General features: G+C 67.4%; 54 protein-coding genes and 3 pseudogenes (1 of these 57 only partly in view). 24 read left to right on the forward strand and 33 right to left on the reverse strand.

Annotation, left to right across the window (positions count from 1 at the left end; translation table 11 throughout):
* A pseudogene (locus tag PSK12I2_RS0103085) lies at nt 1-208 on the forward strand (IS110 family transposase); the annotation flags it as partial.
* A 180-nt stretch (nt 209-388) separates the two neighbouring features.
* Here the strand turns inward: PSK12I2_RS0103085 and PSK12I2_RS0103090 are convergent.
* From PSK12I2_RS0103090 to PSK12I2_RS0103125, 8 genes are all read right to left on the reverse strand, one after another.
* Nucleotides 389-1,501 (reverse strand): response regulator, encoded by a 1,113-nt coding sequence (locus tag PSK12I2_RS0103090; RefSeq protein ID WP_027597256.1) that lies wholly within the window; start codon nt 1,499-1,501, stop codon nt 389-391.
* Complete coding sequence (locus PSK12I2_RS0103095; protein ID WP_027597257.1) at nt 1,494-3,251, reverse strand: ATP-binding protein; 1,758 nt, start codon at nt 3,249-3,251, stop codon at nt 1,494-1,496. Before PSK12I2_RS0103095 ends, PSK12I2_RS0103090 begins: the two co-directional genes overlap by 8 nt.
* Nucleotides 3,244-4,224: a SpoIIE family protein phosphatase gene (locus tag PSK12I2_RS0103100; RefSeq protein WP_027597258.1), complete on the reverse strand. Its 981-nt coding sequence runs from the start codon at nt 4,222-4,224 to the stop codon at nt 3,244-3,246. The genes PSK12I2_RS0103095 and PSK12I2_RS0103100 overlap by 8 nt, the downstream gene beginning before the upstream one ends.
* Nucleotides 4,221-4,574: an ATP-binding protein gene (locus PSK12I2_RS0103105; protein ID WP_027597259.1), complete on the reverse strand. Its 354-nt coding sequence runs from the start codon at nt 4,572-4,574 to the stop codon at nt 4,221-4,223. The genes PSK12I2_RS0103100 and PSK12I2_RS0103105 overlap by 4 nt, the downstream gene beginning before the upstream one ends.
* A gap of 4 nt (nt 4,575-4,578) precedes the next feature.
* Nucleotides 4,579-5,004 (reverse strand): STAS domain-containing protein, encoded by a 426-nt coding sequence (locus tag PSK12I2_RS0103110; RefSeq protein ID WP_007160184.1) that lies wholly within the window; start codon nt 5,002-5,004, stop codon nt 4,579-4,581.
* A 10-nt stretch (nt 5,005-5,014) separates the two neighbouring features.
* On the reverse strand, nt 5,015-5,857 hold the full coding sequence (locus tag PSK12I2_RS0103115) for an STAS domain-containing protein (RefSeq protein ID WP_027597260.1): 843 nt from the start codon (nt 5,855-5,857) through the stop codon (nt 5,015-5,017).
* A gap of 115 nt (nt 5,858-5,972) precedes the next feature.
* Nucleotides 5,973-6,236 carry a PepSY domain-containing protein gene (locus PSK12I2_RS0103120; RefSeq protein ID WP_007160186.1) on the reverse strand — a complete coding sequence of 88 codons (264 nt, stop codon included), beginning with the start codon at nt 6,234-6,236 and terminating at the stop codon, nt 5,973-5,975.
* 75 nt (nt 6,237-6,311) lie between these two features.
* On the reverse strand, nt 6,312-7,277 hold the full coding sequence (locus PSK12I2_RS0103125) for a CHAD domain-containing protein (RefSeq protein WP_027597261.1): 966 nt from the start codon (nt 7,275-7,277) through the stop codon (nt 6,312-6,314).
* A 200-nt stretch (nt 7,278-7,477) separates the two neighbouring features.
* On the opposite strand from PSK12I2_RS0103125, the gene pap reads away from it, so the two are divergent.
* The gene (gene pap, locus PSK12I2_RS0103130) at nt 7,478-8,962 is read left to right on the forward strand and encodes a polyphosphate:AMP phosphotransferase (RefSeq protein ID WP_027597262.1); all 1,485 of its coding nucleotides are present in this window, start codon (nt 7,478-7,480) and stop codon (nt 8,960-8,962) included.
* A gap of 416 nt (nt 8,963-9,378) precedes the next feature.
* Here pap and PSK12I2_RS0103135 read toward each other — a convergent pair whose 3' ends face one another.
* Nucleotides 9,379-9,588: a cold-shock protein gene (locus PSK12I2_RS0103135; protein WP_007160189.1), complete on the reverse strand. Its 210-nt coding sequence runs from the start codon at nt 9,586-9,588 to the stop codon at nt 9,379-9,381.
* Between the two features lie 268 nt (nt 9,589-9,856).
* Between PSK12I2_RS0103135 and PSK12I2_RS0103140 the strand changes: the two genes are divergently transcribed.
* From PSK12I2_RS0103140 to PSK12I2_RS25390, 3 genes and pseudogenes are all read left to right on the forward strand, one after another.
* Complete coding sequence (locus tag PSK12I2_RS0103140) at nt 9,857-13,327, forward strand: acyl-[ACP]--phospholipid O-acyltransferase (RefSeq protein WP_027597263.1); 3,471 nt, start codon at nt 9,857-9,859, stop codon at nt 13,325-13,327.
* A 159-nt stretch (nt 13,328-13,486) separates the two neighbouring features.
* Nucleotides 13,487-14,146: pseudogene (locus PSK12I2_RS25385) on the forward strand (MCP four helix bundle domain-containing protein); the annotation flags it as partial.
* Between the two features lie 309 nt (nt 14,147-14,455).
* Nucleotides 14,456-15,052, forward strand: a pseudogene (locus PSK12I2_RS25390) (methyl-accepting chemotaxis protein); the annotation flags it as partial.
* Nucleotides 15,053-15,065: 13 nt separating this feature from the next.
* Here the strand turns inward: PSK12I2_RS25390 and PSK12I2_RS0103150 are convergent.
* The 7 genes from PSK12I2_RS0103150 to PSK12I2_RS0103180 all read right to left on the reverse strand — a co-directional run bounded on the left by PSK12I2_RS0103150 (nt 15,066) and on the right by PSK12I2_RS0103180 (nt 23,192).
* Nucleotides 15,066-16,484 (reverse strand): MFS transporter, encoded by a 1,419-nt coding sequence (locus PSK12I2_RS0103150; RefSeq protein ID WP_027597265.1) that lies wholly within the window; start codon nt 16,482-16,484, stop codon nt 15,066-15,068.
* 139 nt (nt 16,485-16,623) lie between these two features.
* Nucleotides 16,624-17,574 carry a sugar-binding transcriptional regulator gene (locus PSK12I2_RS0103155; protein ID WP_027597266.1) on the reverse strand — a complete coding sequence of 317 codons (951 nt, stop codon included), beginning with the start codon at nt 17,572-17,574 and terminating at the stop codon, nt 16,624-16,626.
* Nucleotides 17,575-17,749: 175 nt separating this feature from the next.
* Nucleotides 17,750-18,550 carry an SDR family oxidoreductase gene (locus PSK12I2_RS0103160; RefSeq protein WP_027597267.1) on the reverse strand — a complete coding sequence of 267 codons (801 nt, stop codon included), beginning with the start codon at nt 18,548-18,550 and terminating at the stop codon, nt 17,750-17,752.
* A 153-nt stretch (nt 18,551-18,703) separates the two neighbouring features.
* On the reverse strand, nt 18,704-19,468 hold the full coding sequence (locus tag PSK12I2_RS0103165) for an SDR family oxidoreductase (RefSeq protein WP_027597268.1): 765 nt from the start codon (nt 19,466-19,468) through the stop codon (nt 18,704-18,706).
* Between the two features lie 14 nt (nt 19,469-19,482).
* Nucleotides 19,483-20,988 (reverse strand): sugar ABC transporter ATP-binding protein, encoded by a 1,506-nt coding sequence (locus tag PSK12I2_RS0103170; RefSeq protein WP_027597269.1) that lies wholly within the window; start codon nt 20,986-20,988, stop codon nt 19,483-19,485.
* A gap of 219 nt (nt 20,989-21,207) precedes the next feature.
* On the reverse strand, nt 21,208-22,140 hold the full coding sequence (locus tag PSK12I2_RS0103175; RefSeq protein ID WP_027597270.1) for a sugar ABC transporter substrate-binding protein: 933 nt from the start codon (nt 22,138-22,140) through the stop codon (nt 21,208-21,210).
* 56 nt (nt 22,141-22,196) lie between these two features.
* Nucleotides 22,197-23,192: an ABC transporter permease gene (locus PSK12I2_RS0103180; RefSeq protein WP_027597271.1), complete on the reverse strand. Its 996-nt coding sequence runs from the start codon at nt 23,190-23,192 to the stop codon at nt 22,197-22,199.
* A gap of 335 nt (nt 23,193-23,527) precedes the next feature.
* Between PSK12I2_RS0103180 and PSK12I2_RS0103185 the strand changes: the two genes are divergently transcribed.
* Genes PSK12I2_RS0103185 through PSK12I2_RS0103195 form a run of 3 tightly spaced genes read left to right on the forward strand, consistent with a single transcriptional unit; the run spans nt 23,528 to nt 26,821 of the window.
* On the forward strand, nt 23,528-24,364 hold the full coding sequence (locus PSK12I2_RS0103185; RefSeq protein WP_027597272.1) for a transketolase: 837 nt from the start codon (nt 23,528-23,530) through the stop codon (nt 24,362-24,364).
* Entirely contained in the window at nt 24,354-25,310 is a 957-nt protein-coding gene (locus PSK12I2_RS0103190) for a transketolase family protein (RefSeq protein ID WP_027597273.1), read from the forward strand. The genes PSK12I2_RS0103185 and PSK12I2_RS0103190 overlap by 11 nt, the downstream gene beginning before the upstream one ends.
* A gap of 38 nt (nt 25,311-25,348) precedes the next feature.
* Nucleotides 25,349-26,821, forward strand: coding sequence for an FGGY family carbohydrate kinase (locus tag PSK12I2_RS0103195; protein ID WP_027597274.1), 1,473 nt, complete (start codon nt 25,349-25,351; stop codon nt 26,819-26,821).
* 273 nt (nt 26,822-27,094) lie between these two features.
* Here the strand turns inward: PSK12I2_RS0103195 and PSK12I2_RS0103205 are convergent, their stop codons facing one another.
* Both PSK12I2_RS0103205 and algB read right to left on the reverse strand, forming a co-directional pair.
* A complete protein-coding gene (locus tag PSK12I2_RS0103205) occupies nt 27,095-28,885 on the reverse strand; it encodes an ATP-binding protein (protein ID WP_027597275.1) in 1,791 nt (596 codons plus the stop codon).
* The gene (gene algB / locus PSK12I2_RS0103210) at nt 28,882-30,231 is read right to left on the reverse strand and encodes a sigma-54-dependent response regulator transcription factor AlgB (RefSeq protein WP_027597276.1); all 1,350 of its coding nucleotides are present in this window, start codon (nt 30,229-30,231) and stop codon (nt 28,882-28,884) included. Before algB ends, PSK12I2_RS0103205 begins: the two co-directional genes overlap by 4 nt.
* Nucleotides 30,232-30,674: 443 nt before the next feature.
* Between algB and PSK12I2_RS0103215 the strand changes: the two genes are divergently transcribed.
* From PSK12I2_RS0103215 to PSK12I2_RS24470, 3 genes are read left to right on the forward strand one after another with little or no spacing between them, the layout of a single operon-like run.
* Entirely contained in the window at nt 30,675-30,929 is a 255-nt protein-coding gene (locus PSK12I2_RS0103215; RefSeq protein WP_007160204.1) for a hypothetical protein, read from the forward strand.
* A gap of 10 nt (nt 30,930-30,939) precedes the next feature.
* On the forward strand, nt 30,940-31,161 hold the full coding sequence (locus tag PSK12I2_RS0103220; protein WP_169742414.1) for a hypothetical protein: 222 nt from the start codon (nt 30,940-30,942) through the stop codon (nt 31,159-31,161).
* Nucleotides 31,162-31,190: 29 nt separating this feature from the next.
* On the forward strand, nt 31,191-31,352 hold the full coding sequence (locus PSK12I2_RS24470; protein WP_007160206.1) for a DUF1328 domain-containing protein: 162 nt from the start codon (nt 31,191-31,193) through the stop codon (nt 31,350-31,352).
* Between the two features lie 316 nt (nt 31,353-31,668).
* Here the strand turns inward: PSK12I2_RS24470 and PSK12I2_RS0103230 are convergent, their stop codons facing one another.
* The 4 genes from PSK12I2_RS0103230 to PSK12I2_RS0103245 are packed head-to-tail and all read right to left on the reverse strand — an operon-like array spanning nt 31,669 to nt 36,424.
* Nucleotides 31,669-32,568: an HlyD family secretion protein gene (locus PSK12I2_RS0103230; protein ID WP_027597278.1), complete on the reverse strand. Its 900-nt coding sequence runs from the start codon at nt 32,566-32,568 to the stop codon at nt 31,669-31,671.
* A 10-nt stretch (nt 32,569-32,578) separates the two neighbouring features.
* Nucleotides 32,579-32,779 (reverse strand): DUF1656 domain-containing protein, encoded by a 201-nt coding sequence (locus PSK12I2_RS0103235; RefSeq protein WP_007160208.1) that lies wholly within the window; start codon nt 32,777-32,779, stop codon nt 32,579-32,581.
* Entirely contained in the window at nt 32,769-34,925 is a 2,157-nt protein-coding gene (locus PSK12I2_RS0103240) for an FUSC family protein (RefSeq protein ID WP_027597279.1), read from the reverse strand. The genes PSK12I2_RS0103235 and PSK12I2_RS0103240 overlap by 11 nt, the downstream gene beginning before the upstream one ends.
* Nucleotides 34,922-36,424, reverse strand: coding sequence for an efflux transporter outer membrane subunit (locus PSK12I2_RS0103245; protein WP_037007491.1), 1,503 nt, complete (start codon nt 36,422-36,424; stop codon nt 34,922-34,924). Before PSK12I2_RS0103245 ends, PSK12I2_RS0103240 begins: the two co-directional genes overlap by 4 nt.
* A 255-nt stretch (nt 36,425-36,679) precedes the next feature.
* On the opposite strand from PSK12I2_RS0103245, the gene PSK12I2_RS0103250 reads away from it, so the two are divergent.
* Both PSK12I2_RS0103250 and PSK12I2_RS0103255 read left to right on the forward strand, forming a co-directional pair.
* The gene (locus PSK12I2_RS0103250; protein ID WP_027597281.1) at nt 36,680-37,633 is read left to right on the forward strand and encodes a LysR family transcriptional regulator; all 954 of its coding nucleotides are present in this window, start codon (nt 36,680-36,682) and stop codon (nt 37,631-37,633) included.
* A gap of 243 nt (nt 37,634-37,876) precedes the next feature.
* Nucleotides 37,877-38,866 carry a DMT family transporter gene (locus tag PSK12I2_RS0103255; RefSeq protein WP_027597282.1) on the forward strand — a complete coding sequence of 330 codons (990 nt, stop codon included), beginning with the start codon at nt 37,877-37,879 and terminating at the stop codon, nt 38,864-38,866.
* On the opposite strand, the gene ubiA is transcribed toward PSK12I2_RS0103255, so the two are convergent.
* Genes ubiA through PSK12I2_RS0103270 form a run of 3 tightly spaced genes read right to left on the reverse strand, consistent with a single transcriptional unit; the run spans nt 38,851 to nt 40,984 of the window.
* Entirely contained in the window at nt 38,851-39,798 is a 948-nt protein-coding gene (gene ubiA / locus PSK12I2_RS0103260; RefSeq protein WP_037007492.1) for a 4-hydroxybenzoate octaprenyltransferase, read from the reverse strand. The two genes, PSK12I2_RS0103255 and ubiA, sit on opposite strands and share 16 nt — an antisense overlap.
* Nucleotides 39,799-39,828: 30 nt before the next feature.
* Nucleotides 39,829-40,431, reverse strand: a complete 603-nt coding sequence (locus PSK12I2_RS0103265) for a chorismate lyase (RefSeq protein ID WP_027597284.1) — start codon at nt 40,429-40,431, stop codon at nt 39,829-39,831.
* Nucleotides 40,415-40,984: a DUF2780 domain-containing protein gene (locus PSK12I2_RS0103270; RefSeq protein ID WP_027597285.1), complete on the reverse strand. Its 570-nt coding sequence runs from the start codon at nt 40,982-40,984 to the stop codon at nt 40,415-40,417. The genes PSK12I2_RS0103265 and PSK12I2_RS0103270 overlap by 17 nt, the downstream gene beginning before the upstream one ends.
* A 127-nt stretch (nt 40,985-41,111) precedes the next feature.
* Between PSK12I2_RS0103270 and PSK12I2_RS0103275 the strand changes: the two genes are divergently transcribed.
* The gene (locus PSK12I2_RS0103275) at nt 41,112-42,341 is read left to right on the forward strand and encodes a nucleoside recognition domain-containing protein (RefSeq protein ID WP_007160216.1); all 1,230 of its coding nucleotides are present in this window, start codon (nt 41,112-41,114) and stop codon (nt 42,339-42,341) included.
* Here PSK12I2_RS0103275 and PSK12I2_RS0103280 read toward each other — a convergent pair.
* Nucleotides 42,323-42,991, reverse strand: coding sequence for a hypothetical protein (locus tag PSK12I2_RS0103280; RefSeq protein ID WP_007160217.1), 669 nt, complete (start codon nt 42,989-42,991; stop codon nt 42,323-42,325). The two genes, PSK12I2_RS0103275 and PSK12I2_RS0103280, sit on opposite strands and share 19 nt — an antisense overlap.
* 147 nt (nt 42,992-43,138) lie before the next feature.
* Here PSK12I2_RS0103280 and PSK12I2_RS0103285 point away from each other — a divergent pair, with 147 nt between their 5' ends.
* Complete coding sequence (locus tag PSK12I2_RS0103285; protein WP_027597286.1) at nt 43,139-43,369, forward strand: DUF1161 domain-containing protein; 231 nt, start codon at nt 43,139-43,141, stop codon at nt 43,367-43,369.
* Nucleotides 43,370-43,473: 104 nt separating this feature from the next.
* A complete protein-coding gene (locus PSK12I2_RS25015; protein ID WP_177324633.1) occupies nt 43,474-43,650 on the forward strand; it encodes a hypothetical protein in 177 nt (58 codons plus the stop codon).
* A gap of 42 nt (nt 43,651-43,692) precedes the next feature.
* Here the strand turns inward: PSK12I2_RS25015 and PSK12I2_RS0103295 are convergent, their stop codons facing one another.
* Together PSK12I2_RS0103295 and PSK12I2_RS0103300 are read right to left on the reverse strand one after the other, a co-directional pair.
* Nucleotides 43,693-44,127 (reverse strand): hypothetical protein, encoded by a 435-nt coding sequence (locus tag PSK12I2_RS0103295; protein WP_027597287.1) that lies wholly within the window; start codon nt 44,125-44,127, stop codon nt 43,693-43,695.
* A gap of 34 nt (nt 44,128-44,161) precedes the next feature.
* Complete coding sequence (locus PSK12I2_RS0103300) at nt 44,162-44,584, reverse strand: hypothetical protein (RefSeq protein WP_007160221.1); 423 nt, start codon at nt 44,582-44,584, stop codon at nt 44,162-44,164.
* Between PSK12I2_RS0103300 and PSK12I2_RS0103305 the strand changes: the two genes are divergently transcribed.
* The gene (locus PSK12I2_RS0103305; protein ID WP_084222055.1) at nt 44,583-45,707 is read left to right on the forward strand and encodes an aminopeptidase; all 1,125 of its coding nucleotides are present in this window, start codon (nt 44,583-44,585) and stop codon (nt 45,705-45,707) included. The genes PSK12I2_RS0103300 and PSK12I2_RS0103305 overlap by 2 nt on opposite strands.
* Here the strand turns inward: PSK12I2_RS0103305 and PSK12I2_RS0103310 are convergent.
* On the reverse strand, nt 45,704-47,050 hold the full coding sequence (locus tag PSK12I2_RS0103310) for an MFS transporter (RefSeq protein ID WP_027597289.1): 1,347 nt from the start codon (nt 47,048-47,050) through the stop codon (nt 45,704-45,706). The genes PSK12I2_RS0103305 and PSK12I2_RS0103310 overlap by 4 nt on opposite strands.
* Nucleotides 47,047-47,841: a siderophore-interacting protein gene (locus tag PSK12I2_RS0103315; protein ID WP_084222062.1), complete on the reverse strand. Its 795-nt coding sequence runs from the start codon at nt 47,839-47,841 to the stop codon at nt 47,047-47,049. Before PSK12I2_RS0103315 ends, PSK12I2_RS0103310 begins: the two co-directional genes overlap by 4 nt.
* A 54-nt stretch (nt 47,842-47,895) precedes the next feature.
* On the opposite strand from PSK12I2_RS0103315, the gene PSK12I2_RS0103320 reads away from it, so the two are divergent.
* The 3 genes from PSK12I2_RS0103320 (at nt 47,896) to PSK12I2_RS0103330 (ending at nt 49,047) form a co-directional block, all read left to right on the forward strand.
* Nucleotides 47,896-48,312, forward strand: coding sequence for a MarR family winged helix-turn-helix transcriptional regulator (locus PSK12I2_RS0103320; protein ID WP_027597291.1), 417 nt, complete (start codon nt 47,896-47,898; stop codon nt 48,310-48,312).
* Nucleotides 48,313-48,377: 65 nt separating this feature from the next.
* Nucleotides 48,378-48,611 carry a hypothetical protein gene (locus PSK12I2_RS0103325; RefSeq protein WP_037007495.1) on the forward strand — a complete coding sequence of 78 codons (234 nt, stop codon included), beginning with the start codon at nt 48,378-48,380 and terminating at the stop codon, nt 48,609-48,611.
* A gap of 163 nt (nt 48,612-48,774) precedes the next feature.
* The gene (locus PSK12I2_RS0103330) at nt 48,775-49,047 is read left to right on the forward strand and encodes a hypothetical protein (RefSeq protein ID WP_027597293.1); all 273 of its coding nucleotides are present in this window, start codon (nt 48,775-48,777) and stop codon (nt 49,045-49,047) included.
* Here PSK12I2_RS0103330 and PSK12I2_RS25175 read toward each other — a convergent pair.
* Both PSK12I2_RS25175 and PSK12I2_RS0103340 read right to left on the reverse strand, forming a co-directional pair.
* The gene (locus PSK12I2_RS25175; RefSeq protein ID WP_007160228.1) at nt 49,044-49,172 is read right to left on the reverse strand and encodes a hypothetical protein; all 129 of its coding nucleotides are present in this window, start codon (nt 49,170-49,172) and stop codon (nt 49,044-49,046) included. The two genes, PSK12I2_RS0103330 and PSK12I2_RS25175, sit on opposite strands and share 4 nt — an antisense overlap.
* Nucleotides 49,173-49,286: 114 nt before the next feature.
* Nucleotides 49,287-49,715 carry an OsmC family protein gene (locus PSK12I2_RS0103340; protein WP_007160229.1) on the reverse strand — a complete coding sequence of 143 codons (429 nt, stop codon included), beginning with the start codon at nt 49,713-49,715 and terminating at the stop codon, nt 49,287-49,289.
* Nucleotides 49,716-49,833: 118 nt separating this feature from the next.
* On the opposite strand from PSK12I2_RS0103340, the gene PSK12I2_RS0103345 reads away from it, so the two are divergent.
* Entirely contained in the window at nt 49,834-50,814 is a 981-nt protein-coding gene (locus tag PSK12I2_RS0103345; RefSeq protein WP_007160230.1) for an aldo/keto reductase, read from the forward strand.
* Nucleotides 50,815-51,087: 273 nt separating this feature from the next.
* Here the strand turns inward: PSK12I2_RS0103345 and PSK12I2_RS0103350 are convergent, their stop codons facing one another.
* Nucleotides 51,088-51,690, reverse strand: a complete 603-nt coding sequence (locus PSK12I2_RS0103350) for an NAD(P)H-dependent oxidoreductase (protein WP_027597294.1) — start codon at nt 51,688-51,690, stop codon at nt 51,088-51,090.
* A 111-nt stretch (nt 51,691-51,801) separates the two neighbouring features.
* Here PSK12I2_RS0103350 and PSK12I2_RS0103355 point away from each other — a divergent pair, with 111 nt between their 5' ends.
* From PSK12I2_RS0103355 to PSK12I2_RS0103365, 3 genes are all read left to right on the forward strand, one after another.
* Nucleotides 51,802-52,710: a LysR substrate-binding domain-containing protein gene (locus PSK12I2_RS0103355; RefSeq protein WP_027597295.1), complete on the forward strand. Its 909-nt coding sequence runs from the start codon at nt 51,802-51,804 to the stop codon at nt 52,708-52,710.
* A gap of 133 nt (nt 52,711-52,843) precedes the next feature.
* Nucleotides 52,844-53,092 (forward strand): type II toxin-antitoxin system Phd/YefM family antitoxin, encoded by a 249-nt coding sequence (locus PSK12I2_RS0103360; RefSeq protein WP_027597296.1) that lies wholly within the window; start codon nt 52,844-52,846, stop codon nt 53,090-53,092.
* A protein-coding gene (locus PSK12I2_RS0103365; protein ID WP_027597297.1) for a type II toxin-antitoxin system RelE/ParE family toxin crosses the window boundary here: on the forward strand, nt 53,093-53,406 show its 5' portion. 22 nt of this gene lie beyond the right edge of the window; the window shows 314 of its 336 coding nt (coding positions 1-314); the start codon lies at nt 53,093-53,095; its stop codon lies beyond the right edge, outside the window. It begins immediately after the preceding gene.

Below are 53,406 nucleotides of genomic sequence, written 5' to 3' on the forward strand. Positions count from 1 at the left end.
CGGTTCCCCGCTCATCAGAGCCAAGCTGTACATGGGCGCCATAGTCGCCAAAGAGCGCAACCCCGACGTGAAAGCGCTGTATGAACGACTACTGGCACGCGGCAAAGCCCGAATGAGCGCCTTGGGCGCCGCCATGCGCAAACTGCTGCAGATTGCCTATGGTGTGCTCAAGACGCAGCGACCTTATCAACCACGACAGGCCCTTTAGAGGACCTGTTGTGATTGATGGGAGAGATGGTATCTACGGACGCTGGGCCAGGTCGTAGCGTGGACAACGGCGCGGCCTTGTCCACGTCGCCCAAGTCCTGTCTTGCACCAGTGGAAAACGCTGTGCGGTTTTCCACGCTACCGGCACCAGGATAGTGGCGGCGCGCTGCCCCGAAAGTCGCTAGGCCAGCCGCAGCGGCAGGTGCAGAGTGATGACCACCTCGCCCGTGCCATTGGCGAAGCGCGCCTCGCCGCCGAAGCTTTCGCTGAGCGCCTTGACGATGGGCAGGCCCAGGCCCCAGCCGCGCTTGTCGCTGCGGGTGGAGATGAAATAGGGCGTGGCCAGGTTGGCCAGGACCTCGTCGGGAAACTGGCCGAGGTTGCGCAACTCCAGCATGACCTGGTCGTCGGCCAGCCACTGGCGGACCCGGATCGGCGTTCCCGCCTCGCCGTGCTTGGCGGCGTTGAGCACCAGGTTGTCGAAGATGCGCAGGAAGGCGTATCTGTCCCACAGCACCTCCTGCGCCGGGGTCTCCAGACGCAGGTCGAGATGATTGGCGAACTGCAGGCGCAGGTTGGCCGCGGCGTCGTTCAGCAGCGGACCCAGCACCAGCGGATCGCCACTGAGGCGGACGCCGCCGCCCAGGCTCATGTGGCTGATGTCCAGCACATCGGTGATCATCTGGTTCATGCGCTGCAGGTTGTCGTGCAGGGTCTGCAGCAGATCGTCGGTACGCCGCGCCGGATTGCGCTGCATCAGGTTGACCACCATGGTGGCGGCGGTGAGCGGCGAGCGCAGGTCGTGGTTGAGCGATCTCATGAAGCGTTCGAGCATGACCTTTTCCGCCTGCAGATTCTCGCTGCGGGCGATGGCCGAATTGCGCTGCTGCTCCATGTGGCCGACCCGCGAGCTGGCCTTGAGCAGGGCGCCGACGGTGGCCAGCACCTCTTCCGGATTGATCGGGTGGGTCAGGTAGGCCTGGGCGCCGGTATTGAAACCCTGGGCCTTGTCCCTGCCGGAGACGAAGGTGGCCGAGATGTTGATGATGGCCGGCAGCCGGCCCCAGCCGCACTTGCGCTCGATGGCCTGGATCAGCTCGAAGCCGGTGGTGTCCGGCAGATTGACGTCGATGATCACCAGCTCGACGGATTCGTCGATCAGCGCCAGGCCGCTGGCACCGCTGGCCGCTTCCAGCACCTCGTAGTGGCTCTGGCTGCCGAGGATCTTGCGCAGCACATAGCGATTGGCCTCGGTGTCGTCGATGATGACGATGCGGCGCGGGGCACTAGTCATCGGACAGGCTCCGCGCCAGGGCGCAGACCTCGGCCAGCAGCCGCTCGGCGTGATCGGGGGCGTGCTTGAACAGGATGGCGTGGCAGTAGTCCTGCAGGCGCTGGCGGCCCGCCTCGTCGAGGGGCTGGGCGGTATTGATCAGCACCCGCCGGTGCATGCTCCAGTCCATGCTGGCGAGCAGGTCCTCGCCATTGATGTCGGGCAGGTCGAGGTCGAGGATGATGATGTCCGGGCGCACCGCATTGAGCCGGTCCAGGCTGCTGCGGGCGCTGTCCGCCTCCAGCAGGACCGGATTGAGGCGTTCGAGGGTGCGCCGGACCAGATAGCGATCGCCCTCGTTGTCCTCGATCACCAGCACGGTGAGGCCGCTGAGATCGGGCTCCGGCTCGGCGGCCCGGTGGTTGGCGTAGTGGCGCGGCAGGCGCAGGGTGAAGCGACTGCCGCGGCCGACTTCGCTGTCGAGGGACAGCTCGCCGCGCAGCAGCACGGCGAGGCGCTGCGCCAGGGGCAGGCCCAGGCCGGTGCCTTCGATATGGGTCAGGTGCGGCGAGCGGATCCGCTCGAATTCCTCGAAGATCTTCTGCTGATCCGCCGCGGCGATGCCGATGCCGCTGTCTTCCACCAGGAATTCCAGGCCGGCGTCGTCGGGCTGGAACACCTGGATGCGCACCTGGCCCCTGGGGGTGTACTTGAAGGCGTTGGAGATCAGGTTGCGCAGCACCTGGAACAGCCGACTCTCGTCGGTATCCAGCAGCACCCCGGCCGGCGGCGGGGCGACGCTGAAGCTGACCTGGGGATAGCGCGGCGCCAGGGCCGCGGCGAACTGTTCGAGGCGATCGATGAAAGGCCCCAGCGCAAAGGGCTGGGGCACGATGGTGAGGCGGCCGGACTGCACCTCGGCCAGCGCCAGCAACTCGCCGACCAGATTGGCCAGTTCCAGCGCCGCGTCGCTGATGAAGCGCACCTGGCGCTGCTGTTCGGCATTGAGCGCCCCGTCCACGCCGCTGGCGAGCAGCTTGGCGACATTCTCGATGATGTTGATCGGGGTGCGGAACTCATGGGTCATGTTGGAGAAGAAACGGGTCTTCGCCTCGCTGGCCTCCTTGAGCTCCTGGGTGGCCTTTTCCAGCTCGGAATAGAGCGCCACCACGCCCTGGTTGGTGTTTTCCAGTTCCTTGTTGGTGACCTCCAGTTCCGACTGGCGCACCTGCAGCTCGGTGTTGGTCAGCAGCAGCTCTTCGCTCTGCAGGCGGATCTGCTGGTAGGGATCCGGTGGCGGACTGCCCTGCAGCTCGGCCGTCAGCGCCTGGAGCTGCTCCGCCTCGGGAAAGGGTCGCGGCGCCTGGTACTTGCGGGCGGTGATGCAGGTGCCGGCAGGGGAGGTCTGGATGTCGAAGTCGTCGAACAGCCGCTGGGCGCCGCGCAGGCCGATGCCCATGCCGGTGCTGGAGCGATAGCTGCCCGCGCGGATGGCCTCCATCTCGGCGATGCCCGGACCCTGGTCGACCGCCCGCACCTCCAGGCCGCTCAGGCGCAGGTCTTCGCCACGCAGCAGGGCGAAGTCGAAGTGACCGCTGCCGGCGTACTGGTGGATGTTGCGCGCCAGTTCGGAGACCGCGGTGGCCAGGCGGATCTGCTCCAGCGCCGGCCACTCCATGGCCGCGGCCAGGCGCTTGGCGGCCTGGCGGCAGTGCACGATGTCCTGCTCGCTGTGCAGGGCGAGGGTCAGCAGGGGCAAGACGTCAGACATGCTTGAGTACCAGAACGGTGGCATCGTCGGCGGAGCGCCGGAAGTCGCGGTGCAGTAGGGCGGCGATCAGTGCCGGATGGCGCGCCCCGAGCCCGGAGTGCTCGCCCAGTCCCACCTTGGACGTCAGGCCATCGGAGTTCAGCACCAGCAGGGTGCCGGGCGTCCAGGGGTAGGTATAGGTCTGGATCCGCCCGATCCGGTAGCCCAGGGTGCCGTTGTTGGACACCAGGCTGCGTGTGGTGTTGCCCAGCAGGCGCCCGGCGATGTTGCCGATGCCGCAAAAGCTCACCTGGCCCTGATCCGGGTCCAGCTCGGCCAGCGCCAGGGCGGCGCCGCGGGTTTCCATGAGCGCCTGGTGCAGATTCTCCATCAGCCGCTGCAGGGGCAGGTGCGCGCCATGGCGCAGGAACAGTTCCCGCGCCCGGCGACTGGCGGTGGCGGCCTGCTGGCCATGGCCGAGGCCGTCGCAGACCAGCAGGCGGCGCCCGCTGACCGCCCAGGTGTCGCCGCAGAGCTGCTCCTCGGGGTGCGGCGTGCACAGGGCGCCATGCTGCAACCGGCTGCCGGGCGTCCCGGCCAGATGGAAGCGCGCCAGCACCACGGTGCCCTGACCCGGTCGCGAATGGATGTCGAACACATCGGCCTGCCGGCGAATCGCCCCCAGGCCGGCGCCCAGCGTCGCGGCCGTGCTGTAGTGATCGCTCAGGCAGCGGGCGACGTCGTGCATGCCCGGGCCGCGATCCACCGCCAGGACATCGAGCACCCCTTCGCCGCCCAGGGTGGCCAGGAGTTCGCCGTGCCCGGCATGGCGGACCAGGTTGTAGCCCAGCTCCTGGGCGACGATGGTCAGGCGCCCGAGCAGGGTTTCGTCGGCGGTGACGGTGCCGGCCAGCCGGACCAGGGCGCGCCGGGCGGCATCGACATGGACGCTGGTGCTCACCGGCAGCACCAGGCTGCACGGCTGGTCGTTCATCGCCACTTCCAGAGTTCGACGGTGGTGCCCTGGCCGGGCTGGCTGTCGATGTGGAAGTCGTCCACCAGTCGCCGCGAACCGGACAGGCCCAGGCCAAGGCCCTTGCCCGAGGTGTAGCCGTCGACCATGGCGCGCTCGAGATCGGCGATGCCCGGGCCGTGATCGCGGATCACCAGGCGGATCGCCGGCTTGCCGGCGCGCAGCGTCTCCTCGATCAGGCACTCGCCGCCCAGCCCGTAGACCAGGCCGTTGCGCGCAATCTCGCTGGCCGCGGTGACGATCTTGGTCTGGGAGATGAGGCCCAGGCGGATGGCTTCGGCGACCTTGCGCACCTGCTGACGGATCAGCACGATGTCAGTCTCCTGGCGGAGTGGAAGCGTCTGTGTCTTCGCCACCCTCTGACTCCTCCAGCGATTCGTCCGCGGCGACCATGGCTTCCAGCCGGCGCATGCCCTTTTCCATGTTCAGCGCCGTGGCGATGCCTTCCAGCGACAGCCCCAGTTCCACCAGGGTGATGGCCACCGCCGGCTGCATGCCGACCACGATCACCTTGGCATCGAGGATGCGCGAGACCTGGGCGATGTGGGAGAGCATCCGGCCAATGAAGGAGTCGACGATTTCCAGCGCCGAGATGTCGATGAGCACGCCCTTGGCCTTGTGCCGCACGATCTGCTCGGTGAGGTCTTCCTGCAGGTCCAGCGCCAGCTGGTCGTGCATGTCCACCTGGATGCTCAGCAGCAGGAAGGGTCCAAGCTTGAGAATCGGAATCCGCTCGATCATGAGGCGCTCCCTAACCCTTGGCGGCCGGGGCTGCCAGGCGCACGCCCTGCTGGCGCAGGGCCAGGCGGAAGGCATCGGCCAGGGACGCCTTGGTAATGACGTCGCCCAGGTCCACGCCCAGGTGGACGATGGTGGCGGCGATCTGCGGGCGGATGCCGCTGATGATGCACTGGGCGCCCATCAGCCGGGCGGCGGTCACCGTCTTGAGCAGGTGCTGGGCGACCATGGTGTCCACCGTGGGTACGCCGGTGATGTCGATGATGGCGATGTCCGAGCCGGTCTGGACGATCTTTTCCAGCAGCGACTCCATCACCACCTGGGTGCGGTTGCTGTCCAGCGCGCCGATCAGCGGGATGGCCAGGATGCCGTCCCACAGCTCCACCACCGGGGTGGACAGTTCCAGCATGCTTTCCTGCTGCTCGCGGATCACCGTCTCGCGACCGCTCATGAAGCTTTCCATGCTGTACAGACCGAGATCGTCGATCAGCCGGGTGGCGGCCCAGATCTCGGCGAGGGGATCGTCGCACTCGTTCTGGATCAGGTTGAACAGCGGTTCCTTGAGCGAGAAGACAAAGGTCGCCGTCTGCGCGGGCGTCAGGCCCGCGCGACTCTGGTCGAAGGAGAAGCGCTCCAGCAGCGCGCGCACCGGCTGCCAGTGCGGCTCGCGCAGATTGCCCAGGCCCTGGGCGGCGGCCACGGTGATGCGGCGCAGCAATTCGGCGGAGTTGGCCAGGATGGTGGTTTCATCGAGCAGGTCGATGCGCATGCCGGCCGCGCGCTGGGCGCCGATCCAGGCATCGAGCAGCGACCGCTCGTGGGTGCGCAGCAGCTCGACCAAAGCGGTACTGTACATGGGGGTTCCTAGGTGACAAGAAGGTGGCTCAGGACGAGCCGACCAGGCAGAGAGCGGGCAGGAAGAGGCGCAGGTGTCGGTGGGGATCCGAGCGCGTGGCCGGATCCCCGAGAGATCACATGTCCATCTTTTCCTTGGTGATCTTGCCGGTCTTGGCGTCGGCATGGAAGTCGTACTTCATACCATCCTTCTTCATGCCTTCGCCTTCCCACTGACCGTCATCGGCTTCGATCTTGGTGATCGAGGTGTAGCCCTGCTCCATGAGCTTGGACTTGACGTCGTTCATGGGCATCCAGTCGGCGCCGGGCTGATCGGCCAGGGCGGCGGTGCTGGCCAGGACGGAACAGGCAAACAGGGAAGCGAGCAGCTTGGATTTCATCGCGAGACCTCGGCGTGGTGGTGTGCCCAGACTTGGACCACCAGCACGCGCGACAAATCCCGTCTGGCGCAGACGTTAGACTGACGATTCCTCGACCAGGTGCGGAAGCAGTCCGGCAGGGGCCTTGGCGCTCTGGCCCTTGGTCTTGCGCGGGGCATAGGGGCGGCTGGCCAGCCGCCAGAGATCTCGCCAGCGTTCGGCGAGGGCAGTGGGCTTGTCCAGATAGAGGCGCAGGCCCAGGGAAAAGGCCTTCGTCTGCAGCCGCTCGCGCTGCTGGGCCAGGCTTTCGCCGATCGCCAGGCGGGTGTTGCTGGCGCCGAACAGGGTCGGCTCGTCCAGCAGCAGCTGCTGCATCACCGCCAGGTCGTGATCGTCGCCCAGGTATTCCGACAGGCGCTTGAGGCTCTTCTGCCGCGTCTTGAATTCCGCCGGCCAGGCCGCGGCGAGCAGCTGGGTGTGATACCAGTGATCCTTCACCCGCTTGCGCCAGTCGTGCAGGGTGTCGTCGGTGGGCTTGTCGCGCGCGGTCTTGAGCGCCTGGCGCCCGGCCTTGTAGTTGTCTTCCAGGCCGCGGGCGAAGAGGGCGAAGCCCTTGCCGGACAGTTTCCAGCCGGCCACCTCCTCGCGCATGGCGGTCAGTTCCTCGAGCAATTCGGGATGGCCGCTGGCCGCGGCGATCTGCTGGTCGGCGCGCTCCTGCAGCCGCTGACGCACACGCTTCATGGCCGGCGAGGCGAATCTCTTGCGGTCGGATTCGCCCAGCTTGTCCCAGCTTTCCACCAGGGCGGCGCTGTCGCGCAACGACGACAGCTCGCGGCCCAGGTCGCGCAGCCGCCGATTGCGACTGGCGAAGGCGCGCTTGCCCAGGGCGCCGTGCAGCAGCCGCAGGAGGGCGCGCAATTCCTTGAGGCGCTTGCGTGTCTCGTGGACGCCCTTGGGGGTACCGCTCGCCAGGGACGCTTCAGCCTGCACCAGACGATCCGTCACCACGCGGCGGACTTCCTCGTCAGCCGGTTGCCGTGCATCGAAACGAAAGGCCATCGAACTCTCCTCAATAGGGTGGACTGCCGCACCCGCTTGCGCGGGAGCGTAACGGTATGAAAGACCTCCACGACAGCGGGAGATGCCAAATTTCATCTAAACGTCATATTTCCTTCATGCCGCCTAATGCGGGGCACCGCCTGCCGCAGGCCGGGTCAGAAGGGCTATAGTTGCCCGACCACCTGCGCAAGGAGATCCGGATGTTCGAAGCCGCCGAAAACGAACACCTGCTCGATGAGGCCACCTACGACGCCAAGCTGCCCAAGCTGCGCGAGGCACTGCTGGCCGCCCAGTACGAACTCAAGGCGCAGGGCCGTTTCCCGGTGATCGTGCTCATCAATGGCATCGAGGGGGCGGGCAAGGGCGAGACGGTCAAGCTGCTCAACGAGTGGATGGATCCACGCCTGATCCGCGTCGAGACCTTTCTCCAGCCCACTGCCGAGGAGCGCCAGCATCCCCCGGCCTGGCGCTACTGGCAGCGCCTGCCGGGCAAGGGCCGGACCGGCGTCTTCTTTGGCAACTGGTACAGCCAGATGCTGCACGGCCGGGTCAACAAGGAACTCAGTCGCGTCGAGCTGGATGCCGCCATTGGCCAGGCGGAACGCTTCGAGCGCATGCTGGCCGACGAAGGCGCGCTGATCCTCAAGTTCTGGTTCCACCTCTCCAAGCCGCAGCTCAAGCAGCGCCTGAAGCACCTCAAGAACGATCCCCGCCTGGGCTGGAAGCTCAGTCCGCTGGACTGGCGCCAGGCCAAGGTCTACGACCGTTTCGTCAAGGAGGGCGAACGGGTGGTGCGGCGAACCCACCACGATTACGCCCCCTGGCACGTGGTGCCCGGCTTCGACGAGCGCTTTCGCAGCCTGACCGTCGGCACCGTGCTGCTCAAGGCGCTGCAGCGGGCCCTGGCCAACAAGCCGCGCAAGCAGCGCCGGGCAGCCGCCGTAGTACCGCCACCGGTGGATGGTCGTGGCGTGCTGGAAGCCATGGATCTGACCCAGCGCCTGGACAAGGCCGACTACGAAGACCAGCTGCTCGCCGAACAGGCGCGCCTGGCGCGGCTGCTGCGCGACAAGAAGTATCGCCGCCATGCCCTGGTGGCGGCCTTCGAGGGCAACGACGCCGCCGGCAAGGGCAGCGCCATCCGCCGGGTCACCGGCGCCCTGGATCCGCGCCAGTACCGCATCGTCCCGGTTGCCGCACCCAGCGACGAGGAGCTGGCCCAGCCCTATCTCTGGCGCTTCTGGCGGCACATCCCGCGGCAGGCCAACTTCACCATCTTCGATCGCTCCTGGTACGGCCGGGTACTGGTGGAGCGGGTCGAGGAGCTGACGCCCGTCGCCGACTGGCAGCGGGCCTATGGCGAGATCAACGACTTCGAGGAACAGCTCCACGACGCCGGCATCGTGCTGGCCAAGTTCTGGCTGGCCATCGACCAGGACACCCAGCTCGAACGCTTTCGCGCCCGCGAGGAAACGCCCTTCAAGCGTTTCAAGATCACCGAGGACGACTGGCGCAACCGGGACAAGTGGGATCTCTACAGCCAGGCGGTCAACGACATGGTGGTCCAGACCAGCACCGCCATCGCGCCCTGGACCCTGGTGGAGGCCAACGACAAGAGGTTCGCCCGGGTGAAGGTGGTGCGGACGCTCAATGAGGCGCTGCAGCGGGCGTACGACAAGGGGTAAGCCAATGCCAGGGCTGTTTGGCTGATTATCGAGGTTTGCGGCTACCTCTTGTTTCGCCCCATCGGGCGAGTCATTTTTGCCAGTCGCGGCTGCGCGCCCCGGACAAAAGTAACCAAAAACGCTTGCCCCTCCATCCGGCCCCGGCTGCGCCGGGGTCCACTCCCTCCATCGCCGCTCCAGGGGCCCGCCGCGAAGGGCCTTCCATGGCCCTCGCGACTCTCGCGGCATCCATGCCGCTCGACCCTTGCGCAACGATTGCGTTCGCCCTGCTGGAAGGGGCATTGGGCGCGCCTGAGGCTTTGGGTGGTTTGGGCAATCAGCGTCTTTGTGGCGGAGATGGGCAATCCCGCAAAACCCGAATCCCAGAAACGAAAAAGCCCCACCGAAGTGGGGCCTTTCTGCAACCGGATCAGTCGTTAGACGACTTGAACCTGGTCAGCTTGCATACCCTTCTGGCCTTTGACAGCCACGAAAGTGACCTTCTGGCCTTCGCTCAGGCTCTTGAAGCCGGCGCTTTCGATGGAGCGGTAGTGCACGAACAGGTCGGCGCCGCTTTCCGGGGTGATGAAGCCGTAGCCTTTCTCATCGTTGAACCACTTGACGGTGCCATTTTCACGATTGGACATGAGTATCTCCAGGATGTAGGGGGAACAACCACGTTAGCGAGACATTCGCTAGCGGGACTGTAATGCGAGAGTGAGACGAGCCAGGAGATGAAAATGAAGCAACATCAAGCAGGTATCGAGTAACTATTGCAGTAGCAGTGCCTACACCATACGCGCTTTCGCGAGCTTGTATAGCCCTGATTCGCATATTTGTTGACCAATGGCGCTGCTTGCGCTGCCTGAGCGTCTCACTCAGGCTACGGACTCCCCTGCTCGAAAGAGACTCCGCATGGACAAGCTGCACCGGATCAAGGGGGCCTGGCCCTACCTGATCGCCGTCTTTCTCAACGCCTTCGTCGATCTTGGCCACAAGATCGTCATCCAGAACACCGTGTTCAAGGTCTATGACGGTTCCACCCAGGTGGTGCTGACCGCGCTGGTCAACGGCATGATGCTGCTGCCCTTCATCCTGCTGTTCAGCCCCTCCGGCCATGTCGCCGATCGCTTCGCCAAGGTGCGGGTGCTGCGCCTCGGCGGCTGGGCGGCGGTGGCCATCACCCTCGGCATCACCCTGGCCTACTACGCCGGGCTGTTCGAGCTGGCCTTTGCCATGACGCTCCTGCTGGCCATCCAGGCGACCTTCTATTCGCCGGCCAAGTACGGCTACATCAAGGCGCTGTTCGGCAAGCAGCGGCTGGCCGAGGGCAATGGCCTGGTGCAGGCCAATTCCATCATCGCCATCCTCGCCGGCACCGTGGTCTTCACCGCCTTCTTCCAGCTGCACCTGGGCGCGGACCAGGCCACGCCTCACGCCATCCTGCAGGACATCGCCCCGCTGGGCTGGCTGCTGGTGCTCTGCAGCCTGGCCGAGGTGGCGCTGCTCTATCGCCTGCCGCTGCTGGAAGAGCCCAGGCCGCGTGCACCCTTCGACTGGCATGCCTATGTGCGGCTGCAGAGCGCCCGGCAGAACCTGGCGGTGATCGGCGAGAATCCGGTGATCCGCCTGTCGATCATCGGCCTGGCGGTGTTCTGGTCGGTGGGCCAGGTGCTGCTGGCGAGTTTTCCGGCCTATGCCAAGGATCACCTGGGCATCGACAACGTGTTGCTGCTGCAGGGCATCCTGGCCTGCGCCGGAATCGGCATCGCCCTCGGCTCGGCGCTGGCCAGCCGGGCCTCGCGCGGGCGCATCGAGACCGGCCTGATCCCGGTGGGTGCCCTGGGCATCGCCCTCGGTCTGTGGTGGCTGCCGGCGCCCAGTTCGGCGCTGGTGCATGCGCTCAACTTCGTCTTCATCGGGCTGATGGGCGGGCTGTTCATCGTGCCGCTCAACGCCCTGATCCAGTTCCATGCCCGGGAAGACCAGCTCGGCACGGTGCTGGCGGCCAACAACTGGGTGCAGAACGTCGCCATGCTGAGCTTTCTGGTGCTCACCGCGGTGATCGCCCTGCTCGGCCTGGACAGTCGCTGGCTGCTGCTGCTGATCGCCGCGGTGGCGCTGATCGGCGGCGCCTACACGGTGTGGAAGCTGCCGCAGAGTCTGGTGCGCTTTCTGCTCGGCCTGATGGTCACCCGCCACTACCGCATCCAGGTGCAGGGGCTGCAGAACCTGCCGGCCCAGGGCGGGGTGCTGCTGCTGGGCAATCACATCAGCTGGGTCGACTGGGCCATGGTGCAGATCGCCAGTCCGCGCCCGGTGCGTTTCGTGATGCTGCGCTCGATCTATGAGCGCTGGTACCTGAAGCCCTTCCTCAAGGCCATGGGCTGCCTGCCCATCGCCCAGGGCAACGGTGCCGGGGCGGCGCTGGAGCAGGTGGCGGCGTTGCTCAGCGCGGGCGAGGTGGTCTGCCTGTTTCCGGAAGGGGCGATCAGCCGCACCGGGCAACTCGGCGAATTCCGCCGCGGCTACGAAAAGGCCTGCGAGCGGGTCGGGCCCGAGGTGCAGATCGTGCCCTTCTACCTGCGCGGCCTCTGGGGCAGCCAGTTCTCCCGCTCTTCCAGCAAGCTCAAGGAACTGCGCGACAGTCCGCTGCACCGCGAGGTGGTGGTGGCCTTTGGCAAGGCGTTGCCCAAGGACACTCCAGCCGACGTGCTCAAGCGGCGGATCTTCGAGCTGTCGATCCGCTCCTGGGAGCGCTACATGCAGGGCCTGCCGTCGTTGGCCGATGCCTGGGTGGCCAGCGTCAGGCGCCGACCCAATGGCCTGGCGCTGATCGACGACCTGGGCGCTCCGCTCAAGGCCGCCCAGGCGCTCACCGGCGCCGCCTGCCTGGCGCGGCGGATGCGCAAGCGGCCCGAGGCCAATCTGGGTCTGCTGCTGCCCACCAGCAGCGGCGGCATGCTGGCCAACATGGCGGTGCTGCTGGCCGGCAAGACGCTGGTCAATCTCAACTACACGGCCACGCCCGAGGCCCTGGCGTCGGGCCTGGACCAGGCCGGTATCCGCACCGTCTACACCTCGACGCGCTTTCTCGAGCGCCTGCGCCAGCGCGGCCTGCCGGTGGACGAGTTGCTCGCCGGGCGCGAGGTGGTGGATCTGGAGGCATTGCGCGCCGGGATCGGCAAGGCCGAGTTGCTGGCCAACTGGCTGGCGGTCTGGCTGCTGCCCACCGCCATGCTGCAGGTGCTGGTGAGTCGCGCCCACGATCCCGAGGCCACCGCCGCCATCCTCTTCTCCAGTGGCAGCGAGGGCACGCCCAAGGGGGTGATGCTCAGTCATCGCAACCTGATGGCCAATCTCAAGCAGACCTCGGACGTGCTCAATACCCAGGACGATGACGTCTTCATGGCCTCGCTGCCGCTGTTCCACGCCTTCGGTCTCACGGTGACCCAGTTCCTGCCGCTGATCGAGGGGGTGCCGGTGGTCTGCCAGGCCGATCCTACCGACGTGGCCGGCATCGCCAAGGCGGTGGCGACCCATCGCGCCACGGTGCTCTGCGGCACCTCGACCTTCCTGCGGCTGTTCGTGCGCAACACCAAGGTGCATCCGCTGATGCTGGAGAGCCTGCGCATCGTGGTGGCCGGCGCCGAACGCCTGGATCCGGCGGTGCGCGAGGCCTTCAAGCTCAAGTTCAACCAGGACATCTACGAAGGCTACGGCGCCACCGAGACCGCCCCGGTGGCCTCGGTCAACCTGCCCGATGCCCTGGACGTCAGCTACCTGCAGGTGCAGCGCGGCGGCAAGCTCGGCACCGTGGGCATGCCGCTGCCGGGGACCGGCTTCAAGATCGTCGATCCCCAGACCTTTGCCGAATTGCCCACCGGCGAGGCCGGCATGGTGCTGATCGGCGGGCCGCAGCTGATGCAGGGCTACCTGAACGATCCCGAGCGCACCGCCAAGGCCATCCGCGAGATCGACGGCGAGCGCTGGTATGTGACCGGCGACCAGGGCCGGCTGGACGAGGACGGCTTTCTCACCATCGTCGACCGCTATTCGCGCTTCGCCAAGATCGGTGGCGAGATGGTCAGCCTGGGCGCCGTGGAGCAGGCCCTGGCCAGGGCGGTGGCCGATCCGGAGATCGAGCTGCAGGCGGTCAATCTGCCGGATGCCCGAAAGGGCGAGCGCATCGTGGTGCTGCATACCGGCGCCCTGGACGCGGCGGCGGTGGAGAAGACCCTGCTGGCCCAGGGGGTGGGTGGACTGCTGCTGCCCTCGGCCTGGCTGGCGGTGGACAGCCTGCCGAAACTGGGGACCGGCAAGGCCGACGTGGCCGGGGCGAAACGTCTGGCGCAGACGCGGTTAAACGAGGCGGAGGAGGTTTAGGCGGCATTTCGTCCATCCGGCGCCGGCGAGCCCTAAAGCCTGGCGCCGTTTGGCCGATCATGAGGGGGCTAATCATTTTTCGAGGTCTTCCCGGTGAAGCTACGCTCCCTCAACATCGCCCCGCGGGCCCTGGTCGCCTTTGGTTTCTTCGCCCTGCTGGTGATCGGCCTGGGGCTGTTTTCCCTGGGCCAGAATCGGGTCATCAAGGAGAGCGAGGAGCAGATCGTCGGCAACGTCATCCCCAGCGTCCAGACCATCGGCGAGATCCGCGCCGATCTGCTGAGTCTGCGCATGCAGAACCAGGGGTTGATGCTGGCCAGTTCCAACGCCGAGACCCAGGCGGTGCACAAGGCCATCGACGCGGCCAAGGCCAGCCTGGAACAGCATGTGCGCCAGTTCGACGGCCTGTTGCTCACCGACTCCGGGCGGGCGGTCTACACCCGGATGACCGGCCAGCTGGCCACCTACCTGAACAACCAGAATCGCTATCTCAAGGCGCTGGACGACCAGAACGACGCCGAGTTGCTCAAGCTGGCCGGGCAGGACGGCGAGATGGCCCACAGCGGCAATGCCCTGAGCGCCACCGTCAACGAACTCGCCGGGGTGGTCGATGGCAAGGTCACGCGCCTGGCCGCCGCCTCCATGGCCAGCTACCACAACGCCATCGCCATCACCGTGGCGGTGATGGTGGCGGCCCTGGCCGGTACCCTGCTGCTGGCCTGGCGCTTCACCCGCAGCCTCACCGGGCCGCTGGAAAAGGCCCTGGCGGTGGCCGAGCGCATCGCTGCCAACGATCTCAGCCGGACGATCGAGCCCGACGGGCGCGACGAACCCGGCCGGCTGCTGGCGGCCATGGCACGAATGCAGGACAACCTGCGCGGCACCCTGGAACGGCTGACCCTGTCGTCCACCACCCTGGCGTCCACCTCCGAAGAGCTGTCGACGGTCACCGAGACCGGCCTGCGCGGCATCCAGCGGCAAAACGACGAGCTGGCCCAGGCGGCCACCGCCGTCAATCAGATGACCGCCGCGGTGGAGGAGGTGGCGCGCAATGCCGCGGCCGCCAGCGCTGCCGCCCAGGACTCGCGCACCTCGGCCGATCTCGGTCAGCGCCGGGTCGAGGAAACCCTCGCCACCATTCATGCCCTGCACAGCGCGGTGGCCTCCAGCAGCGGCGAGATCGACGGCCTGGCGGGCCAGGTGCAGCGCATCAGCGGGGTGCTCGACGTGATCCGCGGCATCGCCGAACAGACCAATCTGCTGGCGCTCAACGCCGCCATCGAAGCGGCGCGCGCCGGGGATGCCGGGCGTGGCTTTGCCGTGGTGGCCGACGAGGTGCGCGCCCTGGCGGCCCGTACCCAGCAGTCCACCGGCGAGATCGAAGACATGATCGGTGCCATCCAGGGCGGCGCCGGCAAGGCGGTGGACGCCATGGCCACCAGCAATCAGCAGGCCGGTGCCTGCCTGACGGTGGCCGCCGCCGCCGGCGAGGCGCTGGCCGAGATCGCTCGCCACATCGTGCAGATCAACGAGCGCAACCTGAGCATTTCCGCGGCCACCGAGGAGCAGGCCCAGGTGGCGCGCGAGGTGGATCGCAACCTCACCAGCATCCGCGACCTCTCCACCCAGAACGCCGCCGGGGCCGAGCAGACCGCCGCCGCCAGCACCGACCTGGCGCGCCTGGCCGGCGACCTGAACGGCGCGGTCCGGCAATTCCGCCTCTGACCGCGGGCCTGCCTCAGCGGGCGATGTCTTCCAGCGCCCGGTTGCGGGTGCGCGGGCCGAACAGGCCGATGGTCAGCACCACGATCAGCATGCTGGCGACGATGAAGGCCAGCACGCCCGGGGTACCCAGGCGCTCCAGCAGGGTGCCGATCAGCAGGCTGCTGAACACCGTCGACAGCCGGCTGAAGGAATAGCAGAAACCCACCGCCCGGGCGCGGATGGCGGTGGGGAACAGCTCCGCCTGGTAGGAGTGGAAGGCAAAGGTCAGCCAGGCGTTGCAGAAGGTGATGCCGACGCCACAGAGGATCAGACCGAGGGCGCCCTGCTGCAGGGCGAACAGGCTGCCGAAGCCCACCGTCCCCAGGGCGGAGCCGACGATCTGCCACTTGTTCTCGAAGCGGTTGGCGATGCGCACGAACAGCAGCGGCCCCAGCGGATAGGCGAGGGTGATGACGAAGGCATAGCCCAGGCTGTGGGTCAGGCTCACACCCTGGCCGGAGAGCAATGCCGGCAGCCAGTTGCCGAAGCCGAAGAAGCCGATGGCCTGGAACAGGTTGAAGACGATCAGCATGATCACCCGCCGCCGATAGGGCGGTTGCCATAGCGCCGCGAAGCGCGCGCTCACGGCGCGTTCTTCGACGATCGCCGCGGGTGGCGGCAGCGGCTGGCCGCTGTCGGCCTGGCAGGCGGCTTCCAGGCGCTCCACGCCCTGTTCGGCTTCGTCCAGCCGGCCCTGCTGCGCCAGCCAGCGCGGCGATTCAGGCAGGCGCTGGCGCAGCCACCAGATGAACAGGGCGAAGACGGCACTGGACAGCACCACCCAGCGCCAGCCGGAAATGCCCAGCGGCGCCTGGGGCACCAGCCACCAGGACAGCAGCGCCACCGCCGGTACCGAAAGGAACTGGAGGGCGAAGGCAAAGGCGAAGGCCGAGGTGCGCATGGCCTTGGGTACCAGCTCCGACAGATAGGCGTCGATGGTCACCAGCTCCAGGCCCAGGCCGATGCCCACCACGAAGCGCAGGGCGATCAGCCCCAGGGCGGTGGTCTGCAGACCCATGGCCAGGGTCGCCAGGGTGTAGCCGACCAGTGCCCAGGTAAAGATCGCCCGGCGGCCGAAGCGGTCGGCGATGGGGCTGAGCAGGCTGGCGCCGACGAACAGGCCGAGAAAGGTGGCCGCGGCGAAGGCGGCCTGGTCGGAGACGCCGAACACCCCGGCCGCGCCGGTCTGGAAGACGCCATCGCGCAGGAGCCCGGGGCTGATGTAGGCGGTCTGGAACAGGTCGTAGAGTTCGAAGAAACCGCCGATGGACAGCAGGGCCACCAGGCGCCACAGGCTGCGGGTGGCCGGCAGGCGATCGAGACGCGCCGAGAGGGCGGCGGCCCGCTGGGAGGCGGGCAGGGCAGTGGCCGAAGCCGAAGACGCTGAGGGCATGGGACGCTATCCAGAGAACAGTCGTCCTACAGCTTACGGATCAGTCCTTGCCGAATGTTGCCAAAGATTTCCGTGCCGGGTGGGCCGTTTGGCAGGAAATCGCGTTTTCCGGCCCGGTTCTGGCAGCCGCTTGCGTGGATCACGGTACCATCGCCAGGGCAGTGCGCAGATCGACCACCAGGACATCCAGATAACCGCCCTGCAGCGCGCCGCGGATGGCATTGACCTTGCGCAGGCCCCCGGCCAAGCCCACCACGCGGTCGATCTTCAGCAATTGCGGCAGGTCCACCGCGACCACGGTCTCTTCACTGTCGTCCAGCACCGGTCGGCCCTGGGCGTCGAAGTACCTCAGGCAGATGTCGCCCACCGCGCCGCGGGCGGCGAGCACTTCCAGCATGGCCTCGCCGTGATAGTTGCCGCTGTTGCGCAGGAGCTGCGACGGCTCCAGCTCGCCGATGCCAACCAGGGCCACGGTGAGCCGGGCGAAGCGTTCGGTGACCTCGCGCACCTCGTCCAGCTGCAGGATGCGCTGGCGACTTTCCGGCGACTGCTCGATGCTCTGGGACGGCAGCAGATAGGCCGGGCAACCCAGCAGATTGGCCAGTTGCTGGGTCAGCAGGGTGGCTTCGAAGGCGCCCTTGTTGCCGACCCCGCCGAGCAGCTGCACCACCTCGGTCGCGCCCTGACGACTGCTGCCGCGGTGCATGTGGCCGACCATGGCGCGGATGGTGGAGCTCCAGGAGGAGATACCGATGTGGTCCTTTTCGGTGACGCTGGTTTCCAGATAGTGGGCGGCGGCCGAGCCGATGGCCTGCTTGATGGCCTCTTCGTCGTCACCGGTGGGCTCCACCACGATCGCCTGGCGGATGCCGTAGCGCTGTTGCAGCTGGCGCTCCAGCTCCAGGTGGAAGTTGCGCGGGCGCTGCACCGAGATGCGCACGATGCCTTCCTTGAGCGCTCGGCTCAGGGCACGGCTGACAAAGGATTGCGACAGGTCGAGCTGTTCGGAGATCTGCGACTGCTTGAGCCCTTCTTCGTAGTAGAGGGAGGCGATCTTGGTCAGCAGGCGTTGTTCTTCGAGATTACTCATCCAGATTTCCGGTACCGGCGGCTAGGTTGCACCCAGGGCTGCCGGGCCGGGGCGGCCGTGACAAACCCTCAAAAAGTAGGCACTTGGCTGTTAGAAAGGCGCATTTTCCCGCTATTTTCCCTCAGCCTCCCGCTGGACGCCAAGGCTTTTGCGGCCTGGCGTCCCCGGGGGTCGATCAGGACATGATCAGGCCACCGTCCACATTGATCGCCTGGCCGGTGATGTAGGCGGCGTCCGCCGAGGCGAGGAAGGCCACCAGGCCGGCCACATCGGCCGGGGTGCCGGCGCGCTTCATGGGGATGTTGCCGACCCATTCCCGCATCAGTTCGCCCTGGCCATAGCGCTTTTCCGGGGTGGAAAGGATCTCGCCCCAGACGCGGTCGTTGTAGTCCCACATCTCGCTTTCGATGATGCCGGGGCAGAAGGCGTTGACCGTGATGCCGTGGCGCGCCAGTTCGTGGGCCAGGCTCTGGGTGATGCCGATGACGCCCATCTTGCTCGCCGCATAGTGGGGCGTGTAGATGAAGCCCTGGCGCCCCTGGCCGGAGCTGGTGTTGATCAGGCGTCCGCCACGCCCGGCGGCGACCATGCGCCTGGCCGCCTCGCGGCAGCACAGCCAGACGCCGGTGGTGTTGACCTGCAGGATGCGGTCGAAGTCCTCGCGCGGCATGCGGTCGAAGGCATCGATGGTGATGATCCCGGCGTTCTGCACCGAGACGTCGACCCGGCCGAAGCGCGACTCGGCCTGGGCATAGAGGTCGGCCACCGCCGCCTCGTCGGTGATGTCCACCACCAGCGGCAGCACCTCGGCCCCGGTCTCGGCGGCCAGCCGCGCGGCGGTGTCATGCACCCGCTCGGCGTTGGAGACCAGCACCAGGTTGGCGCCCTCACGCCCGAAGCGCTCGGCGATACCCTCACCGATGCCCCGACAACCGCCGGTGATGACCACGGTTTGACCTGCGAAGCGACGTTCCACGTGAAACCTCCTAGGGCTATAGTCGATGATCTCGCGAGCTAGAGCCAAACTAGGCGAAAAGACCTGAGGAAGCGGAGTTTACGAGCGGTAAATGAGCATTCCGAAGGTCTTTTCAACGCCGTTTGGCCGACGCGCAGCAGATCGTGAAAGGCGTTACCAGCAGACGAAGCCGCCATCGACGATGAGATCCACCCCGGTGCAAAAGGATGCGGCCGGGCTGCAGAGGAAGATCGCCGGACCGACCATTTCCTCCACCTCGGCCATGCGGCCCAGCGGGGTGGTCTGCTCGAAGATCTTGACCTGGTCGGCCACCTCGGGACGGGTGTTCATCGGCGTGGCGGTGTAGCCGGGGCTGATGCAGTTGACGCGGATGCCGCGCTCGGCCCACTCCATCGCCAGGCTCTTGGTCAGGTGGATGACCCCGGCCTTGGAGGTGTTGTAGTGGGCCTGCAGGAGGCCGCGGTTGACGATGCTGCCGGACATGGAGGCGATGTTGACGATGGCGCCCTTGCCGCGCGGCAGCATGACCCGCGCCTGGGCCTGGCAACTGAGCATCACCCCGGTGAGGTTGATGTCGAGCATGCGCTGCCAGCGCTCCAGTTCCAGCTCCTCGGCCGGCTGGGCGTTGGCGATGCCGGCGCTGTTGACCGCGAGACTCAGGGGGCCGAGTTCGGCCTCGGTACGGGCCACGGCGGCTTCCAGGTCGGCGGCGCTGGTCACCGAGCCTTCCAAGGCCAGGGCGCGGCGGCCGTGGGCCTGGATCCGCGTGACGGTACCGGCGAGGTCGCGGCTGCCGGGCAGGTCGAAGCAGGCCACCTGGGCCCCGGCCTCGGCCAGTCCGACGGCGATGGCCTGGCCGATGCCGCTGCCGGCACCGGTGACGAAGGCGGTCTGGCCGCCGAGATCGAAGAGACGCATGGGAAAACTCCTAGTCAGGCGGTCGCCAGTTCCATCACGGCCACCGGAGTGGCCTGTTCACGTTCGAGAATGCCCATCTGCTGGCCACGGCTCATCACCATGACCCGATGCGACAGGCCGAGGACCTCGTCGAGGTCCGAGCTGACCACGATCACCGCCATGCCGGTGGCCGCCAGTTCGGCGATCACCTGGTAGATGGCGGCGCGGGCGCCGACGTCGATGCCGCGGGTGGGCTCGTCGAGGATGAAGACCTTGGGATTGCGCGCCAGCCACTTGGCGATGATCACCTTCTGCTGGTTGCCGCCGGACAGGGCGGCGATGGCCTGCTCCGGCTGGCCCTTGACGCCGAGCCGCGCCACCGCCTTGCGGGCGAAGGCGCGCAGGCCGCCGGGCGAGACCCAGCCGCCACCGGCGAGCAGGTCGGTGTTGCCATAGATGAGGTTTTCCTCGATGGCGTGATCGACCACCACGCCCTGCTGCTTGCGATCCTCGGGCACCAGCACGATGCCGGCATGGATGGCGTCGTAGGGACTGGCGAAGCGACAGGCCTGGCCTTCCAGCACCAGCTCGCCGGTGACCTGCTCGGCCGCGCCGGCGATGGCGCGGACCAGCTCGGTACGCCCGGCACCGACCACTCCGGCCACGCCAAAGACTTCGCCCGCGCGCACGCTGAAATCGATGTGTTTGAGTGGCATCTCGCGGCAGCTCAGGCCCTTCACCCGCAGCACCTCGCGGGCAGCGGGCGCGGCCATGGCCGGGAAGATGCGCTCCACGCTGCGGCCGACCATCTCTTCCACCAGTTGCCGCACCGGCACCTGGGCGGTGGCGTGCAGGGCGATCTGGCGGCCGTCGCGCAAGACCAGCACCCGGTCGGCGATGCGGGCGATCTCTTCCAGGCGATGGCTGATGTAGATGAAGGAGACGCCCTCGGCCTTGAGTCGCTCGACCTGGGCGAACAGCAACTCGGTCTCTTCGCCACCCAGGGCCGCGGTGGGTTCGTCGAGGATCAGCAGGCGCGCCTTGAGGGTCAGCGCCTTGGCGATCTCCACCAGTTGCTGGGCGGCCACGCTGAGACCGGCCACGGTGCGCGTGGCGGGTACCTTCAGGCCCAGGCGATCCAGCTGGCGCTGGGCCTCGGTTTCCATGAAGGCGCGATCGATGCGGCCACCGCGCATGGGCAGGCGACCGACGAACATGTTCTCGGCGATGGTCAGTTCCGGCAGCAGGCGGATCTCCTGGTGGATCAGGCCGATGCCGGCGGCCAGGGCGGCGCCGGGGGAATCCGGGGCGTAGTCGCGACCCAGCCAGGTCATGCGCCCGCCCGCTTCGGGCGGCACCAGGCCGGCGATGATCGACGATAGGGTGGACTTGCCGGCGCCGTTCTCGCCGAGCAGCGCCAGAACCTCGCCGGGCTGGATATCGACGTCCACGCCGCTCAGCACCTCGATGCCGGCGTATTTCTTGCCGATGTTTCTCAGGCTGAGGGCCGCGGGCTGTTCCAGGGGCATGACGGCGGACATGGAGCCTCCGAAGGGGGGAGCTGAAACGGTGCCTCCCTAGGGAGGCACCTTGGGCAGGAGCCAACACGATCTCGCGAGCTAGAGCCAACCAAGGCGAATACAGCTGAGGACGCGGACCGGGCTTGCGCTCAAGTTTACGAGTGGTAAATGAGCATTCCGACCGGGCTGGCGATCCAGGTTGTATTCAACGCAGGTTGGCCGACGCGCAGCAGATCGTGGTTACGGGTGGTTCTCGATGAAGGGGGCGACGTTATCCTTGGTGGTCAGGATCGCCTCCTGCAGCTGCTCCTTGGGCACCTGCTTGCCCTCCTTGAGCGCCACCGCCGATTCCAGGGCCATGCGCCCCATCTTGCGGGTCTGCTGGGTCATGGTGGCGGACAGGGTGCCGGCGGCCACGGCCTTGAGACCGGCCACGTCGCCGTCGAAGCCGACGATGGTCACCGGATGGTCGAGGTTGGCCACCTTGACCGCCTGGGCCGCGCCCAGGGCCATGGCGTCGGCACGGCCGAAGAAGACGCTGATGTTGGGATCGCGCTGGAGCATGTCCTGGGCCACGGCGAAGCCCTTGTCCTGGGCCCACTCGGCGGGCTGCTGGGCAACCACCTTCAGCTCGGGAAACTTGGCCAGGCCTTCGGCGAAGCCCTTGGCGCGATCGTTTTCCGGCGTGGTGCCGATCTGACCCTGGAGGATGGCGACGCGGCCCTTGCCGTTGGTGACCTTGCCGACGTATTCGGCCAGGGTGCGGGCGGCGGCGACGCTGTCGCTGGCGATGAAGGTGTCACCCGGGGCGTCGGGGGCGTTGCGGTCCACCGCCACCACCGGGATGCCGGCGGCCTTGGCCGCCTTGACCGGGACACCGGCGGCGGTGGCGCCGGCCGGGATGTAGATCAGGGCGTCGACCTGGCGGGTGATGAGGTCCTGGATCTGGTTGACCTGGGTCGCCGAATTGCCCTGGGCGTCCACGGTGATCACCTTGATGCCCTTGGCCTTGCCCTCGGCCTCGACGGCCTGCTTGATCTGGTTGAAGAAGTCGGCCTGCAGGTTGGCCACGGCCAGGCCCACGGTGAGTTCCTTGGCCTGGGCATTGAGGGCGCCAGTGCAGGTGATGGCGGCGAACAGGGTACTGAGCAACAGCTTCTTGGGGGTCAGCATGGATGGCACTCCGTTGTTATTGTTGTACTGCGGTGACGAGACGAAGCAGTTCTAAACTAGCGCTGCCCGTTACGGCGGCGCAGGGTGTCCAGGGTGACGGCCAGGGCGATGACGATGCCGATGATCACCTGCTGCACGAAGGGCGAGACCCCCAGCAGATTCAGGCCGTTGCGCAGCACGCCGATGATCAGCACTCCCACCAGGGTGCCACCGACGCTGCCGACGCCGCCGCTGAGGCTGGCGCCGCCGATCACCACCGCGGCGATGGCATCCAGCTCCATGGACAGGCCGGCGCTGGGCTGGGACGAATCCAGCCGCGCCGCCATGGCCACCGCGGCCAGACCCGCCAGGGCGCCGCTCAGGGCATAGATCCAGATGGTGATGGTGCGCACCTTGATGCCCGACAACCGCGCCACCTCGGCGCTACCGCCCATGGCATAGAGGTTGCGGCCACCGGCGCGAAAGCGCAGGAACACCCAGGCCACCAGCAGCATCAGCAGGAACAGCCCGACGGTGACCGAGAGGAAGCCGAAGTGTCGCACCGTGGCCAGGCTGGTGAACCAGTCCGGAAAGCCGACGATCTGGCGACCGTCAGTAAGGATGTTGGCCAGGCCGCGGGCCACCGACATCATGGTCAGGGTGGCGATGAAGGCGGGCAGCCGGGCGCGGGCGATGAGCAGGCCCGAGACCAGGCCGCAGGCCAGGCCGCCGAGGATGGCGGCGGGAATCGCCAGACCCAGCGGCCAGCCGATGTCCTGATAGAGCCAGCCCAGCAGCATCATGGAAAAGGCCAGTACCGAGCCCACCGACAGGTCGATGCCGCCGATGACGATGACCAGGGTCATGCCGATGGCCAGGATGCCGAGCACGGTCACCTGGTCGAGGATGTTGAGGGCGTTGCGCACGGAGAAGAAATACTCCGAGGCAAAGGAGAACACGGCGATCAGCAGCGCCAGGCCGATCAGCGGACCGCCGACGTTGCGCGGCAGGCGCAGGGCCAGGCGGGCGAGGGGCTTGGCGGGTGGCGAGGCGGTCGGGGCTTTGGCGTCCACGCACTTCTCCTGAGGTTATTGTTCTTGTGTTCGGCTCGTCTGAATATTTATGCGTGCCTGATTTTTAATTCAGACTCCGCCTGTTCCGGATGGAAGTCAAGCGCCTTTTCATCGCCGCATGCCGAACGCGATGGCCTCGGCAATCCCGCATCCTGCCGCGCATTCTATCCGCTCACCCGGTCGCCGACGGCCTTCATGGCTATTGACGGCCTTCCGGATTGAGGTCTAAATGATAAATATATTTTCAGTGACGAATAAATATTCATAAGACGCCCACTGAAACCTCGGCAGGCGTCTGCTCCACTGCAGCTTCGGATACCCGAGGGGGTCGCCTGATGAATCCGTTCCAGTACGACGTCGCGCAGATTCGCGAAAAGGCCCGGCTGATCCGCCGGCGCGTCATCCAGCTCAACGCCGCTTCGCCTGCCGGCGGCCACACCGGGGCGGATCTGTCGGAGACCGACATCCTCGCCACCCTCTACTTCCGCCTGCTCGACGTCGCCCCGGAACGCCTCGCCGATCCCCGGCGCGACATCTACATCCAAAGCAAGGGCCACGGCGTCGGCGGCCTCTACTGCTGCCTGGCCGAAGCCGGCTACTTTCCGCCGGAATGGCTCGACACCTACCAGCACTTCGACTCCCATCTGCCGGGCCACCCGGTGCGGCAGAAGACCCCCGGCATCGAACTCAACACCGGCGCCCTCGGCCACGGCCTGCCCGTGGCCACCGGGATCGCCCTGGCCGCGCAACGCGATGGCAGTCCGCGCCGCGTCTATGTGCTGACCGGCGATGGCGAACTGGGCGAGGGCTCCAACTGGGAGTCGGCGCTGACCGCCGCCAAGTACCGGCTGGACAACCTCACGGTGATCGTCGACCACAACCGCCTGCAACTGGCCGGCCCCACCGCGGAGATCCTGCCGCTGGAGCCCCTGGCCGAGAAATGGCGCGCCTTCGGCTTCCATGTGGTCGAGTGCGACGGCAACGACGTGGCCCAGCTGGTGGAGACCCTGGAAGCCCTGCGCGAACACCGCGGCCAGCCCCAGGTGCTGATCGCCAACACCGTCAAAGGCAAGGGGGTTTCCTTCATCGAAGGCAAACCCGAATGGCACCACCGGGTGCCCAAGGGCGACGAGATCGCCGCTGCTCTGGAGGAGCTCGACCATGGCCACTGATACCCAGACCCCGGGCGAAGCCCATCTCGCCAGCGTCATGGTCGAGGCCTTCATCGCCGCGGTGGACGCCGGCGTCGACCTGGTGCCGGTGGTGAGCGATTCCACCTCCACGGCCAAGATCGGCCCCTTCGTCAAACGCTTCCCGGAGCGCCTGGTCAACGTCGGCATCGCCGAACAGACCCTGGTCGGGGTGGCCGCCGGCCTGGGCCTGGCCGGCAAGGTGGCGGTGACCTGCAACGCCGCGCCCTTCCTGATCTCCCGCGCCAACGAACAGGTCAAGGTGGACGTCTGCTACAACAGGTCCAACGTCAAGATGTTCGGCCTCAACGCCGGGGCCAGCTACGGTCCCCTGGCCAGCACCCACCACAGCCTCGACGACATCGCCGTGATGCGCGGCTTCGGCCACGTGGAAATCTATGCCCCGGCCGATGGCGCCGAGTGCCGGCAGATCGTCGAACACGCCCTGGCCCATGACGGTCCGGTCTATATCCGCCTGGACGGCAAGGCGCTGCCCGATCTGCACGGGCCCGACTATCGCTTCGTCCCCGGTCAGGTCGACGTGCTGCGCCAGGGTCACGACGTCAGCCTGGTGGCCCTGGGTTCGGTGGTCCACGAGGCGGTGGACGCCGCGCGGCTACTGGCCGAGCAGGGCATCAGCGCCCAGGTGATCAACCTGTCGTCGATCCGGCCGCTGCAGCGCGAGGCCTTGCTCGAAGCCCTCTGCGCCGCCCGCGGTGGGGTGGTCACGGTGGAAGAGCACAACGCCAATGGCGGGGTGGGCAGCCTGGTCGCCGAGGTCATGGCCGAGGCCGCGCTGGGCGTGCCGCTGATCCGCCTGGGCATCGCCGATGGCGAGTATGCTGCCGCCGGTGGCCGGGGGCCGACCCGCGCCAAGCACGGCATCGATGCTGCCGGGATCGTCGCCGCGGTGCAGCGCCTGCGCTGAGCTCTGGCGTAGTGAGCCGATAAGGACAAGGAGCCGCCATGGCCGCCGAACCGCTGATCCTCGCCCTCGACGAGGGCACCACCAATGCCAAGGCGATCCTGGTGGATCGCGCCGGTCGGGTCGTGGCCCGCGGTTCCCGGCCACTCACCGTCCAGCATCCGCAAGCCGGCTATGCCGAGCAGGACCCCCTGGCCATCTGGCAGGCCCTGCAGGGCGCCATCGGCGACTGCCTGGCCCAGGCGGACGCGCCCCTGGCGGCCATCGCCATCAGCAACCAGCGCGAATCCGCCCTGGCCTGGGAGCGCGGCAGCGGCCAGTTGCTCGGCCCCCTGGTGAGCTGGCAGTGCAAGAGATCCCAGCCGCAGTGCGAAGCCTTGCACGCCGCCGGGCAGGGCGAGCTGATCCGCGAGCGCAGCGGCCTGGCGCTGGACCCGATGTTTTCCGCCGGCAAATGGCGCTGGCTACTCGACCAGATCCCCGACGGCACGGCCCGCGCCGCCGCCGGCGAGATCTGCCTGGGCACCGTGGACAGCTGGCTGCTCTGGCAACTCAGCGGTGGTGCGAGCTTTCTCATCGACGCGGCCAACGCCGCCCGTACCCAGTTGCTCGATCTGCGCGGCGGTGACTGGGATCCGCAGCTGCTGAGTCTGTTCGGCATTCCCCGGGCGGCCCTGCCAGAGATCCGCCCCAGTGCCGGCTGCTTCGGCGAGACCCGCGCCCAGGGTCCGCTGCCGGCCGGTCTGCCAATCCTGGCGATGATCGGTGACTCCCATGCGGCGCTGTTCGGCCAGGGCGGTTTCGTCCCGGGCAAGGTCAAGGCCACCCTGGGCACCGGTTCCTCATTGATGACGCCCATTGCCGAACCCGTGGTCTCCGCCCATGGCCTGGCCACCACCCTGGCCTGGCGCCTGAGGGATACGGCGACCTTTGCCCTGGAAGGCAACATCGTCCACACCGGCGCCGCCGTGGGCTGGACGGCGCGGCTGCTGGGGGGCGCCGGAGAGCTGGAGGCCCTGGCCGCCGAAGCCGCTGCGCTGCCGGACAACGGCGGCGTCTACTTCGTCCCAGCGCTCGGTGGCCTGGGTGCGCCGCACTGGCGGGCCGAGGCGCGTGGGCTGTTCTGCGGTCTCAGCGAGAATTGCGGACGGGCGCACCTGATGCGTGCGGCGCTGGAGGCCATCGCCTACCAGATTCGCGATGTCTTCGACGCCATGCAGCAAGACAGCCCGACGGCCCTGGACGAACTCTGGGTGGACGGCGGCGCCACGCGCAACGAATGGCTACTGCAATTCCAGGCCGATCTCCTGCAGCGCCCGGTGATCTGCAGCCTGTCGCCGGAGGTCTCGGCCCTGGGCGCCGCCCACCTGGCCGGCCACGCCCTGGGCTGGTGGCAGGACGCCGCGGCCCTGGCCGATCTCGAACGGCCCCGTCGCCGCTACGAACCCCGCGCCAACGCCGTGCCCGACCTCTATGCCGGCTGGCGCCAGGCGCTGGCGCGGACGCTGCGGTAGGATTCCGGTGTTTTGCTGATCGCGGCCATGGGCCGCTCCTACAGGATGTCCGGCTCCTGTAGGAGCGGTCGCTACGGCGCACCGGCATGGCCGCGATTTGGCGGGATCAGCCCCGTAGCCTTTTCCAATGGGACACCGTGGCGAGGGGCGCCCTCACCCCAACCCTCTCCCCGAGGGAGAGGGGGCTGTCCGAGCAGGCGGTTGGCTGCATTCGTCCCGGCAGGAGCGGGGTCGACTAGCGCGGTGCTGCCCGTAAGAGCAGCCCGGGATGACTCAGGTCGGCAGGGTCATGAAGATCTGGGTGCCCTGGCCGGGGCGGGAGACCACGCCGATGCGGCCGCCGTGCTGGCGGATGATTTCCTTGCACAGGGCCAGGCCCAGGCCGGCGCCGCCCTTCTGGCTGCCGATCTGCACGAAGGGCTCGAATACCCGGCCCTGCTGGGCGTAGGCGATGCCCTCGCCGTTGTCCTGCACCGCCATCAGCAGCTGCTCGTTCTGGCGCATGGCCTGGATGACGATACGGCCGCCGGCCGGGGTATGGCGCAGGGCATTGCTCAGCAGGTTGTCGAACACCCGGCTCAGTTGCTTGGGGTCCAGGCTGACCCGTGGCAGCGGCGTATGCAGCAACTCGACGGCCAGCTCGACATCGCGCTCGCGGGCTTCGTCGACATGGCGGGCGCGGGCTTCCTCCAGCAGGTCGCCGATCTCGCTCGGCAGCTTTTCCGGACGCTGCAGACCGCTCTGGTGGCGCGAATAGTCCAGCAGGTCGTTGATCAGCTGCACCAGGCGATGGGTCTCCTCGTCCACCGTCTGCAGCAGAAAGGCCTCGCGGGATTCCGGCGCCACCTTGAGGCGTTCGCGCAGCAGACCGAAGGCCATGTGCATGCCGGTGACCGGGGTGCGCAATTCGTGGGAGGCGCGCAGGACGAATTCGTTGCGCACCCGATCGAAGGCGCGCTGCTCGGTGACATCGCGCAGCACCATCAGCGCACCCACGCTGCGGCCGTCGGCGTGGTTGACCGGGGTCAGACTCCAGGCCAGCAGCCGCACCTCGTCGTCGACGCGGATCTCCAGGTCTTCGGGCGCCGCGTCCAGGGCGCCGCCGGCCAGCACCCGTTGCACGCTGGTCTCGATTTCCGGCCGTTCCAGGGCGGCGATCAGGGATTCGCCCAGGTGATTCTCGTTCCAGCCCAGCTGGCGGCAGGCCACCGGATTGGCGTGCTCGATGTTGCCCTGGGGATCCAGGATCACCAGGCCGTAGTCGATGCTGTCGAGCACTGCCTGCAAGCGCCGCTGGCCGGCCACCAGGGCCTCGACATTGGTCTGGCTGAGGCGGTGCAGGGCCTGGGCCATGTTGCCGAAGCGGCGGCTGAGCAGGGTGAACTCGGCGATCTGCGAGGTGGGCAGCTGGACGTCGAAGTTGCCCTGGCTGATGCGCTCGGCGGCCTTGGCCAGGCCGTCGATGGGCCCGGTGAAGCGCCGGGCGATGCCGTTGGCGGTGACCACCCCGGTGACCAGGATGGCCACGCCGATCAGCGCCAGCAGCAGGGCGATGATCACCGCCCGGTCATGGGCCTCGTCCTGCATGCGCTCCAGGGTTACCACATAGCTCTTTTGCAGGTCGTAGATACGATTGCGCAGGGCGTCGAGGGTCTGCTGGAAATCCGGATCGGCGCGCAACTGGTTGTAGCCGCCGGGTGGGGAGCGCAGATAGTCGGCGAAGCGCTCGTAGCGGCGCTTGACGTCTTCCAGTACCGCCAGTTGCTCGGGCTTGTGCATCTCGCCCTGGACCATTTGCAGATTCTGTTCGAAGCGCTGCTGGGCAGCGACCAGAACCTGGGGATCCGGGGCACCGTCGAGCATCTGGAACAGGCTGTTGCTCAGCTCCTGGCGCATGTTCAGCGTCAGGTTGATGAAGTCCAGGTTGCTGCGGGTCTGGACGCTCTGCTCGCGGGCCAGGTGCAGGACGCTGACCAGGCCCACCAGCAGCCCGATGAGGGCCACGGCGATCAGGGCGGAGATGCTGAGAAAGAGGCGGGTGTGCAACTTGATCGGCAGCTTCATAGCCCGTACTGCTTGCGTTTTCGATAGAGCGTGGAGGCGTCGATGCCCAGCGTCTTGGCGGCCTGGTCGAGGGTCTCGCTGGTGGCCATCACCGCGGCGATGTGGGCGCGCTCCAGGGCTTCCAGACTCAGCGCCTCGCCGACCCGCGGTGCGCTGGCGGCGCCGCTGCTGGCCGGGCTGTCACCCAGGCCCAGGTGGTTGACATCCACCAGGTCCTGGCCGCAGATGATGCTCGCCCGCTCGATGACGTTGCGCAGCTCGCGGACGTTGCCCGGCCAGCCATAGTTGCGCAGGGCCTCCAGGGCCGCCTCGCTGAAGCCGTGGGCGGGTCTGTTGTAGTCCTTGACGAAGCGGGCGAGAAAGCGCTCGGCCAGATCGACGATGTCTTCCTTGCGCTCGCGCAGCGGCGGCAGGTTGAGCACGATGACGTTGAGGCGATAGAGCAGGTCTTCGCGGAATTCGTTTTCCGCCACCATCTGTTCCAGGTTGCGGTTGGTGGCGGCGAGGATGCGCACGTCAGCGCGACGGGTCACCGGATCGCCGACGCGCTCGTATTCCTTGTCTTGGATGAAGCGCAAGAGCTTGGGCTGCAGGGCCAGGGGGAAGTCGCCGATCTCGTCGAGGAAGAGGGTGCCGCCATCGGCCTGGCTGACCCGGCCGAGGGTGCTCTCGCTGGCCCCGGTGAAGGCGCCGCGGGTATGGCCGAACATCTCGCTTTCCATCAGATCGGCGGACAGCGACGGGCAGTTGATGGTGACGAAGGTCTTCTTGGCGCGGCGACTCCAGGCGTGGATGGCGCGGGCCAGTTCGCCCTTGCCGGAACCGGACTCGCCGAGGATCAGCACGTTGGCATCGGTGGTGGCGACCTGTCGGGCGGTCTCCAGGATGCTCATCATCGCCGGGCTGCGCGAATCGAGACCGGCGCTGGACTTGCGTACCTCGCCCTCGAGGGCCTCCAGGCGCGCCGAGAGCTGGCGGAATTCCAGCTGCTTGGCCGCCGCCATGCGCAGCTGATCGGGACTGCAGGGCTTCACCAGGTAGTCGGCGGCGCCGGCCTGCATGGCGTCCACCGCGGTGTCGATGGCCGAGTGGGCGGTGACAATCACCACCCGCATCCAGGGCGCCTGGATGCGCATCTGCTGCAGCACGTCCAGACCGTTGTCCGCGCCCAGGCGCAGGTCGAGAAAGCAGAGGTCGTAGACCTGGCGCAGGAGCAGGGCCTCGGCCTGGGCCGCGCTGTTGGCCGTGGCCACGCTGTAGCCGGCGTCTTCCAGGCAGAAACGAAAGGTCCGCAGGATGGCGGCTTCGTCATCCACAAGAAGGATACGACCGCTGGTTTGTTCCATGACGGGAGAACTCCAGGCCGCAGGGGCCGAAACGCGCTAAAGGACAGAGCTGGCAGTTAGTCCATCATACATCGTGCAAGTTGCAATCCGCAGGACCATCGGGCAATCCGGGCAGGCCGTCACGGGCATCGTGCAGATCGCAACCCGCCGGGGAGAAAGTGGCAAAAAGCAGATTTTTTGGTGGGCAATGGAAGGTTTCGGGCTCCCTTTCCCCGTTGCGCGGTCGAGCGGACTGGCCCGGTGCCTCCAGATCAGCCCCTGGCCATCATGCAAAACGCAATGGTTCAGGCGTTGCACCTTGCAAGGTGCAAGTGCAGGCGCCTCTGCCCAAAAGCATAAGTTGTTGTTTTTAAAGGAAAAAATAGTTTTCGAAAAGCTGGCACGCAGTCTGCAATCTCCTTGGCAAGCCGGCCTCAGGGCCAACGGATTGCAGGAGATACCCGATGATCAGCCAGACCCTTCGCAAGCACTTGGTAGGTACTGCGCTCTTCGCTTGCTTCGCCAGCGCCGCCGTCGCCGCCCCCCAGGGCCAGGACGTCAGCCGCGAACAGGCACTCATCGCATCCACCCGCATTGCTGCCCAGGCCATGGTGCCCGCAGCCAAGCCGCTGGCAAGTCAAGGCCGTGGGGAACTCAAAGCCATCCCGGCACAGTCCAACGGTGACCGTCTGGTGAAGCAGACCCGCTGGGTATTCTGAGGTCATGACCATGATGTGGATGCTGCTGATGATCGTGTTGTTCGTTGCAGCGGCGGTCGTACTCGGGATGTTGCTCAGTGCTTTGATGATGGGTCGTGCGCTCAATCAGACGCACAACCTCAACGGTCTGGATCTCGATCTGACCGATGTGGAACCACGGATGGCGAGTCTGGATACCCAGGATTTCGCTAATAAAACCACTGCTCGCTGGACAGGTGCTGTCGTCCGCTGAGTGCACTTGCAATACATAGGAGAAACACCATGCTGAGCTGGGCTATCACTTTCCTGATCATCGCGATCATCGCAGGCGTCCTGGGTTTCGGTGGCATTGCCGGTACCGCCACCAGTATCGCCAAGATCCTGTTCGTGCTGTTCCTGGTGCTGTTCGTGGTGTCGTTCTTCATGGGTCGCCGTCGTCCCTGACGGCTGGTCCGTGAGCAACACAAGCAGCCGGTCGTGATGACCGGCTGCTGAGGCTCTGTCATCGGATTGCAGCTTTAAGCCGATTCAATGGACAACCTCTAAGTCGTCTCCTAATCCGAGACGCAAGGGCCACATGGTCGGGACGCTCTGCAGTAGGGGAGGGTTCCAAGAGTACAGGGAGTACTTTCGCACTCGCGGCGGACTGGGCTGGTTACGACCACACCCCTGAATTCGACCGGTTTCGTCTCTAGCGAAACCCGCCGACGTCAGGGGTGTTGTCGTTTGGGAGAGGCAAAAGTCGGACGTTCGGCCGGATTCAACCCTGCCAGAAGGCGTCCCACCAGGAACGCTCGCCGCGAGCGTCTTCCAGAACCACCGTACAGGTGGTGCCGGCCGCCAGCAGCAGGCCCTCGGGCAGCGGGTCCAGGGCGATGCGCACCGGCACCCGCTGGGCCAGGCGTACCCAGTTGAAGGTGGGATTCACATCGGCGGTGAGTTCACGACTCTGGGGGTTGTCCCGGTCATAGATGCCGCGGGCGATGCTTTCCACGTGGCCCTGCAGCGTCTGGCCGCTCATCAGGCGCATCTCCGCCGCTGCACCGACCCGCACATGGGGCAGCTTGGTCTCTTCGAAATAGCCATAGACCCAGAACGAATGGGCGTCGATGACGGCCAGCTTGGGCGCGCCCGCGGCGGCATAGTCGCCCTTGAACACCGAGAGGTTGGTGACGTAGCCGTCCACGGGGGCCAGCACCCGGGTGCGCTTGAGGTTCAGGCGCGCCGATTCCAGCTGGGCCTGGGCCTGGCGCAGATCGGCCTCGGCGGCCAGGGCCGCGCTGCTGGCGTCTTCACGATTCTCGCGAGAGACCACCAGGCTGTCGATGTCGGCGCGGCGGCGGGCGTTCTGCTGACGCATGGCCAGGGTGGCCTTGCGCGCGGCGACCGAAGCCTCGGCCTGATGCACGGCGATATCGTAGTGTTCCGGATCGATCTGCAGCAGCAGGTCGCCCTTGTTGACCCACTGGTTGTCGCGCACGGCGATCTCGGTCACCAGGCCCGCCACGTCGGGCGCAATGGTGATGACCTCCGCGCGCACCCGGCCGTCGCGGGTCCAGGGATCGTTCATGTAGTGCACCCAGAGCAGCCGACCGAGGATCAGCGCCAGGCAGACCACCAGCAGGGTAAAGAGCACGCCGAAGAGTTTCTTGAGGATCATGGCAGGAGTCCTAGCGATAGACGCACAGCGCCAGGGCGCAGTAGAGGCAGATGAACAGGGCCAGGCGCAGCAGCGCCGGATGCCAGACGACGTGATAGAGACCGACCGCGGCGAGCACCCGGTCCAGCGCCCAGGCGAGCAGGGCGGCGACCAGGAACAGCACCGTCACGGTGGGCAGGTAGAGGCCGTGGAAGGCGATTTCACGTGGCATGGGGGATCTCGAGATAGCGGGCCAGCGGCCCCTGGGGATCGAGCAGGGCGCTGCGGATGAAGTGCAGGTCGCTTTGCACCTGGCGCAGCGGCGACTCGTCATAGGGCAGTTCCGGCGGTTCGGTCACGACCGTCACGGCGGCCAGGGCCGCATCCACCGCCGCCAGCGCCCGGCGCAGATTTTCCGCGCCGGGCTTGAGAAAGAGACGCACCAGGGCGCGTCCGAGCACCCGGATGGCCTGGCGCCAGGCGCTGCCCTCGGCATAGCGTGGCGCGTTCGGCAGGCGCGCCTGCAGCTGGCGCAACTCGATCACCGCATGGCCGATTTCCAGCACCGCGAAGGCCCAGCCGATCAGGCGCCGCTGCGCCGCGCCGCGCCCGGCGCTGACGCCATAGGCCTGGTTGAGCAGATCGCGGGTCTGGCTCTCGAAGGCCGGTGCCAGGTGCGGCAGCGGCGCGCTCACCGCCCGCACCAGCTGCTGGCGCAGGTCCCGTTCCAGCCGGCGCCACAGCCAGGGGCTGTTGGGCGGCAGCAGCACCGCAGAGACCGCCGCGGTGATCACCATCGACAGGACCACGGCGATGCCGTTGTTGATGAAGGCGTAGGCGTCGTAGACCGGCGGATTGTCGGGAATCGAGGTGAAGCAGAAGAACACCAGGCAACCCAGGCCATAGCCCATCCAGCCCGGGCGCAGGGAGATCCAGGTGCCGAGCATGAACACTGGCGCCAGGGTCAGCAGCAGCAGCGGCAGGCCGGTGATCCAGGGAAAGACGAAGAAGGTCAGAAAGAAGCCCAGCACCACGCCGCCACTGGCGCCGACGGCCATCTGCAGCGCGGTGCGCTTGGGATCCGGCGAGGCCGAGGCCAGCGCCGAAACGGCCGCGGCGTTGAGCGCCAGCATGCCGCCGCTGGGATAGGCACTGGCGATCCAGAAGGCGCCCAGCACCAGCACCAGAAAGGCGCTGCGGATACCCGTGACCGCCGCGCCCAGGGCATTGGCCTTGGCCACGAAGCGCGGCTTCCACTGCTCGCGACTGTGCCGCGGCGCGGCCAGGGAGGCGTGGGTCTGCAGATAGCCGTGCCATTCGCCGGTAAAGCGAAAGAGCAGCTCCACGGCGGTCTCGAAGTCGCGCCGGTCGGTTTCGCTCAAGGGCGGCAACTCGGCGCGCAGGGCGCGAATGCGCGGCCGCAGCCCCTGGTGCAGCTGTTCCAGACGCGCCGCCGCAGTCAGGGCCGCGCGGTCGGTGAGCGCCTGGCCGCGCCATTCCTCGAACAGCTCCAGCAGCGGCGCCCAGAGGCGTTCGAGGGCCGTCAGTGGCAGCTGGGCGTCGCGTTCGCGCAGGCGCATCAGCAGGCGGCTGAGGGCATGCAGGCGGGTGGTCAGGCCCATGAATTCGGCATTCAGCCGAGCCAGGCGGCCGCTGCGCATGCGCATGTGCGGGTCTTCGAAGGCCGAGGCGCTGCGCAGGCTTTCCAGCCCCACGGCCTCGGCGGCCAGGCGTACGCCCGCGGCTTCCAGAGTGGCCCGGTCGAGCCGCCCGCGCAGGACGTCGGCTGCCAGTCCGGCGAAGCCGCCCATGCGCCGATAGAGGGTCGCGCGCATGGCCGTGGCGCTGGTCTGCGGAAAGACCGCCGCACTCACCGCGCCGCTGCAGAGCACGCCCAGGGTGATGGCCAGCACCCGCATCACCGCCGACATGAAGGCGGTGTCGGCATTGAGCGCGGCAGGGATGCCGATCAGCGCGGCGGTATAGCCGGCCAGCATGCAGGCATAGCTGCGAAAGTCCCGGTAGCGCGCCGAGCCGGCCACGCAGAGGCCGATCCACAGCGCCAGAAAGATCAGGAAGGGCACCCGTTCCTGGGCGAACAGGGCGATCAGCACCAGCATCACCGCCAGTCCCAGCAGGGTCCCCATGACCCGGTAGAAGCTCTTGGCCAGGACCTGGCCGCTCTGCGGCTGCATGACGATGAACACGGTGATCACCGCCGAACTGGGGTGCGGCAATTGCAGGCGCATGGCCAGCCAGAGGGTCAGGCTGGCGGCGAGCAGCATCTTGGCCTGGTAGAGCCAGAGGCTGCCGTCGCTGCGCGCCCAGGCGCCGAGGGCCTGGCGCAGCGGCGCGCCGGCGGTGGTGCCGGCACTCACCGGGGGGCTCGCTCGACGGCCACGCGCGCCGGCACCAGGTCGTGGTCGCCCGGGCCGCGTTCGAGGTCCGCGCCGCCGCCGAGGGCGACCAGGGCAGCGGCCTGGGCGGCCAGGCGCAGGGCATGCACCTGGGCGGTGACCCGCTCCTGGGCGAACAACCGGGTCTGGGCGTCGAGCACGTGCAGGTAGTCGGTCAGGCCGCGGCGAAAGGCCTCGCGGGCGATGTCGTAGGTGCGCTGGGCTTCCTGGCTGGCCTGGTCGGCGAGGGTGGCCTGCCTGGCCGCCGAGTCGGCCTTGATCAGCGCATCGGAGATGTCCTTGAGGGCGTCCACCAGGGTCTGGTTATAGGCACTGACCGCCATGTCGTAGGCCGCCGATTCCGCGCCGAGACGACTGCGCAGGGCGCCGCCGTCATAGATCGGCAGGGAGAACGCCGGGCCGATGAAGGAGCCGGTCTTGGCGTGGGTCAGCATCTCGCTGAGGCGGCCCAGGGTCAGGAACTGGCCGACGTTGGCCACCAGGTCGATGTTGGGATAGAAGCTGGCGCGGGCGACGTCCACGCCCTTGGCCGCGGCGGCGATCTGCCAGCGGCGTGCCACCACGTCGGGGCGCTTGCCGACCAGTTCCAGGGGCAGACTGCTGGGCAGGCGTGGCGCCGCGCCCAGGGTCAGGCGCGGCCGCTGCAGGCGGGCGCCGGCACCCGGGCCCTTGCCGGCCAGGGCGGCGAGCTGGTTGCGATCCAGCGCCAGGGTCTCGTCCAGGGCTTCCAGCTGGCGTTCGGTCTCGGGCAGCAGGGCGCGCGCCTGGCTGACCTCGAACTGGGTGCCGAGGCCACCGTCCAGCTGACGCTGGGCCAGGTCGGCCAGTTGCCGCTGCTGCTCCAGGGTGGCGGCGAGGATGTCGCGCTGGTCGTGGTGCAGGGCGAAGCCGATGTAGCTGCGGACGATGTTGCCGGTCAGCTCCAGTTCGGCGGCGCGGACCTCGGCGGCTGCCTGATGGGCCTGGTCCAGAGCCTGGGCGCTGGCGTCGCGCTCGCGGCCCCAGAAGTCCAGGGCATAGCTCAGGCCCAGTTCGGCATTGTTGTTCCAGGTGGTGCGATCGGCCAGCTCGCCCGGGCCATAGAAGCCGTCGGTGGGCCAGCTGTAGCGCTTGAAGGCGCCCTTGCCCTCGACCTGCAGGGCTTCCCGGGATTCGGCCAGGCCCGCCAGGGACTCGGCGCGGCGCACCCGGGCGGCGGCCGTGGCCAGGCGCGGGTTGTCGGCCAGGGCACTGCCGATCCAGGCATCCAGCTGGGGATCGCCATAGGCGCGCCACCACTGGCGCTCGGGCCAGGCGGCCTGGCCGGCGGCGGCCTGGATGGCGGCGTCGGTGGCCAGCGCCTGATCGTCGAGACGCTGCGCCTGGGGCGCGTTGTGACCGGTACCGATACAGCCGGCCAGCAGGGTCGCGAGGGCGACCACCGTGAGCGCAGGCCAGGCTCTGCTAGAGAAAGGCGACACGTGGGGGTCCGTTGGCAACAAGGCCATACCGGCGTCTGGCTGAGAGGGCGCAGCGCGGTAGGCGAGATGAGCTGGAACTGAAGAGGACGCCGGTAGGAGATGCCCGCGAACCGAGCGGTCAGCGGACGTTACCATTAGGCTGCTAACGATTCTATAAAATTCCAGGGTGGCCGATTAGCGCGCGAACCGGCGAATCTTTGTTTCACATACTGAAATAATATGGAGAATGACGCTTTTCCCGACTGTCGAGGCGGCATGGACACCCTGCACAACATGCGCGTTTTCGTCGCCGTGGTGGAGAGCGGCAGCTTCACTGGGGCGGCCCAGACGCTGCAGACCACCACGGCTCACGTCTCCCGGGCGGTGGCCCATCTGGAAACCCATCTGCGCACCCGCCTGCTGCACCGGACCACGAGACGCATCGCCCTGACCGAGGCCGGCCAGCGCTACCTGGCGCGCTGCGAGCAGATCCTCGCCTATGTCGAGGAAGCCGAAGCCGAGGCCGGGCACGCCCAGGCGCGCCCCGAGGGACGGCTGCGGGTGCACAGCATGACCGGCATCGGTCAGCACTACGTGATCCGCGCCATCGCCGGCTATCGCGCCCTGCACCCCGAGGTGCGCTTCGACCTGACCATGGCCAACCGCATTCCCGATCTGCTCGAAGAGGGTTTCGACCTGGCCATCGTGGTGGCGGCCGAGCTACCCGATTCCGGCTTCGTCTCCCAGCAGATCGGCCACACCTACAGCATCCTCTGCGCCTCGCCCGCCTACCTGGCGGAGCATGGTCAGCCACAGACGCCGGCGGAGCTGGCCGACCACGCCTGCCTGAGATTCATCAGTCCGGTGGTGTCCTTCGACCGCTGGCACTTCGAGGGCCCCAACGGCCCTGAGACCTATCGCATCGGCGAGACCCCCTTCCAGGTCAACGTCGGCGACGCCATGACCGAAGCCCTGCGCCAGGGCCTGGGCATCGGCGTGCTGCCGCTCTATTCGGCGGTGGACGGCCTGCGCGACGGCAGCCTGGTGCGGGTGCTGCCGGCCTATCGCCTGCAGCGGCTCAATGCCTATGCGCTCTATGCCTCGCGGCAGTACCTGGATGCCAAGATCCGCACCTGGGTGGCCTATCTGCGCGAACAGATCCCCGGGGCGCTGGAAGCGGACGAGGCGTTCGTGCGGGCCGTCAGCGAAGTCGTCGGCCAAGCGCATTGAGATCGACGGGCCCCTTGGACTAAGCTCGGAAGAGACCGGGCCGCGCGCCGGGCCATAGTTAGTAAGCTATTGAAATATCGCCCGGTATTGCGGTCCTGAGGGCGACAGGATGGGTGCTCGACGGCACACTCTGCCATCGTCGAGGTCCATGTCCCGAGTCGGTGCCCACGCCGACGGACCGCCGTGCAGGACGGCCGGATCACGCAGGCGGTCAGGGACCGCCGTCAGCGCCACGGGAGTCCAATGAGCGCCCCAGCAGGACCCACTCTGAGATTCGCCGACCAGCCGCTCAAGGGCATCGCCCTGATCTGCCTCGCGGTCTGGCTGTTCGCCTCCCACGATGCCCTCTCCAAGTACCTGTCCGGCTTCTATCCGGTAGTCATGGTGGTCTGGGCCCGCTACCTCTCCCACACCCTGCTGATGATGGGCATCTTCATCCCGCGCTCGGGACTGGCGGTGATCCGCACCAAGCGACCCGGCCTGCAGGTGCTCAGGGCGCTGTGCCTGATCGGTTGCAGCCTGTTCTTCACCACCGGGCTGCGCTATCTGCCGATGGCCGAGGCCACGGCGGTCAACTTTCTCGCCCCGCTGATGGTGACGGCGCTGTCGGTGCCGCTGCTCAAGGAAACCGTGACCCGCAGCCAGTGGGCGGCGGTGCTGGCCGGCTTCATCGGGGTGCTGATCATCGTGCGGCCGGGCGGCCAGCTGTTCACCCCGGCGGTGCTGCTGCCGGTCTGCTCGGCGGTGTGCTTCGGTCTCTACCAGCTGCTGACCCGCCTGCTCAGCGGCATCGACAGCCCCACCACCAGCAACTTCCTTACCGGCATCATCAACACCCTGGTGCTGAGCAGCGTGGTGCCCTTCTTCTGGGAGATCCCGACCCTGACCCACGGCTTCATGCTGGCCCTGCTCGGCCTCTTCGGCATGTCCGGCCACCTGCTGCTGACCCAGGCCTTCCGCTATGCGCCACCGGCGCTGCTGGCGCCCTTCAGCTACGGCCAGATCGTCACCGCCGGCATCATCGGCTATTTCGTCTTCGGTCATGTGCCGGACAGCGGCGCGCTGATCGGCATCCTCATCATCTGCGCCAGCGGCCTGGCGGTGGCTTGGCAGCAGAGCCGCAAGGCGTCCAAGGCCAAGAAGGCCCGGGCGGTGCCGGCGACGCAACCCGAGGCGCTGCCGGAGGTGGTGGCCGATGCCGCCGCGGGCGCTCCGGCTCAGCGCAGTCCGTAATCGGCGATGATGCCGACGAGGATCGCCAGCCCCGCCCAGTGGTTGTGCAGGAAGGCCTTGAAGCACACCAGAGGATCACGGTCGCGGGTGACGTGGAATTCCCAGGCGAAGCAGCCGGCCGCCACCACCAGGCCCAGGTAGAAAGGCAGGCCCAGGCCGAAGCGGCCGCCGGCCAGCGCCAGGCAGAACAGGGTCAGGCCCTGCAGGGTGGCGATGATCACCCGGTCGGCGTCGCCGAACAGGATGGCGGTGGATTTCACCCCGATCTTGAGATCGTCTTCGCGGTCGGCCATGGCGTAGTAGGTGTCGTAGCCCACCGTCCAGATCACATTGGCGACGAACAGCAGCCAGGCCGCCGCCGGCAACTCGCCGGTCTCGGCGGTGAAGGCCATGGGCATGCCCCAGGAAAAGGCCGCGCCGAGCACCGCCTGGGGGTAGTAGGTGTATCTCTTCATGAAGGGATAGAGCGCCGCCACGCCCAGGGCGCCAAAGGACAGCCAGACGGTGGTGGCATTGGTGCAGAGCACCAGGCCGAAGCTGAGCAGCACCAGCACGACAAAGAACAGCAGGGCTTCCTTGGGCGAGATGCGCCCGGTGGCCAGGGGGCGGTTCTTGGTGCGGGCGACGTGGCCGTCGAAATTGCGGTCGGCGAAGTCGTTGATCACGCAGCCGGCCGATCTCATCAGCACCACGCCGAGCACGAAGATCAGCAGATTCTTCAGACTCGGCACGCCCTCGGCGGCGATCCACAGCGCCCAGAGGGTGGGCCAGAGCAGCAGATAGATGCCGATGGGACGGTCCAGCCGGGTCAGCTGGACGAAGTCGCGGATGCGCTCGCGGCGGGGGCGCGTGGCGATCACCCGGGCGCTGGGCTCGGGACCGCGGGGCGCGGCGGGACGGCGATCACGGGGACGGGAGGCGTTCTTTTTCATCGGACGGCTGCATGGCGAAGGGCCCGGCGATTATAGGGGCCCTGGGATTTCGCCGCTGCCGTCGTGATGAGTCGACCCGCCCTCGCGCCGCGCGTGCGGCCAGAAGGCCGGCAGGAAGACCTCGCCCACCAGGATCGCCAGGGGACCGCGCCGGAACACCGAGCGCCGGGCCCAGCAGGGCGTGGTGGCCGCTCCTGCGGGCAACCAGGCCAGCGGATAGCGACAGGCCTCCAGTGGTCCGCGGACAAAGGCCGGCGCCTGGAACAGCCAGTGGCCGAGGGGGCGCTCGCCCAGCGCCGCCAGGTCGAAATCCGCCGCTTCCAGGGCTTCGCGCGCCGCCACGCTGCGGGCGAAGACCCAGGCCTCGCCGGCACCGCGCAGCCAGACCTCGCGCACCCAGCCAGGGCTGGCTGGCGGCACCTCCAGCGCCTGGCACTCGTCCGGCCGCAGCGCTTGCCAGCCTTCGGCGATCACCTCGACGGCGAAGCGCCCGCCACTGAGGGCGGTCAGGCGTTCGGTGAGGGAGCCGCGGTCGGCATAGAGCCAGCCGCACGGCGCCTCGGAATGATCCGGCTCCGCGCCGGCCGCCGCCTGGGTCCGCCAGCGCGGGGCGCCGTCACAGGCCCCAGACATTGCCCAGGGTGCTCAGCAGGGAGGGCTGGGTACCTTGCTTGCCGAGATAGCCGAGGATCACCTGGGCGAACTGGCTGGTCATGCCGCTGTTCATGCCCAGGGCGTTGAAGGTCTTGTCGACGTCCTGGCGGCTGTCGACATTGCCCAGCAGGCTGCCCAGCGGACTCTGCTTGGCGTCCTGACCACCACCGCCGAGCAGACTGCCCAGGCCGCCCAGTTGCGCCAGGCCGCCGGTGGCATTGGCGCCGGCCAGTTGGTCCAGTCCCGGCACGGCCTTGGCCAGCTGGCGATAGTCGTTGCCCACCAGCTGATTCTTGGCCAGGCCGAGCAGGGCGCCGGTGCCGCCCACCGCCTGTTGCGGGGTGACGTTGAGCTGGCTGGTCAGCGCCTGCAGCAGGCCTTGGGCCTGGGGCGTGGCCGCCGCGGCGGCGGTGGCCTTGGCGTTGTTGTTGCCGTTGGCGCTGTTGTAGGCGTTGACGGCGTCGTTGAGGTTGAAGGCGAACACCGGGCTGGCGGCGAGCACCAGCGGCAGGGCGAGAACGGACAGACGCATGGGCGGACTCCAGCGGGTTGCGTGAAAGGTCAGAGGATAACCCGGCGGCGATGACCACAGACTGAACGGCGTCCCTGCAGGGAGCGGACGCTGCGGTTATCATCGCCGTTTTGCCGGGAGAACCGCGATGCTCAACGGGTTGTGGCTGGGCTTCTTCATCGTTGCCGGGATCAGCGCCTTCGGCCAATGGCTGGTCGCCGGCAACGCCGGAGTCTTCGCCGCCATGGTGGAGAGTCTGTTCGCCATGGCCAAGCTGTCGGTGGAGGTCATGGTGCTCCTGTTCGGCACCCTGACCCTCTGGCTCGGCATCCTGCGCATCGCCGAAAAGGCCGGGCTGGTGGACGCCCTGGCGCGGCTGCTCGGGCCGCTGTTCGCCCGGCTGATGCCCGAGGTGCCGCGCGGCCATCCGGCGCTGGGGCTGATCACCCTCAACTTCGCCGCCAACGGCCTGGGTCTGGACAACGCCGCCACGCCCATCGGCCTCAAGGCCATGCGCGCCCTGCAGGAGCTCAATCCCAGCAGCACCACGGCGAGCAATGCGCAGATCCTCTTCCTGGTGCTCAATGCCTCTTCGCTGACGCTGTTGCCGGTGACGGTGTTCATGTACCGCGCCCAGCAGGGCGCCACCGATCCGACCCTGGTGTTCCTGCCGATCCTGCTGGCCCACACCTGCGCCAACCTGGTGGGGCTGTTCTCGGTGGCCTTCATGCAGCGGCTGAAACTCTGGGATCCGGTGGTGCTGGCCTGGATCGGCGGCGGCGCCCTGGCCTTCGGCGCCTTCGTCGCCTTTCTCTTCACCCTGACCGCCACGGCGCTGGCCGGGTTGTCCTCGCTGCTCGGCAACCTGACCCTGTTCGGCATCATCCTGGCGTTCATGATCCTTGGCGCCCTGCGCAAGGTGCCGGTCTACGAAGCCTTCGTCGAAGGCGCCAAGGAAGGCTTCGACGTCGCCAAGTCGCTGCTGCCCTATCTGGTCGCCATGCTCTGTGCGGTGGGGGTGCTGCGCGCTTCCGGCGCCCTGGAGGCCGTTCTCGAAGGCATCCGCCATGCGGTGACCTTCCTTGGCTGGGACACCCGCTTCGTCGAGGCGCTACCCACCGCCCTGGTCAAGCCCTTCTCCGGCAGCGCCGCCCGCGCCCTGCTGATCGAGACCATGCAGACCCACGGCGTGGACAGCTTTCCAGCACTGGTGGCGGCGACCATCCAGGGCAGTACCGAGACCACCTTCTATGTGCTGGCGGTGTATTTCGGCGCGGTGGGCATCCAGCGCGCCCGCCATGCGGTGGGCTGCGCCCTGCTGGCGGAATTCACCGGGGTCACGGCCTCGATCCTGATCTGCTACTGGTTCTTTGGCTGAGCCTTGGGCTCCAGCTCGACCATCCACTCGTCCTGCACCATGCGCCGCTGGCGGCGCGTGGTCAGCTGCTGGGTCTGCCAGTCCTCGGCGATCAGCGCGCAGTAGTGGCCGTCGTGCTGGCCCAGGCGGAAGCGCCGGCGCACCCCGATGGGGTCGTGGTCCGAGCCGTAGAAGGCCACCGCGCGGATCTCCAGGCCCTCGAACACCCAGCCCTCGGGCGGCCGGTGGTCTTCCAGGGTCAGGCCGTTGTACTCGGCGGCGCGGCGAATCAGGCCCTGGAAGGTGCCGATGTGGGTGAAGTCGCCAGTGTTGAGCGGTCCCTGGTGGGTGGCCTGGCCCAGCACCAGATCGGGATCGACGTCATCCTGGCCACTCTCGCGGATATCGGTGACATCCGTGTAGAGCGTCTCGCGATTGGTCTTGAGGATCACCGTGAGCTGGTTGATGAACACCGGCTCGGCGCTCATGTTGGACAGCAGGCAGAGGGCGCCCACGCCCTTGCCGGCGCCGCGGTTGATGATCAGCCGCGGCTGGCGCTGGCGCTTGTAGTTGTTGAGCAGGAGCTGCGCATAGAGCACCCAGACGCCCAGGGTGCAGCACTGGGCGAAGAGCGTGAGGACCTGGGAATTGTCTTTCAACCACTGGAACATGGGAGCACTTCGCTGAACGGAATGACCATCGGAAATACCGTTCGGGTTCCAGGTTCCACCGCTTCGCTGGCCAAAGGGCCGCGCTGAGAACATCGCCACAGCGCGGGCGTCCAAGCCTGAGAGGTCATCACGCCAAGGAAAACCGCCATGCTGCGTCTATCGCTCCTCTGCTGCACCACCCTGCTGAGCACTGCCGTGCTGGCCGAACCCCTGTCCTGCGATCAGCTCAAGGCCGACATCGAGGTCAAGATCCAGTCGGCCGGGGTGACCGCCTATACCCTCGAGGCCGTCCCCAATGCCGAGGTGCGCGATCCCAACATGGTGGTGGGCAGCTGCGCCAACGGGACCTACAAGATCCTCTACCAGCGCAACGACTGAACCCCCGGACCGGGGGACAGACCGTTCATCCGCTGGATGCTTGTACAGTTCCGCTTGGCTTAGTACTGTTTGCGCATACAGTATTTAGCCAAGAGGGTAATGCCATGTCGCCGTTCGCCCGGATTCGCCACGCTCTGTCCCTTGCCCAGCCCGCGCCGCGCTGGATGGAACGCGAGGATTTCCTGCGCATGAGTCGCCAGCTGCGCGAGCAGAAGGGCCGCCCGCTGACGGTCCGCACCCAGGATCGCAGCCAGGACGACTGGCTCAGCGTGCCTGCCTAGTAGCCCTTCGCCCGACCGTGCCGGCCGCTCTGCCAGCCGTGGTCAGAAGGGCGAGCAGATGCCGCGCTCGGAACTCACCAGTTCGCGCGCGCCGTCGTAGAGGGTGATCTGACCCTGGCCAAAGGTGTTCTCGGCCTCCAGGCGATAGCGCCGGCCGGCCTGGAAGTCTGGGTAGTCCAGTTCCAGATAGCACTGGATCTGCAGCGGTTCGCGCCAGCCGAAGCGCGAACCGAAGCCACCGCCGCCATAGAGTTCGTAGCGATAGCTCACCTTGAGGCTGTGGCTGCCGGGGATGAGCTGGAAGTAGCGGCCGTCGTCGAGACGCTTGCCGTCCTGGGCCTCGGCCAGCAGCGAGGCGCCCACCGCGGGTTCGCGCAGCACCAGATCGACCCACGCCTGGTGGGGATCCTTGGGGGGCAGCGGCGTGGTGCAGCCGCCGAGCAGGAGCAGCAGGGGGACCAGCAGGCGCAGACGCATGGACGGCGACTCGCGACAGGGAGATCAGCCGAGTCTACACGTCGCCGCAACGACTGGCAGTGCTGCGCGCCACTTCCTGGTTGCGCTCGTCATAGAGGCGCGCCCAGGGCCGCCAGCCGGTCTGGCCGGCTTCCAGGCGATAGCGCTCGCCCGCGGCGAAGGCCTTGTAGTTGAGGGTCACCAGGCAGGTGCGCGCCAGCGGATCGGCCACCTGGGCGCCGATGTTGGTGGGCTGCACCTCGAACTGGTAGCGTACCTGCAGATCGTGGCTCCCCGGCCAGACCTGGAAGTAGCGCCTGTCTTCGAGATCCTTGCGGTCGGCGCGCAGGGCTTCCAGCTTGGCCTTGCCGTCGCTGTCCAGATCGATCCAGGCCTGCGCCGGATCCGGCTTGGGCAACGGCCACAGGGAACAGCCACCTAGGAACAGCACAGGCAACAGCAGGCACAGTCTACGCATGACGGCTACAACTCCGGGCAGGGAAGGGCGCGCCACCCAGCCAGGCACCCTGCCTGCGCAACGCACGAGCCGTTGGCTGGCGCTGCTGTCCCTCGTGATCGGACTGAGCGGTTGTACCTCGGTCGGGTACTACGGTCAGATGGTACAGGGCCAATGGGCGCTGATCCGTGATCGCGAGCCCATTGCGACGGTCGTCGCAGATCCCGCGCGACCCGCCGTCCTGCGCGAACGCCTGGCTGCCGCGGCGGCGGCTCGCCGCTTCGCCAGCGCCGAGCTGGCCTTGCCCGACAACGCCAGCTATCGCAGTTTTGTCGAACTCAAGCGGCCCTTCGTGCTGTGGAACGTCTTCGCCACCGCCGAATTCTCCACCCGGCCCACCACCCACTGCTTTCCCATCGCCGGTTGCGTGGCCTATCGCGGCTACTACCAGGAAGCCCGGGCGCGGGCCGAGGCGCAGCGGCTGCAGGCCGAGGGCCAGGACACCTATGTCGGTGGCGTGCCGGCCTATTCGACGCTGGGCTGGTTCAGCGATCCGCTGCTCAGCAGCATGCTGCGCTGGGACGACGATCAGGTGGCGGCGACGATCTTCCACGAACTGGCGCACCAGCGCTTCTATCTGCCCGGCGATACCGCCTTCAACGAGTCCTATGCCACCTTCGTCGAGGGCGAAGGCCTGCGGCAATGGCGCGCCAGTCGCGGTCTACCCCCGCCGGATGCGGGGCGCGAAGCCCGCTACCAGCAATTCCGCGCCCTGCTGCTGACCACCCGCGCCGACCTGGCCCGGCTCTATGCCCAGCCATTGACGGCCGAGGCCAAGCGCGCGGCCAAGGCCCGCCGCTTCGCGCAGTTGCGCAGCGATTACCAGCGGCTGCGCGCCACCCCGGCCTGGCGGGACGACCGCCGCTTCGATGGCTGGATGCAGCAGCCGCTCAACAATGCGCGGCTGGTGCCCTATGGCCTGTACGAACAGTGGGTGCCGGCCTTTGCCGCCCTCTATCGACAGCACCCGGGCAACTGGCCGGCCTTCTTTCACCGGGTCCGGCTGCTGGGCGAGCGCCCGGCGGCCGAACGCGAGCAGGCGCTCAGGGCGCTGCTCGGGCCGGAAACAGGCCCCCAGTCCTAGCGCGGCGCCCGCCAGTTGGACCAGGCGGCGACCAGCCCCAGAGCCGCCGCCAGGGCCAGTCCCAGCCGCGGGGCCAGGCTGCCATCCAGATGCAGCAGCAGCGCCAGGGCCGCGGCGCCCAGGGCCATGCCGGTCTGCCGCGCCGTGGCCTGGACACCGCCGGTGGCGCCATTGCGACCGGCCGGGGCGGCGGTCAGCATGATCCTGTTGTTGGGCACCTGGAAGAAGCCGAAGCCGATGCCACCCACGATCAGGCAGGGAATCAGCAAGGCGGTCGAGCGCTCCAGCGGCATGATCGCCGCCGCGGCCAGCCCCAGGGCGATGCCCAGGCCGCCAAGCATGCACAGCCGCTGCGGCGGGTGGCGGTCGGCCAGGCGCCCGGCCACCTGCGCCGAGACGGCCACGGTGAGCGGCCAGGCCAGCATCAGCAGGGCCACCTGCAAGGGCACCAGTCCGAGCTGGTGCTGCAGATAGAAGGGCAGGGCGAGAAAGCAGAGCATCTGCGCGGCAAAGGAGCAGACCGAGGCCAGCACCGAATGGCGCATGGCCGGCAGCCCCAGCAGATCGACCGGCAACAGCGGCGCCGGCAGACCGCGCTCGCGGCGCACCAGCAGCACCAGGCTGGCGGCGGCCAGCAGCAGCAGACCCAAGCCCTGCAGCGGCGCAGCGCCGAGGCGCTCCAGACCGCCGATACCGGCGCAGAACAGCAGGGCGTTGAGCAGCACGCTGAGGGGATCGAGGCGGCGCTGTGCACGGGGGCTGTCGGGCAGGTTACGCACCAGCAGCGCGATCAGCACCGCCACGGGCACATTGACGGCGAACAGCCAGGGCCAGCCACCCAGGGCCAGGATGGCGGCGCCCAGGCTGGGTGCGGCAGCCGACCCCAGGGCCACGCAGAGGGCATTGATGGCGATGCCACGCCCGAGGCGGTCGCGCGGATAGGAGAGGCGGACGATACCGGCGCTGACGCACATGATGGCGGCGGCGCCCACCCCCTGTAGCGCCCGCGCAGCCACCAGGCTGGCGAGATCCGGCGCCAGGGCGCAGCCCAGGGAGGCCAGGCCGAAGATCCCGACCCCGGCTGCGAAGACCGGCCGCAGACCGTGGCGCTCGGCCACCGCGGCCAGGGGAAACAGCAGGGCCACCAGACTCAGCTGATAGGCGCTGACGATCCAGACCGCCGCCGCCGCCGAGACGTCCAGAGCCTCGGCGATGCTGGGCAGCGCCAGGTTGGCGATGCCGCTGTCCAGCACCGTCATGCTGATGGCCAGCAGCAGGGCGGCCACGGCGCGATAGCGGCGGGGCAGGGGCAGGCCGTCGGTGACGGCGGTGGCGGTGCTCAATCCTCGACCTTCACATGCTGGTCGCTCTCGCCGAGCTTCCAGTAGCCGGCCGCCTTGACCCAGTCCCGCGGCAGTCCCTTGGCCAGCAGCGCCTGGCGCGCGGCGCGGGCTTGGGTGGCCTCACCGGCGATCCAGGCATAGCCTTCGCCTGCCGGCAGCTCCAGCTGTTCCAGGGCCTGCACCAGGGCCTCGGCCGCGGCCTCGCGATAGACCCAGCGGATCTCGGCGGCCGCAGCCGTCGGCAGGGCGATCTCCAGGCCCGGACGGGCCACTTCGGCAACGACTACTACCCGGACGCCGGCTGCCAGCTGCTCCAGGCGGCGAGCGATGGCGGGCAGGGCGGTCTCGTCGCCGGCCAGCAGGTACCAGTCGAAATCCTCGGGCGGCACCAGGGCGCCCTTGGGTCCACCGATGATCAGCTCGGCACCCGGCTGCGCCTGGCGCGCCCAGGTGGTCAGCACCCCGGCTTCATGCAGGTAGAAGTCGATGGCCAGTTCGCCACGGGCGGCATCGTAGTGGCGCGGCGTGTAGTGGCGGCCCACCAGCTGCTCGGGGCTGGCGGCGCGAATCGGCGTGGTGTCGGCGGGGACGAAGAGCTTCACGTGCTCGTCGAAGGCTGCGCTCTGGAAATCGGCCAGGTCGCTGCCGCCAAAGGTCAGGCGCAGCAGGTCGCCACCGAGTGCTTCGCGGCGGACGACGGTTGCCCAGCGACGCTTGAGGTCGAAGCGCACGCGCTGGAAAAGGTGAGGGGCACTGGCATCGCCCTCCCGGCTGTGAAAAGATGTCGCCATTGCGGAGGTACCATTCATTGAGGTTCCTCACTATATTCGAGGTAAGCAGCTTTCATGTCAACCGCCGCCGCCATTGCCGAAGCCCTGATGGATCTGAAACGGCAGATGCGCCAACAACTGGATGAGACCCTCAAGGCCTCCGGACTTTCCTTTGCTCGCTACAAGGTGCTCAAGGTGCTGGAACGCCTGGGCCCCTGCCGTCCGGGCGAGGTCGCCGAACAGCTGCGCCATGCGCCGCGTACCCTGACCGATGCCTTCGATGCCCTGGAACGCGACGGCCTGGTCCGGCGCGAGCCCCATCCCCAGGATCGCCGGGCGCTGCTGGTCCATCTCACCGAGCAGGGTCGCCAGGCGCTGGACCAGGCCCAGGTGCCGCGCACCCAGGCCCTGGAAGCGGTCTTCGCGCCGCTGGACGCCACCGAGCAGGCGCAGTTGCTGGCCTATCTGGAGCGGGTGCGGATCCGCAATTGAGCGGCGGGCGAACTCCGCAGCGGTCGTCGCGCTCGAAAGAAGGACCCTACCGAGGAGAGCCCTTCATGAGCGACCAGCGTTCCGATGCCCATCTGGGCAAGACCCCACCCAACGAACCCGCGCTCGACGAGGCGGGACGACCGGTGGACGTGGTGAAAAAGGACATGGAACAGCCGGAATCGACGCCGACCGATGGCATCGACAAGGTCATCACGCCCACCGATATCAAGACCAAGGAGCAGGAAGCCGAGGAGATCAGCCGCAAGACCGCAGAGGTCGAACGCAAGCTGGAACGCTGATGCTCCACGTGGAACCTCGGGCCAGCCGGGGCTGCCGCGCGCCAGCGGCCTTGGCCGGTCATAGTCCGTACCAGGGCCCGTCATAGCGATTTTGAACGGGTCAAACGCAGGTGGGTGCTTTAGCCTGGACGCGGATCATCTCCCTTCAGCGTCAGGAGCACCCTTGGACCAGATCACCTTCATCGAGCAACTCGCCCGCGAGGGCTTCCAGCCGCCGGTACTGGTCGAGCGCGAGGCCCTGGGCCGCCTGGACTCCCATGCTCATCCCTTCGAAGCCAAGGCGCTGGTCGTCCAGGGCGACTTGCACATCCGCACGGCCACGGGCGAGCGCCACTATGGCGTTGGCGAGGTCTTCCACCTGGCCGCCCAGGAGCCGCATTCGGAGCGCTTCGGTGCCGAGGGCGTGCGCTATCTGGCAGGTCGGCGCCTGGCCTAGCCTTCGCTGTCGTTCTTCTCGATGTCCTTGCGCTGGCGATTGAGGATCACGCAGCCGTAGATGCCGCCGCCCAGCAGCAACACGGCGAGGATGGAAAAGAGGGTCATGAAGAGGGAGTCGTTCATCGTGCTCTCCGAAAGCGTGGTCGGAGCAGTCTAGCGATTCGGCCTGTCGCTGCGAACGGCCTTTATGACGCGGTGTTGCCGATGCCAGGCGGCACCGGCAGGCACCTCAGACCCTTAGCCTTCGAGCGTGGCGTTCAGGTTGATCTTGGCGCCCTTGAGCACCTTGGACACCGGGCAGCCTTCCTTCGCCTGGTTGGCGATGGTGGTGAACTGCTCCTGGGTGGCACCGGGGATCTTGGCCTTCATGGTCAGATCGATGGTGGTGATCTCGAAGCCGTCGCCGACCTTGTCCAGGGTCACGTCGGCCTTGGTCTCGATGCGCTCGGGGGTCAGACCGTTCTGGCCCAGCAGCATGGAAAAGGCCATGGAGAAGCAACCGGCATGGGCCGCGCCGATCAGTTCCTCGGGATTGGTGCCCGGGGTGTCTTCGAAACGGGTGTTGAAGCCGTAGGCATTGTCCTTGAGCGCGCCGCTCTCGGTGGAGATATGGCCCTTGCCATCCTTCAGACCGCCTTGCCAGACCGCGGAAGCATATTTTTTCATGGAGCGTCTCCGGTTGTGGATGAGAATTCATCTAGAACCAGACGGCAGCCGGTAAGTTCGTTGCAGTCGATCCGGGACCCACGTGGTCAACCCTTTTCGACCATCCCTGGAGGCCCCCATGAACTATCGCAATCTAGGCCGCACCGGTCTGAAGATCTCGCCCCTCTGCCTCGGCTGCATGACCTATGGCGTCCCCGAGCGCGGCAATCACCCCTGGACCCTGCCGGAAGACCAGAGCCAGCCGCTGCTGAAGAAGGCGCTGGATCTCGGCATCAACTTCTTCGACACCGCCAACAGCTACTCCGACGGCACCAGCGAAGAGATCGTCGGCCGCTTTCTCAAGGCCAACGCCGTGCGCGAGGAGATCGTGCTGGCGACCAAGGTGTACTTCCCGCTGCGCGACAAGCCCAATGTCGGCGGCCTGTCGCGCAAGGCGATCTTCGCCGCCATCGACGCCAGCCTGCAGCGGCTGGGCACCGACTATGTCGACCTCTACCAGATCCATCGCTGGGACTATCACACCCCCATCGAGGAGACCCTGGAGGCCCTGCACGACGTGGTCAAGGCGGGCAAGGCGCTGCACATCGGTGCGAGCAGCATGTACGCCTGGCAATTCGCCAAGGCGCTGCACACGGCGGAACGCCATGGCTGGACAAAATTCGCCACCATGCAGAACCACCTCAATCTGCTCAATCGCGAAGAGGAGCGGGAGATGCTGCCGCTGTGCCGCGACGCCGGCATCGGCGTGATCCCCTGGAGTCCGCTGGCCCGCGGCCGCCTGACCCGCGACTGGGACGCCAGCACCGCGCGCACCGAAAGCGACGCCTTCGGCAAGACGCTCTATACCGCCAGTGAGGAGTCCGATCGGCAGATCGTCGCCGCCGTGGCGCGCATCGCCGAAGCCCGTGGCGTACCCCGTGCCCAGGTGGCCCTGGCCTGGCTGCTGCAGAAGCCCGGGATCGACGCACCCATCGTCGGGGCGTCCAAGCCGCAGCATCTGGAGGATGCGGTGGCGGCGCTGGAACTGCGTCTGAGCGAAGAAGAGATCGGTGCCCTGGAAGCGCCCTATGTGCCGCATCCGGTGGTGGGGTTCAGCTAAATACACGAGCAGCCCTCACCCCGGCCCTCTCCCGGAGGGAGAGGGGGAAGAGCGGGATGGTGCGGAGAATGAGTTCCGGCGCTCAGGCCGTCACGAAGCTTGATCTCTGGGCTCTAGCTCCACTCTCCCTCAGGGAGAGGGGCCGGGGGTGAGGGTCCCTTCACTTCGACCTCGACTTTTCAGACTGCCCCTGCCCACGCGCGAGGAGTCGCTAGCTCCCCTCTCCCTGAGGGAGAGGGGCTGGGGGTGAGGGCGACCAGACTCAGGCGAAACTCAGGCGAACTGCTCGGCGATCTGGCGTTCGGCGCTGGCCAGGGCCGCGCTCTTGGCTTCGTCGCCATAGGCCAGGCCTTCGGCATACACGGTCTGAACATCGGTGATGCCGAGAAAGCTCAAAACCAGCTTCAGATAGTCCGCATGGGCCAGTCCAGTCGGCTTACCGGCATGGATGCCGCCCGCGGTGGCGACGATGATCGCCTTCTTGCCTTCACAGAGACCCACCGGACCGGCTTCGCTGTAGCGGAAGGTGGTGCCGGCCACGGTGATGCGGTCGATCCAGGCCTTGAGCTGGGTCGGGATGGTGAAGTTGTACATGGGCGCGCCCAGTACCAGGACATCGGCGGCGAGGAATTCCTGCAGGGCGCGGGCGTTGCGCTCGGCTTCGTCGCGCTGTTCGGCGCTGCGCTGCTCGGCCGGGGTAGCGCCGGCGGTCAGGCTGGCGGCGGAGAAGTCGCCCAGGGCATCGTGGGCGAGGTCATGGTAGCTGACCTCCAGTCCGGGGGTAGCGGCCTTGAGGGCGGCGACCACCTTGGCGGTCAGGGCACGGGAGGCGGAATGATCACCGAGGATGCTGGAATCGATGTGCAAGAGTTTCATGTGCGGTAGTCCTGTAGGGTTCGACGCGATGAGCCCAGACTACCGATAAGACGATCGGCTGATTAGTCGCCTAGAATGCGATGCTTCGTCCCATGGATAGGACAATCGTCCATGCAAGACCTCAATGATCTCGCCTACTTCGCCAAGGTGGTGGAAGCCGGTGGCTTCGCCGCCGCCGGGCGGCTGCTGGGCATTCCCAAGTCGCGGCTGTCCCGGCGCATCGCCGAGCTGGAGACGCGCCTGGGCGCGCGGCTGCTGCAGCGCACCACCCGTACCCTGACCCTGACCACCCTTGGCGAGCGCTACCTGGTGCACTGCCAGGCGCTGCTGCGCGAGGCGGAGAGCGCCGCCGAGACGGCGGCCAGCCTGTCCAGCGAACCGCGCGGCCCGCTGCGCGTGTCCTGCCCGGTGGCCCTGGCGCAGCAGTACCTGCCGGAGGTGGTGACGCAGTTCCTCGCGCGTTATCCCCAGGTGCAGCTGGACATGCTGCTGGTCAATCGGCGGGTGGACATCATCAACGAAGGGGTGGACGTCGCCCTGCGCGTGCGGGACCTCGCCGACGAGGAGCCGGGGCTGGTGGTGCGGCGGTTGCGTCAGGCCGCGGTGGTGCTGGTGGCGACTCCCGATTTGCTCGCCGGCCGGTCCCTGGATACACCGGAAGCCTTGCTGGGCCTGCCGCTGCTCGGCGCGCTCGAAGTGGATCGCAAGGTGCATCTGCGTCTGGTGGGCCCCCAGGGCGAACGGCGCGAACTGGTCCTGGAGGCCCGGTTGGGCATCGACGACTTCGGTGTCCGCAAGACCGCCGCCCTGGCCGGTCTCGGCTACACGGTGCTGCCGCTGATCTACTGCCAGGCCGAGCTGGCCGAAGGCCGCCTGCAGCGCCTGTTGCCGGACTGGTCCATCCCCGGTGGCCATCTGCAGGCCGCCTACGCCCACCGTCGCGGCCAACTGCCGGCCGTGCGAGCCTGGCTGGAGCATCTGGAGGCCAGTCTCCAGACGCACGACGGGGCGCCGGTCTAGCTTAGGACTGTCCAGTCCTTATTCGGTCTGTATTTGGTTCTCTGATGTGCCACTGGTAGTCTGACGGGCAATCTATTACTGCCTGGGTCATCTCCGTCGGGAAGCCCAGGCATTCGGCCCAGGAGGACATCCGATGAAAACCGAAACCATCAGCTACTTGAAGCGCCATGCGGCCAATCTGGATCTCGACGAGCCCATGATCGTTACTCAGAACGGGGTACCAGCCTATGTCGTCGAGTCCTATGCGGAGCGCCAGCGCCGCGACGAGGCCATTGCCCTGGTCAAGTTGCTGGCCATGAGCTCGCGTGAGGATGACGAGGGACAGCATCAAACCGCTGCGCAGATCAAGGATCGCCTGGCTGGGCGTTTCTCAGGAGCGTGAATGAACGTGACGCTACGGTTTACCGAGTGCGCCACCCTGAGTCTGGAAGATCAGATCCATCATCTGGCCGATCACACCAGCCAGCAGAAGGCGCTCGCCAGGGTTATCGGGCTGATCGAAGCCGTCGAGAGCCAGCTGTCAGCAGCGCCCCTGGCTTTTCCCGTCAGCCGCCAGGCCAGTGAATTGGGCGTACTGCATTACCGTGAATTCAATCATGACGGTTTCCGGGTCTTCTACGAGATCAAGGCTGCGGAACAGGCGGTGGTCGTGCTGCTGGTACTCAGGCAGAAGCAGAGTGTGGAAAAGGCGCTGAT

Source organism: Pseudomonas sp. MOIL14HWK12:I2, from assembly GCF_000510745.1.
Lineage (GTDB): Bacteria > Pseudomonadota > Gammaproteobacteria > Pseudomonadales > Pseudomonadaceae > Chryseomonas > Chryseomonas oryzihabitans.

Excerpts from the sequence above, each read along its gene's own strand:
- PSK12I2_RS0103315 (WP_084222062.1), bottom strand. The coding sequence starts at position 47,841 with ATGGCGACATCTTTTCACAGCCGGGAGGGCGATGCCAGTGCCCCTCAC.
- PSK12I2_RS0103250 (WP_027597281.1), top strand. The coding sequence starts at position 36,680 with ATGGACACCCTGCACAACATGCGCGTTTTCGTCGCCGTGGTGGAGAGC.
- PSK12I2_RS0103215 (WP_007160204.1), top strand. The coding sequence starts at position 30,675 with ATGATCAGCCAGACCCTTCGCAAGCACTTGGTAGGTACTGCGCTCTTC.
- PSK12I2_RS0103195 (WP_027597274.1), top strand. The coding sequence starts at position 25,349 with ATGGCCGCCGAACCGCTGATCCTCGCCCTCGACGAGGGCACCACCAAT.
- PSK12I2_RS0103325 (WP_037007495.1), top strand. The coding sequence starts at position 48,378 with ATGAGCGACCAGCGTTCCGATGCCCATCTGGGCAAGACCCCACCCAAC.
- PSK12I2_RS0103270 (WP_027597285.1), bottom strand. The coding sequence starts at position 40,984 with ATGCGTCTGTCCGTTCTCGCCCTGCCGCTGGTGCTCGCCGCCAGCCCG.
- PSK12I2_RS25175 (WP_007160228.1), bottom strand. The coding sequence starts at position 49,172 with ATGAACGACTCCCTCTTCATGACCCTCTTTTCCATCCTCGCCGTGTTG.
- PSK12I2_RS0103220 (WP_169742414.1), top strand. The coding sequence starts at position 30,940 with ATGATGTGGATGCTGCTGATGATCGTGTTGTTCGTTGCAGCGGCGGTC.
- PSK12I2_RS0103120 (WP_007160186.1), bottom strand. The coding sequence starts at position 6,236 with ATGAAATCCAAGCTGCTCGCTTCCCTGTTTGCCTGTTCCGTCCTGGCC.
- PSK12I2_RS0103275 (WP_007160216.1), top strand. The coding sequence starts at position 41,112 with ATGCTCAACGGGTTGTGGCTGGGCTTCTTCATCGTTGCCGGGATCAGC.
- PSK12I2_RS0103155 (WP_027597266.1), bottom strand. The coding sequence starts at position 17,574 with ATGAGTAATCTCGAAGAACAACGCCTGCTGACCAAGATCGCCTCCCTC.
- PSK12I2_RS0103345 (WP_007160230.1), top strand. The coding sequence starts at position 49,834 with ATGAACTATCGCAATCTAGGCCGCACCGGTCTGAAGATCTCGCCCCTC.
- PSK12I2_RS0103205 (WP_027597275.1), bottom strand. The coding sequence starts at position 28,885 with ATGAAGCTGCCGATCAAGTTGCACACCCGCCTCTTTCTCAGCATCTCC.
- PSK12I2_RS0103115 (WP_027597260.1), bottom strand. The coding sequence starts at position 5,857 with ATGTACAGTACCGCTTTGGTCGAGCTGCTGCGCACCCACGAGCGGTCG.
- PSK12I2_RS0103320 (WP_027597291.1), top strand. The coding sequence starts at position 47,896 with ATGTCAACCGCCGCCGCCATTGCCGAAGCCCTGATGGATCTGAAACGG.
- PSK12I2_RS0103090 (WP_027597256.1), bottom strand. The coding sequence starts at position 1,501 with ATGACTAGTGCCCCGCGCCGCATCGTCATCATCGACGACACCGAGGCC.
- PSK12I2_RS0103175 (WP_027597270.1), bottom strand. The coding sequence starts at position 22,140 with ATGCTGACCCCCAAGAAGCTGTTGCTCAGTACCCTGTTCGCCGCCATC.
- PSK12I2_RS0103110 (WP_007160184.1), bottom strand. The coding sequence starts at position 5,004 with ATGATCGAGCGGATTCCGATTCTCAAGCTTGGACCCTTCCTGCTGCTG.
- PSK12I2_RS0103350 (WP_027597294.1), bottom strand. The coding sequence starts at position 51,690 with ATGAAACTCTTGCACATCGATTCCAGCATCCTCGGTGATCATTCCGCC.
- PSK12I2_RS0103165 (WP_027597268.1), bottom strand. The coding sequence starts at position 19,468 with ATGCGTCTCTTCGATCTCGGCGGCCAGACCGCCTTCGTCACCGGTGCC.
- PSK12I2_RS0103255 (WP_027597282.1), top strand. The coding sequence starts at position 37,877 with ATGAGCGCCCCAGCAGGACCCACTCTGAGATTCGCCGACCAGCCGCTC.
- PSK12I2_RS0103170 (WP_027597269.1), bottom strand. The coding sequence starts at position 20,988 with ATGTCCGCCGTCATGCCCCTGGAACAGCCCGCGGCCCTCAGCCTGAGA.
- PSK12I2_RS0103295 (WP_027597287.1), bottom strand. The coding sequence starts at position 44,127 with ATGCGTCTGCGCCTGCTGGTCCCCCTGCTGCTCCTGCTCGGCGGCTGC.
- PSK12I2_RS0103135 (WP_007160189.1), bottom strand. The coding sequence starts at position 9,588 with ATGTCCAATCGTGAAAATGGCACCGTCAAGTGGTTCAACGATGAGAAA.
- PSK12I2_RS0103280 (WP_007160217.1), bottom strand. The coding sequence starts at position 42,991 with ATGTTCCAGTGGTTGAAAGACAATTCCCAGGTCCTCACGCTCTTCGCC.
- PSK12I2_RS0103140 (WP_027597263.1), top strand. The coding sequence starts at position 9,857 with ATGGACAAGCTGCACCGGATCAAGGGGGCCTGGCCCTACCTGATCGCC.
- PSK12I2_RS0103305 (WP_084222055.1), top strand. The coding sequence starts at position 44,583 with ATGACGGCTACAACTCCGGGCAGGGAAGGGCGCGCCACCCAGCCAGGC.
- PSK12I2_RS24470 (WP_007160206.1), top strand. The coding sequence starts at position 31,191 with ATGCTGAGCTGGGCTATCACTTTCCTGATCATCGCGATCATCGCAGGC.
- PSK12I2_RS25015 (WP_177324633.1), top strand. The coding sequence starts at position 43,474 with ATGTCGCCGTTCGCCCGGATTCGCCACGCTCTGTCCCTTGCCCAGCCC.
- PSK12I2_RS0103125 (WP_027597261.1), bottom strand. The coding sequence starts at position 7,277 with ATGGCCTTTCGTTTCGATGCACGGCAACCGGCTGACGAGGAAGTCCGC.
- PSK12I2_RS0103095 (WP_027597257.1), bottom strand. The coding sequence starts at position 3,251 with ATGTCTGACGTCTTGCCCCTGCTGACCCTCGCCCTGCACAGCGAGCAG.
- PSK12I2_RS0103300 (WP_007160221.1), bottom strand. The coding sequence starts at position 44,584 with ATGCGTAGACTGTGCCTGCTGTTGCCTGTGCTGTTCCTAGGTGGCTGT.
- PSK12I2_RS0103355 (WP_027597295.1), top strand. The coding sequence starts at position 51,802 with ATGCAAGACCTCAATGATCTCGCCTACTTCGCCAAGGTGGTGGAAGCC.
- PSK12I2_RS0103150 (WP_027597265.1), bottom strand. The coding sequence starts at position 16,484 with ATGCCCTCAGCGTCTTCGGCTTCGGCCACTGCCCTGCCCGCCTCCCAG.
- algB (WP_027597276.1), bottom strand. The coding sequence starts at position 30,231 with ATGGAACAAACCAGCGGTCGTATCCTTCTTGTGGATGACGAAGCCGCC.
- PSK12I2_RS0103230 (WP_027597278.1), bottom strand. The coding sequence starts at position 32,568 with ATGATCCTCAAGAAACTCTTCGGCGTGCTCTTTACCCTGCTGGTGGTC.
- pap (WP_027597262.1), top strand. The coding sequence starts at position 7,478 with ATGTTCGAAGCCGCCGAAAACGAACACCTGCTCGATGAGGCCACCTAC.
- ubiA (WP_037007492.1), bottom strand. The coding sequence starts at position 39,798 with ATGAAAAAGAACGCCTCCCGTCCCCGTGATCGCCGTCCCGCCGCGCCC.
- PSK12I2_RS0103265 (WP_027597284.1), bottom strand. The coding sequence starts at position 40,431 with ATGTCTGGGGCCTGTGACGGCGCCCCGCGCTGGCGGACCCAGGCGGCG.
- PSK12I2_RS0103340 (WP_007160229.1), bottom strand. The coding sequence starts at position 49,715 with ATGAAAAAATATGCTTCCGCGGTCTGGCAAGGCGGTCTGAAGGATGGC.
- PSK12I2_RS0103100 (WP_027597258.1), bottom strand. The coding sequence starts at position 4,224 with ATGAACGACCAGCCGTGCAGCCTGGTGCTGCCGGTGAGCACCAGCGTC.
- PSK12I2_RS0103185 (WP_027597272.1), top strand. The coding sequence starts at position 23,528 with ATGAATCCGTTCCAGTACGACGTCGCGCAGATTCGCGAAAAGGCCCGG.
- PSK12I2_RS0103360 (WP_027597296.1), top strand. The coding sequence starts at position 52,844 with ATGAAAACCGAAACCATCAGCTACTTGAAGCGCCATGCGGCCAATCTG.
- PSK12I2_RS0103235 (WP_007160208.1), bottom strand. The coding sequence starts at position 32,779 with ATGCCACGTGAAATCGCCTTCCACGGCCTCTACCTGCCCACCGTGACG.
- PSK12I2_RS0103190 (WP_027597273.1), top strand. The coding sequence starts at position 24,354 with ATGGCCACTGATACCCAGACCCCGGGCGAAGCCCATCTCGCCAGCGTC.
- PSK12I2_RS0103285 (WP_027597286.1), top strand. The coding sequence starts at position 43,139 with ATGCTGCGTCTATCGCTCCTCTGCTGCACCACCCTGCTGAGCACTGCC.